Below are 53613 nucleotides of genomic sequence, written 5' to 3'. Positions count from 1 at the left end.
TCCATCCGCGCGACCGGCTCTATTTTGACCGGGTTATTGTGCTTGTAAAAGTGGGCGGGCGCCAAGACCCTTTGCCTGTTGGTGTTGAGATAGGAGCAGTCGGTGCCTGCATTTGTCCTCAGAATGCGCGTGGCAACAAAGGGTTGCTGACCGCACAGGCAGACGTTAAGGTCGCCGCTCAGTGCCCATTGCTGGCCATTGGGAGCTGTACCGCGTGGACGCTCCCCCACCGGGAAGACATGTCCGAACGTATTGCATTGCGAGCAATAGGTCGCCATGCCTATCGTGGCGATTCTGGCGCCGGCGCAGGCGAAATTCGGAAGACCTTCGGTGATCCAAGCGCTACCGGCCCGGTCGCCCTGCGCAAGAAAGTATCGGGCGGTCATCGAGCACGGCGCTGGCAGTCAACGCACGAACGACTGAACACGTCAGGGGAAGCCCCCCTCAATACCGGATGGCGCCGACCGGCAATACAACAATTCCGGTTCATGGATGTATTTTTCCTCGACCCTTCAAATGTTCAATCGGTATGCGCTCTGGTCCCCTAACCATAATCGACTGGTGATCGGCATCCTTGGGATCGACGGGCTCCCCGTCTTTATCGTAAGAACGTATCACAAGCTCCACAACAGGGATACAGCATGTGGCGCGTGCACGGGGCGCAACATTTCCATTTTCGTCATAGCAGCGAAGAATGAATTCTTCGGGATATTCCGATGCATCGTGAATTTCCGTTGAATTATTCCATGCATATTTCAATTCAATTTTTCCTGGGTGAGGGGTTTTCGGGTTTTGCGCACCCAGTCGAAACCATCTGGACATATTCTATTTTCCCAAAAGACGCAAAGGCCTATATTTCTGTAAGCGCATCATTTCAATTCATGATCATGTTGAAGCAGGTAAATGGCGCACGAAGCCGCGGACAGACTGCAGTCTCGCAACAAATTCTTTTGCCTCGCCGAACATATCGGCGGCCTCGATAAAATCTCCCGAAAAATTATCGCGCGAACGCTTCAAGGGAGCAGCCTCGTCGTTCTTGATAGCGCATGGACGCATCTTCTTCATCGTCGGACTTTTCAAAACTCTCGCCCAGACTACTGGAACAATTGGCAAATACGATTACGGACGGCAGAAATGCGCTTCATGGAGTGCTTGGCCGATCCACCGTATGGCAACATGAGCGACTGCGCGTCACGTCTAGGAATTGCCTTTGAGTTCAGCCGCCCGTTTGACCGACAGCCTCGGCAATCCGCTCTTAGCCGACCCTAAGAGCGTTGGCGCAGTCAACGCCTTCGTCGAGGGTTTCATCTCGTGCGAGACCCGCGCGGTGGACGTGCTCGCGGTCGCGCATGACCCAAGCCCTATCGTGCAGGCGTACTGCGCCACCTTGCACCTGTTCGCGGAATCGCGCGATGCGGCTGGCAACGCACGGCCATTCATCGAACGCGCGCAAGCCTCGGCTGCGCGCGCCACGTCTCGCGAGCAGCGCTACATCGCCGCCATCGCAGCCTGGGCGGACGGCGATATCGCCAGAGCGATCGCGCTGCACCAGGAGCAGGCGCGTGAGCACCCGCGCGATCTGGCGTCTCTCAAACTCGGCCAGTACCACTGCTTCAATACGGGCGACTTTCCCGGCATGCTTCGGCTGGCACTGGCCGCGCTGCCGGCCGCGGGTGATGTGCCTTACTTGCACGGCATGGCTGCCTTCGGCTACGAACAATGCCATCTGATGCGCGAGGCGGAGTCCAGCGCACGCCGGGCCATCTCCATGGAGCGCAAGGAGCCATGGGCGCACCATGCGCTGGGCCATGTGATGCTCACCGAAGGGCGGCTGACCGAAGGGCTGACGTTCATGCGCAGCGTGAGCGACACGTGGGTCGGACTCAACTCATTCATGGTTACCCACAACTGGTGGCACGTGGCGCTCTTCCTGATCGATCTTGGGCGCGATGTGGAGGCGCTGGAGATCTATGACCGGCAGGTGTGGGGCGTGGTGAAGGCGTATTCGCAGGACCAGATCGGCGCCGTCTCGCTGCTCGCGCGATTCGAACTGGCGGGCATCGATGTCGGCGACCGTTGGCAAGACCTCGCCGACCATCTGGCGCTACGGCTCGACGACCACGTGCTGCCGTTTCTTGATCTGCAATACCTCTACGGACTCGCGCGCGCCGGACGCCCCGAGGCCGATGTGCTGCTGAGCCATATCGAGGCTTTTGCACCGAGCGCACCCTTGTCCACCCGAAGCGCATGGCAACGGGTCTGCGTTCCCGCCGCGCACGGGCTGCGCGCGCATGCGCGGGGTGACTACGCGTCCGCGATCGAAGGGCTGGGCCTCGCACTGCCACGTCTCATCGAGATCGGCGGGAGCCATGCGCAGCGGGATTTGTTCGAGCAGGTCTATCTCGATGCCCTGATCCGAAGCGGCACGGAGGCCACGCTGACCGCGGCGCAGGGCATCCTGCAGCGACAAGTCAACGGACAGCCGGAATCGACGCGACTGCGCCAGCAAGCCGACGCGGCCTATTCGCGCCTCGGATTGCCGGCGTTCGGTTCCTGAGGGTCAGTCCGGCGCGACCTCGTGCGCGGCCATCTGCTCCAGCGCCTTGACGAGCGCCGAGTGATCCAGTTGATCCCACCCATGGGCGGCGCACGACTGCATCAGTTGCGCGGCCGATGCGGTCTGAGGCAGCGCCACACCCATCGACTTCGCGCCGGCCAGTGCCAGGCTCAGGTCCTTCTGATGCAACGCGATGCGGAAGCCGGGGTTGAAGGTGCGCTTGATCATGCGCTCTCCGTGCACTTCGAGGATGCGGCTGGCTGCGAACCCGCCCATCAGCGCCTGCCGCACCTTGGCCGGATCGGCGCCGGCCTTGCTGGCAAACAGCAGCGCCTCGCCCACGGCGGCGATGTTGAGCGCCACGATGATCTGGTTGGCGACCTTGGTGGTCTGGCCGTCGCCGTTGCCGCCGACGAGCGTGATGTTCTTGCCCATGGCCTCGAACAACGGCTTGGCGCGTTCGAATACCGCCTCTTCGCCGCCGACCATGATCGTCAGGCTCGCCGCCTTCGCACCGACTTCGCCACCGGAAACGGGCGCGTCGAGGTAGTCGCAACCGAGTTCGTTGATCTTCTTCGCGAATCGCTTGGTCTCGATCGGCGCGATCGAGCTCATGTCGATCACGAGCTTGCCCTTCGAGAGACCGGAGGCGACGCCGTCTTCACCGAACAGCACCTGCTCGACGTCGGGCGTGTCGGGCAGCATCAGGATCACGACATCGGCCGCGCGCGCGACATCGGCGTTGGAGGCACAGGCGGTGGCCGTCTTCAGCGCATCCGGCACCTTGCTGCGGGTGCGGACGAACATCTCGTGGCCGGCCTGCATGAGGTTCTGCGCCATCGGCGCGCCCATGATGCCGAGTCCGATGAATCCGATTTTCATGTTGATTTCCCTTCAGTATCAGTAAGAGGTGGAACCGGCAGCAGCCGGCTTGGCGCGCATCTTCGAGAGCACCTGCTGGGCACCCGCCGCGATGAGTCGAGCGTCCGAGCTGACCGTGACGAACTGGAAGCCCTTGGCAACCCGCGCGAGCGCGCCTTCGGCCGTTCCGTTGTGGATGCCGGCGACCAGGCCGTGGGCCTTCGCGCGTTCGAGGACGTGATCGATCGCCTGCTGGACCGGCGGGTCGACGTCGTCGAACACTGGCCTGCATCCCAGCGCGAGGGACAGGTCCGAGGGACCGATGTAGACCGCATCCAGCCCCTCGACGGACATGATCGCGTCGAGGTTCTCGAGCGCCTGCGCCGTCTCGATCATCGCGAAGGTGACGATGGTGTCGTTGGCATGCTGCGGGTAGTCGGCACCGCCGTACAGCAGCGCCCGCACGGGCCCGAAGCTGCGCGCGCCGCGTGGCGCATAGTGGGTGTACGAAACGAGGCGCGCAGCCTCGTCGGCGGTGCTGATCATCGGGCAGATGACGCCGTAGGCGCCGGCGTCCAATGCCTTCATGAGCGCGCTCGGCTCGAGCCACGGCACGCGCACGACCGGCACCGTGTCGGTGGTGGAGATGGCCTGCAGCATCGGGATCATGGCCTGGTAGTCGACGACGCCGTGCTGCAGGTCGATGGTCAGCGAATCCCATCCCTGGTGGGCCATGGTCTCGGCCGAGAAGCCATTCGGAATGGCCAGCCAGCCATTGACGGCGGCCCCTCCGGATTTCCACAGCGTTCGCAGGCGGTTTTCTCTCATGGGGCGCTCCTTGGTGTTGTCACTGCGCGACCCCGGGGCTCAGCGGTCGAAGGCCGGACGCTTGGCATTGAAGGTCCAACCGGGAATCAGGCTCTGCATGGCGACGGCGTCGTCCCGCGCGCCGAGCCCGTGCTGCTTGTAGAGCTGGTGCGCCTTCTCGACCTCGGCCATGTCGAGCTCGACGCCGAGGCCAGGCTTCTTGGGCACCTGCACCAGTCCGCCTTCGATGCGCAGGGGTTCCTTGGTCAGCCTTTGCCCGTCCTGCCAGATCCAGTGCGTGTCGATCGCCGTCACGCGGCCCGGCGCCGCGGCACCCACCTGCGTGAACATGGCGAGCGATACATCGAAGTGGTTGTTGGAATGCGAGCCCCAGGTCAGGCCCCAGTCGCGGCAGGTCTGGGCGACGCGCACCGAACCGGCCATCGTCCAGAAGTGCGGATCAGCCAGCGGGATGTCGACCGACTGAAGCGCCAGCGCGTGGCTCATCTGGCGCCAGTCGGTGGCGATCATGTTGGTGGCGGTCGGCAGGCCGGTGGCGCGCCGGAATTCGGCCATCACTTCACGGCCCGAGAAGCCCTCCTCGGCGCCGCACGGGTCCTCCGCATAGGCGACGACGCCACGCATGTCGCGCATCAGGCGGATCGCATCCTTCAGCAGCCAGCCACCGTTGGGGTCGAGGGTGACGCGCGCGTCGGGAAAGCGCTCGTGCAGCGCCTTCAAGGCTTCGATCTCCTCGTCGCCGCGCAACACGCCGCCCTTGAGCTTGAAGTCGTTGAACCCATAGCGCGCGCGAGCCGCTTCGGCCAGGCGCACGATGGCTTCTGGCGTCATCGCCTTTTCATGACGCAGCCTGAACCAGTCGTTGTCGGCCTGCGGCTCCCGCGCATACGGAAGATCGGACTTGTCGCGGTCGCCGACGAAGAAGAGATACCCGAGCATCTCGACCGCATCGCGCTGCTGCCCCTCGCCTAGCAGCGCCGCGACGGGCACCTCCAGGTGCTGCCCGAGCAGATCGAGCAGCGCGGACTCGATGGCGGTCACCGCATGGATGGTGGTGCGCAGGTCGAAGGTCTGCAGTCCACGCCCGCCGGCGTCGCGGTCGGCGAACTTCTTCTGCATCTGCTGGAGCACGCGCTGGCAATCGCCGATGGGCTGGCCCACGACGAGGTCACGCGCATCGTCGAGGGTCTGCCGTATCTTCTCGCCGCCCGGCACTTCGCCGACGCCGGTGCGTCCCGCGTTGTCGGTAAGGATCAGCAGGTTGCGCGTAAAGAACGGACCGTGGGCGCCGCTGAGGTTGAGCAGCATGCTGTCGCGGCCGGCGACCGGGATCACACGCAGTTCGGTGATGACGGGGGTGGAAGTGGGCATCGGAATCGCTTTGGACGTGTTTCTGTCAATCGATCGTGACCTTGCCGGATTGCAGCGCTGTTGACAATCGGCATGGTAGCGCTACCGTTTCAGACCATCAAGCGGTACGACCTAGGGGTTTACACGGATCAGGCGCTGGCGCGATCGACGATCGAGAAGCCGACGTCCACGACCCGCGGCCCGGTCTGCCGCCCTTCCGCGCGATCGACGATGAACTGCGCGGCATGGCGGCCGATGGCCGTGCCGTCGATCCGCACCGTGGTCAACGCGGGATGCAGGTCGGCGGAGAACTCCAGATCCCCGAAGCCGACGACAGACAGTTGCCCGGGCACCGCGATGCCTCGCGATTGCGCCTCGACCAGCACGCCCAGTGCGAGCAGATCCGAGCTGCAGAACACCGCGTCGACCTCCGGGTTGTCACGCAGCAGTTCGGCCAACGCGGCGCGGCCGCTCTTCAGCGTCGTCGGCGCGGGCAGTTGAAGGATGGGCACGTCGGGCAGACCGGCCGCAAGCGCGGCGTCTCGAAAAGCCTGGTGCCGCCGACGCGAACGCTCGTCGTCGCCAGCCACGACCGCAAGCCGCCGTCGCCCTTTGCGGCAAAGAAAGTCGACGACGGCACGCCCCACATCCGGGTGGGAAAAACCCACGACCATGTCGAGCGGCGTCGGCGTGAGATCCCAGGTCTCCACCACCGGAATCCCGGCAGACGCCAGGCGTCTGCGTCCCTCGGGCGAATGCATGATGCCGGTCAGCACGATGCCGTCGGGCCGACGGCCGATGATGGCTTCGAGCAGCGCGTCCTCGCGCGAATCCACGTAGCCGCTCTGGCCGAGCATCAGCTGATAGCCCCGTTCGGCAAGCGCCTCTGTCAGCGACTGCACCGTCTGGAGGAAGACGGGGCCGGAGATCGTCGGAACCACCGCCGCGACAAGCCGGCTGCGCGTGGACGCCAGCCCCCCAGCGAGCACATTGCGGACATATCCAGTCCGCCCGACGGCGTCGGTAACCCTCTTGAGGACGTCGGCCGACACCTGCGTCGGCGAACTCAGCGCGCGCGACGCGGTGATGGGCGCCACGCCGGCCAGCTTCGCCACGTCGTGCAAGGTGACCGCGCCGCTTCCCCTGCGGGTTCTGCGAGCGGGAGTGCGGTCTTTGCTCATCGGCACATTCTAGGCGCGACGATAGCGCTACCGTCGATGGCCTACCTGGAAGTCGTTCCGCCCGCTGCGATCGATCCCCTTCAGCAACCACAGCGGTCGCTGCGCGAAATTGACCGCCAGGCCGGTCTTGCCATCGGCCGGACGCAGGTCGCGCTCGAACACGGAGGTCGACGGCATGTAGCGCAGGGCCACGCCGGTGCGGCGTTTGGCGGACGTGTTCGCCCGGGCGCCATGGATCATGTAGACGTCATGCAGCGACATCTGACCCGGCTGCAGTTCGAGCTCGACGGCGGCGGCCTCGTCGAAACTGCCCTCGGCCATGCGCTGGTTCAGCGTGAGGTCGGTGCGGTCTTCATGCAGGTGCTCATGCAGCACCTGCCCGCGATGGGATCGCGGGATCACGCGCAGGCAGCCGTTCTCTGCCGTCGACTCCTCCAGAGCAACCCAGACGGTGCAGTTGGCCAGCGGCCGGATGGGCCAGTAGTGGCCGTCCTGGTGCCAGGGCGTTTCGTAGCCCTCCGCCGGAGGCTTGCAGAAGACATGGCATCCCCAGAGGATCACATCGTCCCCGACCACACCGGACACGAGTTCGACGATTTCCGGGTCCATCGCGAGTTCGAGAAACTGGCGGCTGCCGCGGACGCCCTCGCCGTTGTCGCCCTCGATGTGCGCGGAAACGAGCTTTTCGGGGCGGACGCCGGGGTTGTCGCGGATCAGCGCATCCAGTGCGGCCCGCATCGCCTCGACGCGTTGCGGCGGGAGCCGGAATTTCGGAATCACCCAGCCTTCGGCCTGGTAGTGCTCGACCTCTTGCGCGGACATCTGAGCCATCGGTGCGTCTCCTGTGAGGCGCCCCATTATGGGGAGATCAGTCGCGGAACGCGGGGGGTGCCACGAAGCCGCCGAACTCGCGCTCCATGGCGAGCGCGAAGGCAAGCGGCGTTCGATCTTCGAGGCGCGGTCCGATGATCTGCATGCCGATCGGAAGCCCCTGGTCGCTCAGACCTGTCGGCATGGCGGTCGACGGCAGGCCGGTGAGGGTGGCGATGCTGGACCATGCAGACTGATCCTTGTATGGAATCTCCCGGTCGTCGACGTGCAGTCGACGGGTCTCCATGTCGCCGTGATCATGCAGGAACGCGGGTGTCGGCATGACGGGGCACAGGATGACGTCCCATGCCTCGAAGAACGCCCGCCACTGATGCGCGATGCCCATGCGCGCGCGGTCCGCCTGGATCCAGTCGCGGTGGCCGATGCCGGCCTCGCCCGGCATGTCGACGCTGATCAGCGCCCACATCAGTTGCCCCCAAAGGGACGCAACGCGTTCGAGATCCGGCAAAAGAGGACTTGAATGCTCGACCCGACAGCCAAGGCGCGCCAGGTTGTCGCCCACGCGCCGCAAAGACCCGCGTACCGCCTTCGACGTGGGCACCATCGGATGCTCGTCGAGCACCAGCACGCGAAACGCGTCGAGCGCCGTCTGCCGCGCGGGCGGCAGCGTGAGACTGTAGGCGACCGCGTCGGCATCGTCCGGCCCTGCGACGATGTCGAGCGCCAGCGCCAGATCGGCTGCGCTCCGTGCCATCGGCCCCGCCACGGCCAGGTCGATCTGCCCCCCGACGGACAGGTCCGGCGTGCCCGGTGGCGCGCAACCGCGCATCGGAACGAGACCGTGCGAGGGCTTGTGCGCAAACACGCCGCAGCAGTGCGCCGGCACGCGCAGCGAGCCGCCGAGATCCGTGCCGAACTCCAGCGGAACGTAGCCCGCCGCCAGCGCAGCCGCGCTGCCGCCGGACGAACCACCCGGCGTACGGGCCGGGTCCCAGGGGTTGTTCGTCGTCCCGAAGATCGGATTCGAGCTCTGCCAGTCCGCCAGATGCATCGCGACATTGGTCTTGCCGATCACGATGGCGCCCGCGGCCTTCAGGCGACGGACCACGACGGCGTCCTGGGTGGCGCGCAGGTTCTCCGTCCCGGGAATGCCCCAGGTCGTCGGCAGGCCGGCCACGTTGAAGGCGTCCTTGACTGTGACGGGTACACCCAGGAGCGGCAACCGCTCGCCACGCGCGAGTGCCTCGTCGGCCGCCGCGGCTGCCGCTCGCGCACGCTCGAAATCGCGCGTGACCACTGCGTTGATCGAGGGATCGAACTTCTCGATGCGCTCGATCGAGCGATCCAGCAGTGCGGCGGCGGAGTTTCGCCCGGCACGAAGATCGGCGGCGAGTTCGGAGGCAGTGGCGTAGTCCATCGGCATTCATCGGGTGTCATACACGCGCCAATGATGCAAGCGTCGGTGCGCGCGCGCTTGATCCTCATTGCTGCACGCTTGACGAATCTTGCGATCCGCGCGGCGGCTATTTCTTCAGATGCCGTCGCTGGTCGTAACTGGGCTGCGGCGGCAGGTCCGCCAGATGCCGGATGTCCGCCCAATCGACGATCTCGATCACCGAAGGCGCCACCGGATCGGCGATGCGGATGCGGTTGAAGCCCGCGTTCGGAATGTCGCTCTGCCGTGGTCCGTTCAGGCCGAGACCGTGAACCGTGCGCCAGACCATGTCGAGGACACCGCCGTGCGTCACCACCATGACGGTCTGCCCCGCACGGGCGACGGCGATGCGGCCGAGCGCCTCGATGATCCGGGCATGAAACTCACGCGGCGATTCACCCTCGGGCATCGCGTGGTCCTCGCGGAACTGGAGCCAGTCTTCCCACGCGCGCGGATGCAGGTCCTTGATTTCGTCGGCGTTCATGCCTTCGACCACGCCGAAGTTCTGTTCCCGCAGCGCGGCGGAAGTGACGATTTCCAGTTCGAGCTGCCTCGAAGCCGGCGCAGCGGTCTGCTGCGCGCGCATGAGGTCGCTGCTGACGAGATGCTGCACCGACTCGCCCGCCATCCGGAGGCCGAGCCGGCGCGCCTGCTCGTGTCCCAGGTCGTTGAGAGGCACGTCGATGTGGCCCTGGAAGCGCAGTTCCCGGTTCCAGTCGGTTTCGCCGTGGCGGATCAGTATCAATTCGGTAGCCATGACCTGGATTGTCACCCCCGACGTTGACAACTTCGTGTGGCCCGCGGTTCAACGAGAATCTGCCGATGCCTACTCTTGTCCTGCTGCCCGGCCTCGCCTGCGACGAGCGTCTCTGGGAGGCGCAATTGCCCGCCCTGCCCTCCAGCCTCGAAGTCCGCGTGAGCGATGTCCACATGCGACATGAGCGCATCGAGGCCATGGCCACCGCCCTGCTGGGCGAACACGCGGGACCGCTGCTCCTGTGCGGCGCGTCGATGGGCGGAATGATCGCGATGGAGGTCGCGCGGCAGGCGCCTGAACGGATCGTCGGACTGGCACTGCTCGGCACCAACGCGCGTCCGGAGACGCCCGACATGTACAAGCTGCGCGAATCGGCGATCGAGTTGTTCGAACGCGGCGAGGCGCGCGATGTGATCGAACTCAACGCCGGATTCGCCTTCCATCCGGCCCAGGCCGGCGATGCGGCGCTGGTGAAGCGCTATGTGGACCTCGTGCTCGACGCCGGCGCGGCGCAGTTGGTCCGGCAGAACCGCGCCCTGATGGAGCGGCCGGACGCGAGGCCGCATCTGTCCCGCCTGAACTGCCCCGTGCTCGTGATGTGCGGCGAAGGCGACCGCCTCACGCCACCGGAATGCTCCCGCGACATCGCCGCGCTGGTGCCACATGCCGAACTTGTGTGGGTCGCCCAGTGCGGTCACATGCTCACGATGGAAAAGCCCGAAGCCGTCAACACCGCGCTCGGTGACTGGCTGCGGAGGGTGCTGGCGGGCGGATGACCCGGCGCAGGGTCAGTGCAGTTGGCCGCCCACCTCGCGCACGTCCTCGCGCACGGACAACGATGTCCTGACGGCAATGCGCAACGCGGCGACCACCGTCTCCAATGCCATGCTCGGCAAGCCCGGAAGACGGGCCACCTGTTCTGGCAGATAGGGAATGTGGATAAAGCCGCCCCGGATGCCCGGCACCGGCCGGGTCGCGATGCGGTGCATCAGGCCGAAGAAAACGTGATTGCACACGAAGGTGCCGGCCGTGTTCGACACCGAGGCCGGGATGCCGTCGGCGCGCAGGTCACGCACGATCGCCTTGATCGGCAGGCTTGCAAAGTAGGCGGCCGGAGCGCCTGGCACCACGGCTTCGTCGATCGGCTGGCACCCGGCGTTGTCGCAGATGCGGCCATCGTCGATGTTGATCGCCACGCGCTCGGGCGTGATCTCGCTCCGTCCGCCGGCCTGGCCGATGGCCAGCACCAGTTGCGGCTGCAGTTCGTCGATCGCCGCATCGAGTTCGCGCAGCGCGGCACCAAACACGCAGGACACGCGGCGCGCATGGACCACCGCGCCGTCGCAGCGCCAGCCATCCAGAGCTCGCACTGCCTCCCACGACGGATTGATGGCATCCTTGTCGAAAGGCTCGAAACCGGTCACCAGGATATTCACGATGCGATGGAGGTCTTCAAGTCGTCGCGACCACGGCGATGCCTTCGGCCGTGAGCCGCTCGCGGATGCGGCGCGCAAAGGCCAGCGCATGTGCCCCATCGCCGTGGAGGCAGACGGTCTGCGCGTTGACGGCGACCACGCTGCCGTCGATCGCGGTCACCTTGTGATCACGCACCAGCGACAGCGTCTGCGCCAGTGACTGCTCTTCATCCTCGATCAGTGCGCCGGACTGGCTGCGCGGCACGAGGCTGCCATCGGGCTGGTAGCCGCGATCGGCGAAGACTTCCTCGACCGGCTTCAGTCCCGCGCGCTCGGCGGCGCCGATCATGCCGCTCCCGGCGAGACCGAAGAACCGGAGCCCGGGGTCGAAGCGACGCACCGCCTCGCAGATCGCTTCCGCCAGCACCGGGTCCTTCACGGCCTGGTTGTAGAGCGCACCGTGCGGCTTGACGTGGGCCAGCGTGCCGCCTTCGGCCCTCACGATCGCCGCGAGTGCGCCGACCTGGTAGAGCACGCCAGAAACGATCTCTTCGGGCGGCAGATTCATGGTGCTTCGGCCGAAGTTCTCGCGATCGGGAAAGCTCGGGTGCGCGCCGATCGCCACGCCGTTGTCGATGGCCCAGCGCACACACTGCCGCATGGTATTCGCGTCGCCGGCGTGCCAGCCGCAGGCGATGTTGGCCGAGCTCACGAGGCCGAGCAGGGCTTCGTCGTTGTCGCAGCCTTCGCCGAGGTCGGCGTTGAGGTCAATCTGCATGGGTTGCTCCTTCCGCGGCATTCTGCGCCGGTGCGATCCATCCTGTGGATGCAAGGCCTTGTGCCACCTGTGCGAGGTAGCGCCGCTGTCCAGCCCAGGCCCCGAGCGCCGTGGCCGTGTCGACCTGCTCGAGGCGCAACCGGCCATCGAGCGGCGCCTGCGCCAGCTTCCAGAGATCGGCCTGGATGACCACGCCGATGCGCGGATAGCCACCGGTGGTCTGCGCGTCGCCCATGAGGATGATCGGCTGGCCCGAAGGCGGCACCTGGATCGTGCCGGGAATCACGGCCGACGAGAGCATGTCCGCGCTGCGCTTGCGCTTGAGTTCGGGGCCTTCGAGCCGGCTGCCCATGCGATTGCTCTGCGGCGTGATGCGCCAGGGTTCGCGCCACAGCAGTTCGCGCGACGCGACCGTGAACTGCTCGAACTCGGGGCCCGGCATCACGCGCAGCACGATCGCCTGGTCGGCCGGATCGAAGCGCCACTCGGGCATCCGCAAGCCGAACGGGCCGCGCGACAGCTGCGTGGCGTCGAGGACGGAGGGCCCCAGCATCAACTGGTCGCCCGCTTTCAGTGCGCGGCCACCGTATCCGCCGAAACCGGCCTTCAGGTCCGTGCTGCGCGAGCCGAGGATCAGGGGCACATCGATGCCCCCCGCGATCGCCAGCCAGGTGCGCAGTCCCTTCTTGCCGTTCGAGCGATTGGCGCGCCCCAGCTTGAGAACCTGCCCGGCACGCACCGGCACGCTCCAGCAAGGCCACAGCGGCACACCGTCCAGCCGCGCATCGAAGTCGTCGCCGGCGATGGCGATGCGTGTGGCCGATTCGAAGCGCAGTTCGCACGCACCCATGGTGAGTTCAAGACCGGCGGCGCCATCGGCATTGCCGACCAGGCGATTGGCCAGCGCCAGTGCCAGCGTATCGAGCGCGCCACCCGGGCAGATGCCCAGTTGTCGGTGGCCGTGGCGCCCCGCATCCTGCACCGAGGCCATCATGCCCGGCCGCAGCACCGTCAGGCTGGCGCGATCTTCCATCAGAGTTCCAGGCTTTCCACGATGAAGCGCACGTGATCGCCGGGGCGCAGCAAGGTCGGCTCCGCCGCGCTCGGGTCGAACATTTCGAGCGATGTCCGTCCGATAAGCCGCCAGCCCCCTGGCGAAGCCACCGGATAGATGCCCGTTTGCTCGCCGCCGATGCCTACCGAGCGCGCGGGCACCGCCAGTCTCGGCTCGGCGCGCCGCGGCGTCGCCAACTCCGGCGCGAGACCGCCCATGAACGCGAAGCCAGGCAGGAAGCCCAGCAGGTAGACCACGTAGTCGCCCTCGCTGTGACGGCGAACGACTTCGGACGGCGTCAGACCGGTGTGCGCTGCGACATCGGCGAGGTCGGGGCCGGCTTCGCCGCCGTACGCCACCGGAATCTCGATGTGGCGACCCTGGATGGACGCTGCCGCGAGCTGCGGCCATGCGGACAGCACCTGCATCTCGAGTTCGACGCCATCGATCTGCAAGGGGTCGAAGAGCAGGGTGAGATTGTTCATGCCCGGCAGCACTTCGCGGATGCCGCGCCATTGCCGGGCCTCGGTCGCCAGCGCCCAAACCTGTTGTTGCTGCGCCAGCGTCGCCGGTGCGGGCAGTTCGCACAGGAGGGCGGCCTCGCCAAGGGAATGGAGGCGGGGCGACGGGCCGGGGAGCGTCATTCCCGGCCGAGGCTGCGCACTTTGGCCATGAGGCTGTCCTGCACCTTCGCCGACACGAACTTGTCGACTTCGCCGCCCAGCATCGCGATTTCACGGACGAAGGTGCTGGAGATGAACTGGTACTTGTCGCTCGGCGTGAGGAACACGGTCTCGACTTCCGGCATCAGCGAACGATTCATGCCGGCGAGTTGGAACTCGTAATCGAAGTCGGTCACGGCGCGAAGCCCGCGCACCATGGCCTTGCCGCCGCGCGCCACGACGAAATCGCGCAGCAACCCCGAGAAGCTCTCGACTGTGACCTGGTCGCTGAACGGCTTGACCGCCTCGCGCGCCATCTCGATGCGTTCCTGAAGCGTGAAGAGCGCTTTCTTGTGATGGCCAGCCGCCACGGCGACGATCACTCGCGAGAACAACTGGGTTGCGCGCCGCACCACGTCTTCGTGACCGAGCGTGATGGGGTCGAAGGTGCCGGGATAAACCGCGATCACGTTGCTGGACATGGTTGCTTTCTCCTGGTTCAGTCGCTGCGGCCAAGTTCGGCGGATTATGCAGCCGCGTCCGGCGCGTGCTGGAGAAGATGCGCATGCACCGCACCCGCCTTCAGGTAGCGGTAGCCGATCAGGCCGAGCGGGGCCAGCTCTTCGTCGCTCCATTGGCGAGCCGCTTCGAGGTAGACCACGCCATCGGATCGCAGGGCGCGAGCGGCGGCGCGCAGCGCGGGCGCGTACAGCGTGGTGTTCTCGAAAGGCGGATCAAGGAAGACGGCATGCAGGCTGCCGGCCGGCGTCCGCTCCAGCGCGGTGACGCCGTTGCCGCGCTCCACGCGCACGGCGTCGGCAGCGAGCTTGGTCTTGAGTGACTGCAATTGGGCGACGAGTGCCGGATCCTGCTCGCACAGCAGCACTGATACGGCCCCGCGCGAAGCGGCTTCCAGCCCTAGCGCACCTGTGCCCGAGAAGGCATCGACGCAGTGCCAGCCCGGAAGCTCGCCACCGCCCGCACCCGCCAGGCTGGCCAGCCAGTTGAACAGCGTTTCACGCACGCGGTCCGGCGTGGGGCGCAAACCGGGCTTGTCGGCGACGGCCAGGCGGGTGCGCTTCCATTGGCCGCCGATGATCCGTACGAAATGCGGCGCCTTGGCCAGCTTGGCTGGCGCGGCAGTGACAGGTTTTCGGGGCGTTGGTTTCACGCCCCGAGCTTAACGGCACCTGCGCGGCATTCAGGGCTTCGGCTTGCCCCCGACCACGACGGTCACCATTCGGTCGGGCTGCAGTTTGCGCGCATACGCAGCCTTGATGTCCGCCGCCGTGACGGCGTTCATGCGGGCGGTCCAGGTGTCGAGGTAGTCCAGCGGCAGATCGTTCCAGGCGATGTTCGCGACATTGCCCAGCAGCTTGCGGTTGCTGTCGAGCAGGAGCGGGAAGCCGCCGATGAGGTTGTCCTTGGCGGCCTTCAGCTCGGCGTCGGTCGGGCCCTCGGCGACGAATTTCGCCAGCACTTCGCGCGAGACCTGTACCGCCTCGTCGGCCTGGTCAGGGCGCGTCTGGAAGCCGATGCGGAACGCGCCCGCATGCAGGCCCGGCGAGAACGAGCTGTACACGCTATAGGCCAGCCCGCGCTTCTCGCGTACCTGTTCGGTCAGCCGCGATACGAAGCCGCCGCCACCGAGGACGTAGTTGCCGAGATTCAGCGCGAAGTGGTCCGGATCGGCGCGCCGGTAGCCGGGCTGGCCGATGATCACGTGCGCCTGCGCGGAATCGTGCGGAATCCGCTCTTCCTTGGCGGCGGTGAGCGGCGCGACCTCGGGCACAGGGGGCAGCGCCGCGCACGCGGACGGCGACGAAGGCAGCCGGGACAGCAGCGCGGTCGCGATTTCGTCGGCACGCTCGCGCGTCGCGGCCCCGACGATGCTGACCTTGGCGCGGCACGGAACGATGAGCCGCTCGTAGCGCTGCCGCATCGTGGCGACGTCGATCTGCGCGAGCGTCGCTTCGGTGGTGTCCACGCCGTAAGGATGCGTTCCGTAGACCGCCTGGGAGAATGCCTTTTCCGCGATCGTGGCCGGCTTGGTGTTGGCCTCCCGGATGGCGGCGTTCAGTCGCTCGCGTTCACGCTTCCAGACGTCTTCGGGAAAGGCCGGCTCGCCGATCTCGCGCGCGGCGAGTCGCACCGCCTTGTCGAGCAGGGCTGGATTCGAGAGGGTCCGCAAGGTGAAACTGGTGCGCTCCGAACCCGCGCTCACGTCGAAGTTCGCTCCGAGATCGGCCCACGCTTCGCCAAGGGCGTTCTGGTCCATGGCGGGGTCGCTACCGTTGGCGCGGATGCCCTTTTCGACCATGCCGGCGGTCACACTGGCCAGGCCGGACTGGGCGGGAGGATCACGGCGGGCGCCTGCATCGAAGTCGATCTGGACGTCGACGATGGGGAGTGCATTGGTGGCCGCGAGATAGATCTTCGCGCCGCTCGGCTGCGTCCAATGCTGGATCGGAACGCCGGCGTGGGCGCAAACGCCGAGGACCATCGTGGCGACAGCGAGGATGGCGCGACGCGAGGTGCGTCGGATGTCGAATGGGGTGAGCATGCGGATTCAGCCTTCTTTCAGCGCAGGTCGCCGGCGGGCGCTGCGAAGCCACGCGAACGGCGGGCGGTCTCGGGCGGCAGGGGATGCAGCACGGCGGCGGTCAGTTGGTCATCACCGAAATACCTGGCTGCCGCGGCCTGGACCTGTGCGGCCGTCACGCCCTGGAGCCGGTCGATGATGCGCGCGCTGGCGTCGAGCGGCAGGCCCTGCACCCAGTTGGCTCCGAGTTCGCGCGCCTGCGCCATCACGGAATCGAGCTTGTAGGTCTCGCTCGCGACCCACTGCGTCTTCACGCGGGCCAACTCGGCCTCGCCGATGCCGTCGCGGGCGATCTTCGCCACTTCGGCGCGCAGCGCGGCTTCGACCGCCGCGGCAGTCTTGCCTGCCGCGGGGACACCTTCCAGCACGAACAATTGCGGGCCACGACCGACAAAGCCCGAATAGGCGCCGGCCGAGTCGGCCACGCGATCGGGACCCTGTGTCAATGCGCGATCGAGCCGCGCGCCCGGATAGCCGTCGAGCACTGCAGCCAGCACCACCAGCGCGTAGGGGTCGATATCGCCGGCGAACTTGTCCGCGGGATCGATCCGAGGCACGCGATACGCGAGCGAGACATAGGCCTGCTCGGCCGGGGCCTTGAACTCGACGCGACGAACGCCGCGCTGGGCAGGCTCGGTGCGCGGCTTGCGTTCCGGGACCGCGCGCGCAGGGATCGAACCGTAGTACTTCTCGGCCCAGGCCCGCACCTTGGCAACATCGACATCGCCCGCGACGACGATCGCCGCGTTGGCCGGGGTGTACCAGCGCTTGAAGAAGGCCCGCGCGTCCTCCGGCGTCATCGCATCGAGATCGCTCATCCAGCCGACCACGGGGCGGTGATAGGGCGAGGCGGTGAAGACGGCGGCGTTCTGCTGTTCGCTGAGCAGGGCGCGCGGCTGATCGTCGGTGCGCATGCGACGCTCTTCCTTGACGACTTCGATCTCGCGCTTGAACTCGTCGTCGGCCCACTGGTTGTTGGCAAAACGGTCCGATTCCAGCTTCATCACCTGCTCCAGCTTTTCGGCGGGAATCTGCTGGTAATAGCCGGTGTAGTCGCGCGTAGTGAAAGCGTTTTCGCGCCCACCGAGCGCAGCGACGCGGCGGGAGAACTCGCCGGGCTTCAGGTCCTTGGTGCCCTTGAACATCATGTGCTCGAGGACATGGGCCACGCCCGAGGTACCGTCGACCTCGTCCACGGAGCCGACGCGAACCCAGAGCATCTGGACCGCGGTCGGTGCGCGACGGTCGGGCTTGACGATCAGGGTCATCCCGTTGGCAAGCGTGAACTGTTCGGCTGGAACCGGGGCGGTTACTGCGGCTGCGGAGACCGGTGGCGACGAGGGGGGAGTTTGCGCAAGGACGGGCAAGGCCCAGGGCGCGATCAGCACCGAGGCCAGCACCGCACCAAACGCAGCGCGGCGTGGCGAGGGGTGTTTCATAGAATGGCTCGGATTGTAAAAACCACGCAATGTTCAGTTTCTTCAAGAAAAAACCGCCTTCCGAGGGGCAAGTGGCGCCTCCGACACCCGCGGTTCCGCCGGCCGAGACGCCCGCTGAGCCGCCCGTGCAGGCCAAGTCGGTCTTTTCGCCCTCCACTTGGTTTGGCAGCAAACCGGAGGTTGCAGAGCCGCCAGCGGCGCCGGCAACCCCGCCCGTTTCGCCACCAACGCCTCAGGCGCCTGTTGCCGCGCCTCCGACATTCGCACCGGCATCCCCAGCGACGCCCGCACCGGCACTGGCACTGGCACTGGTTGTGCCAGCGGCGCCACCGCCAGTCCAGGCGCCTGAGCAAGAGCGCAGCGGATGGCTCGGCAAGCTCAAGAACGGCCTGCGAAAGACCGGAAACAGCATCACCGCCGCCTTCGTCAACGCCCAGATCGACGACGCGCTGTACGAGGAACTCGAAGAAGCCCTCCTGATGGCGGATACGGGGGTCAAGGCGACGGAGCATCTGCTCGATGACCTCCGCCGCCGCGTGAAGAGCAACATGGCGACCGACGCCGCTCAAGTGAAGGTGCTGTTGGCCGACGCGATTGCGGATCTGCTTCGCCCGCTGGAAAAGGCGCTCGTGATCGGCAAGCACACGCCGACCGTGATCATGGTGGCCGGCGTCAACGGCGCGGGCAAGACGACTTCGATCGGCAAGCTGACCAAGCACCTGGCGAACGAAGGCGCTTCCGTGCTCCTGGCGGCCGCCGACACCTTCCGGGCGGCTGCGCGCGAGCAGTTGCTGGTCTGGGCCGATCGCAACACCGTGGAAATCGTCAGTCAGGAAGGCGGCGACCCGGCTGCCGTGAGCTTCGATGCGGTCAACGCAGGGAAGGCGCGCGGCAAGGACGTCGTGCTGGTCGACACGGCCGGAAGGCTGCCGACGCAAATCCACCTGATGGACGAACTGAAGAAGATCAAGCGCGTCGTCACCCGGGCCGACGCAACCGCGCCGCATGAGGTCCTGCTCGTCATCGACGGAAACACCGGGCAGAACGCCCTGGCGCAGGTCAAGGCCTTCGACGAAACCCTGGGATTGACGGGCCTGGTCGTCACCAAGCTCGACGGCACGGCCAAGGGCGGCGTGCTGTGCGCCATCGCCCGCGAGCGGCCGATTCCCGTCTATTTCATCGGCGTGGGAGAGAAGCTCGAAGACCTCGAGACCTTCAACGCCCGGGAGTTCGCGGAGGCCCTGTTGGGATAGTCGGTTCCGCGCGACGCGCTCCCGACGATCTGGCATCATCTTCGGCGCAAGAACAAGCCGAGGAGACAAGATGAACACAACGGCCGCGCCGCTGACCGGCAGCGACAGGAAGGTGGACCGCCTGCTCGCGCACTACGGCGAAAGCCACCGGAACCCCACCAACGAAGCCATTCACATGGTGGCGATCCCGGCCATCATGCTCAGCATTGTCGGGCTGCTTTTCGCGCTCCACCCTTGGGCAGCCTATGCATTCGTGGCGGCGAGCCTCATGTACTACGCGACCCTGCGCTCCACTGTCTTCCTGATCACCATGCTCGTGGGCACGGTCGCGCTGCTGGCGGCGGTGCATGCGCTGGGCGACTTTGTTTTTCCGGTTTCAGCCGCTATTTTTCTAGTGGCATGGGTGTTCCAGTTCGTTGGCCACAAGATCGAAGGCAAGAAACCTTCGTTTTTCGAAGACATCCAATACTTGTGGATCGGGCCGCTCTTCGTCCTGTCCAGACTGTTCGTGCGGCTCGGCATGCGGTGGTAAGCAGGGTTGTGCCGCTCCTTGCAGCTTTTGCCCATGCACTTCGGCTATCACCCCGATAGAAATAGGTGGGAACCCTTACCTTAGCACTCGCTCCAACCGAGTGCTAATATGACCAAGAACGAAGGAGTTTCCCGAATGACAACACTGTCTGGAGCCTCTGCCAACCAGCTGGCCGTCGCCAATCCCTGGTCGATGGTCCCCCCGCTGGGTAACCTGGACGCCTACATTTCGGCAGCCAACCGGTTGCCACTGCTGACGCTCGAGGAAGAGCAGGGTTTCGCGCGCAAGTTGCGCGACAACAATGACCTCGAAGCTGCCAGTGCGCTGATCCTTTCGCACCTGCGGCTCGTCGTCTCCATTTCCCGCCAATACCTGGGCTACGGGCTGCCGCACGGCGACCTGATCCAGGAAGGCAATGTCGGCCTGATGAAGGCCGTGAAACGTTTCGACCCCGACCAGGGCGTGCGGCTGGTGAGCTACGCCATGCACTGGATCAAGGCCGAAATCCACGAGTACATCCTCAAGAACTGGCGCATGGTCAAGGTCGCGACGACCAAGGCCCAGCGCAAGCTCTTCTTCAACCTGCGCTCGATGAAGCAGGGCTTCAAGGCCGATTCGGCCGCAGCGGACGGCGGCACCCACCGCGACACGTTGAGCCCCGATGAAGTCTCGCAAATGGCGACCCGGTTGAACGTGAAGCCCGAAGAAGTGCTGGAAATGGAAACGCGCCTCTCCGGCGGCGACGTCCTGCTCGATCCCAGCCCGTCCGACGATGGCGACGAAGGCTTCGGCCCGATCGCCTATCTGGCGGACGCAACCCAGGAGCCGACGGCCCAGCTCGAATCTCAGCAGCGCGATCGTCTCTCCACGGACGGCATCTCGACTGCCCTGGAGGCACTGGACGAGCGCAGCCGCCGCATCGTCGAGGAGCGCTGGCTCAAGGTCAATGACGACGGCTCGGGCGGGATGACGCTGCACGATCTGGCCGCGGTCTATGGCGTGAGCGCCGAGCGCATCCGCCAGATCGAAGTGGCGGCAATGAAGAAGATGAAGAAGGCGCTGGCCGAATACGCTTGAGCCGCCTGTGCTCCCGAATCAGCCCGGCCCTGTGCCGGGCTTTTTGTTTTCAGGGCGCAGCAGCCATTCGCTTCGACGGCGTCTGGACTCAGGACTTCAGCAGTGCCTTGATGTCCGACACCATCGCCGGCACCCCGCCGCCGTAGCGCGCATAGAGCCGCACACGACCCTGCGGATCGTAGACAAAGCTGGCCGCAGAGTGGTCCATCGAATAGCTGGTGGGCGTCTTGCCGTCGACCTTCTTGTAGTAGACCTTGAAGTCCTTCGCCAAGGCCGCGAGTTGCTCCGGCGTGGGAATGAGCGCCACGAACGACGGGTCGAACGCGCCCATGTAGGCCTTCATTACTTCCGGCGTATCGCGCGCCGGGTCGACCGTGACGAACAGGACCTGCAGCTTGTCGGCGTCCGCGCCCAGTTGCTGCTTGACCTGGGCCATCTCGGACATGGTCGTCGGGCAGACATCAGGACACTGTGCATAACCGAAGAACATGACGACGGCCTTGCCCTTGAAGTCCGCCATCGTCCGCACGCGGCCGTCGGCGTCCGCCAGCGAAAAGTCCTTGGCGTAGTCCGCGCCGGTGATGTCGACCGCGTTGAAGCTGGCCTTGGATTCGGAGCAGGCCACGAGATTCATGCCTGCGACGGCTGCAACGCCAGCCCAGGTCGCCACTTTCGCCAGCCACTGGAGAGCTTGCCGCTTGTTCATCGAATGCTTCATCGGAGGTAGTGATCGACCAGCAGCCCGGCGAACAGCACGCTCAGGTGGATCAGTGAAAAACGAAAGGTCTTGCGTGCCAGCGCGTCGGAATAGTTTCGCCACAGCGCGAAGGCATAGCCTGTGAAGCCGATGCTCACGCCGATGGCGACGACCAGATAGAGCCAGCCGCTCATGCCGTAGATGAAAGGCATCAGGCACGCGGCGAACAGGATGAAGGTATAGAGCAACACCTGCAGCCGCGTGAATTCATTGCCGTGCGTCACCGGCAACATCGGAAGGCCCGCCTTGCGGTAGTCCTCGACGCGATAGAGCGCCAGCGCCCAGAAGTGCGGCGGCGTCCACAGGAAGATGATGAGGAAAAGAATCAGCGCCTCGGGGCCGACCTCGCCCGTCATCGCGGCCCAGCCCAGCACAGGGGGCATCGCACCGGACGCACCGCCGATGACGATGTTCTGGGGCGTGAGCGGTTTCAGGATCACGGTGTACACCACCGCATAGCCGACGAAGGTGGCGAAGGTCAGCCACATGGTCAGCGGGTTCACCGTGAACCACAACACCGCCGAACCGACTGCACATAACGCCGCAGAGAAGATCAGCGCCTGCCGGTCGCTGAGTTGCCCGCGTGCCGTCGGCCGCCAGGCCGTCCGCTTCATCTTGGCGTCGATACCCTTTTCGACCAGACAGTTGAAGGCTGCGGCAGCGCCCGCGACCAGCCAGATGCCGATGCAGGCAAGAGCACCCTGTTGCAGATCGGCCAGCGTCGGCACGCCGGGCACAGCCAGCACCATGCCGATCAGCGCGCAGAAGACGATCAGTTGCACCACGCGAGGCTTGGTCAGCGCGTAGAACTGGCGCAGGACGTTCGCGGTCGTCGTGGCATGGACGGAGGCTGGTGCGGTCATGCGGCCTCCATCCGGTTGCTGCGCGCGCCGGAGCCGGCAAGCACCGAAACGCGTTCGCGCCGGCTCTCGCAGATTGTCCAGGTGAGCACCACTGCGAGCGCCGCGGCGCCGCCGGTATGCAGCACTGCCGCCGCGAGCGGCCAGCCCAGAAGCACGTTGCCCAGGCCGGTCGCAAGCTGGAGCAATGCGAGGCCGCCGAGCCAGCGCGCCTGAGCACGCAGCGGCTCGACGCCGTGCAGACGCCATGCCAAGACGCCGATGGCGACGAACACGACATACGCCATCAACCGATGCGCGTAGTGAATGGCGGTCAGCGCCGCGAAATCGATGGGCACGCCGCCCGTCGTCTCGCCGAGTTGGCGCCAGATCTGAAAGCCTTGCGAGAAGTTCATGGGAGGCCACCAACTGCCCTGGCAGGTCGGAAATTGCGTACAGGCGAGCACCGCATAGTTGGTGCTGACCCAGCCGCCAAGGGCAATCTGCAGCGCAAGAAGCGCCGTCGTTGCCAACAGCAGGGTGCGCAGCGCGGAGGGCACAGCCGTGGCGACGCGCTGTGCCGCAACCTGCTGATACCGCACGGCCTGGATGCAGAGCAGCGCCAGCAGCACGACGGCACCCATCAAATGCAGGGTGACGATCGCCGGGTAAAGCTTCCAGGTCACTGTCATGGCACCGAACGCGCCTTGCAGGCAAACCCACACCAGCGTGGCGGCGGGCCACCACGCGCTGAGAGGCTTCTCGCCAACGTGATCGGCCGTGCGCTGGCGGCGTCGCGCGATCAAGGTCGCGATGGCCAGCGCGAGGATCAGGACGCCAACACCGGTTGCCAGGTAGCGGTGAACCATCTCGACCCACGCCTTGCTGTGCGTGACCGGGCCGGTCGGCTGCGCGGCCTGGGCCATCGCGATGTCGTGGCGCGCGCCGAGCGGGCTGGCGTTGCCATAGCAACCGGGCCAGTCGGGACAGCCGAGCCCCGAATCGGTCAGCCGCGTGAAGGCGCCGAACAGCGTCAGGTCGAAAGTGAGGAACAGCGTGAGCACGGTCAGCGCATGCAGCCGTCGCGCAGCGCCTTTGCCGGAATTGCGCCGCCACACCCAGAGCAGCGGCCCCAGGGCGATCAGCACGCCGACCGCCATGAGCCAGGCGATCGGCGTGAGGTCGTAGAGCGATGTCGTGTCCATGGCGAGATCAACGGCCTGGCTCGTCCCAGGAGGCGGACGCGCGCAACAGGCGATCGAGGTCGCGCTTGGCACGACTTGCGCCGGCCGTGTCCATGCGGGCAGGAAAACGCATCATCCAGTTGCCCATGGGGTCGACCACGAAGAGGTGCTCGGCGAGTGCATGACCCGCGCTCGGCGCGAGCCACTGCTCGATCTGCGCTGCCGGCACACGCACCACGGTGGCGCCTCGAAGGCCGTTGTCGAGCCGCTCGGGCACGGGCGCAGCGTCGCTGACGATCCACACGCGGTCGATCCGATCTTTTTCGCGCCCCAGGCTTTCGCGCAATTGGCGCTGCAGATAGAGCTGTTGCTCGCAGAGCGTGTCGCAACCCGCGTCGCCCACCGTGACCAGAAGCCACTGTCCCTTCAGGGACGAGAGCTGGATCGGCTTGCCGTCGCGCAGTGTGCCGGTGATGTTCGGCACCGGCCGCTGGGGATCGACGAGTTCGCCGTAGACGCTGCGGCCCTCGGGGCGGATCACGTAGTAGGTGAAATACGAGGCGATCACCGGCGCTGCGCAGCACAGCAGCACGATGACCATCTTCCAGCGACCCATCACCGTCCGCCGACTCTCGGCACCGGCCATCGCCTGGCGCGGCGACGGCATCGAGTGCACAGTCAACCCGAGCGGCTCGTCAGCCACGGCGTGCAGCGCGTGCGCGGCGGTAGGGGGCGATGAGTTGGAACCAGACATAAAGGATGAGGACGAGGGCGGACAGCCCGAACCACTGGAATGCATAGCCGTAGTGCTTTTCAACACCCAGCGCTGGGGCCGGCCAATCCCGCTGCAGGCCCTCGGAAGCCGGACCGGTCTGCTGCAAGGAGACATCGGTCCGCAGTGGCAGACCGGTTTCGGCGCGAAACGCTTCAAGGTCGAGATTCTGCCGGATGAGCGAAGACCCCGCGGGCGCGGGCGTTGGGGCTGCGGCATCCGGCTTGCCCAACTCCAGCAGATGCGCCGGCGGCGAAGCGATTCGCCCGGTCACCTCGACCAGGCCGGAAGGCGTCTCGACAGGCTGCAGTTGGGTCCGCTCGGTGAAATTGCGCTGGATCCAGCCGCGCTGGATCAGCACGGTCTGATTGGTGCCTTCGAGGGCGAAGGGCGTCAGCACATAGAAGCCTGGCACGCCGTGCATCTGACGGTTGTCGAGATAGACCGTATGCGGCGTCAGCCAGAGGCCGCGAAGGCGCACCGGCCGATGCAGCGTGGATTCAGGCTTGTCGAGCGCCAGGAAGGCCTGCTGGTCGAGCGGTGGCAGGTTCTTCTGTGCGTCGATCTCGGCCTGGATGGCTTCCTTCTGCGCAGCCCGCGAGAGCTGCCAGCGGCCGAGCGAAACGGTGCCCGCGGCGGCGATCAGGGCCAAGGCGGTGATGAGCCAGAAGCGACCGCCTCGCGAGCCCCGCGAGACGGCTGCGGCGTCGGCGTTCAAACCAGGTTGCGGCCCTGGCGGCCGATAATGTGGGTCATGAAATACTTTGTCGCCCTCGCCTTCCTGGGCATCCTGGCGAGTCTCGGATTTGCGCTGTTCTTCATGCTGAAGGATGGGCGCAACGGCCGCGCCAAAAGTGGCGGCATGGTGCGCGCGCTGACTGTTCGGATCGGCCTGTCGGTGGTTTTGTTCCTGTGCGTGCTGGTGGCGTGGAAGCTCGGGTACATCCAGCCAGGGGGCTTGCCGGTCGGCAAGTAGGTGGTGCTCGTTCCACGAGAACCATGAAAAAAGCGCCTTGCGGCGCTTTTTTGTTTTGCCGTTGCTGATGGTCAAAGCCAGTAGACCGTGAAGTACAGGCCGAGCCACACCACGTCGACGAAGTGCCAGTACCAGGCGGCACCTTCGAAACCGAAGTGGCGCTCCGGCGTGAAGTGGCCCTTGCGAATCCGAAGGGTGATGAAGAAGAGCATCAGCATGCCGATGAACACGTGCAGGCCGTGGAAGCCGGTCAGCATGAAGAAGGTCGAGCCGTAGGTGCCGGAACTGAGCTTGAGGTTCAGCTCGGTGTACAGATGGTGGTACTCGTAGCCCTGCACGCACAGGAAGGTCAGGCCGAGCAGCACGGTGAGCCACATGAAGCGCACGGTCTGCGCGCGATGGCCTGCGCGCAGCGCGTGGTGCGCGATCGTGAGGGTGACGCCGGAGCTCAGCAGCAGCGCAGTGTTGATGGTCGGCAGCCAGAAGGGCCCGACCGTCTGGAAGGGCTCGACGATGTCGGCCGGCGAACCGGTCACGCCGGCCGCCATGGTCGGCCAGACAGCCTTGAAATCGGGCCAGAGTATCGCGTTGTCGAGGCTTCCGAGCGCCGGCAGCGAATGGGTGCGTGCCCACCAGAGCGCGGTAAAGAACGCGCCGAAGAACATCACCTCCGAGAAGATGAACCAGCTCATGCTCCAGCGGAACGAGAGATCGACCTTGTGGCCGTACTGGCCGCCCTCGCTTTCGCCGATGGATTGCCGGAACCAGACGAACAGCGTGCCGAGCCACACCACCATGCCCAGCAGCAGCGACCACGCGCCCCACTGATGGCCATTGACCCACTGGGCCGCCCCGAAGATGACGAAGAGCAGGCCGGTGGCCGCCATGACTGGGTAGGCCGATGGCCCGGGCACGAAGTAGTAAGGCGTTGTGCCGTGGGTCGTTGAACTCATATCAGGTCCTGGCTTTCTTCTCGATTCAAATTCTATGCAACGCGTTCTTCAGGGCGCAACGACCCAGCGCACGAGCAGGATCAGAGCGCCGACGAAGATCATCACAAGCACGAAGCCGACCGCAATGACGTGCAGCGGGTTCAGCTTGGAGACATCGTCCTGGGAAGCGCTGTTCTTGCGCACGCCGAAAAACGACCAGCCGACGGCTGTCACCGTCCGCCAGAAGGATCCCTTGCTCGGCGTTTCGGGCGCGTTCACGAGCGCGGCTCCGTCGCAGCCGGCACCACGGCCGAATTGGCAGCCACCGGTGCCGGGGGCGTCTTGCCACCCACTTCGAAGAAGGTGTACGACAGCGTGATCGTCTTGACGTCTTTCGAGATCTTCGGATCGATCACGAACGCGACCGGCCATTGCTTCTTCTCGCCCGGGTCCAGGGTGTACTGGTTGAAGCAGAAACACTCGAGCTTGTTGAAGTACGGCGCGGCCTGTTGCGGCGCGTAGCTCGGGATGGCCTGCGCGGCCATCCGGCGGTTCTGCACGTTCTGGAACTCGTACATCACCGTGTTGAGCTGGCCCGGGTGCACCTGCATCGACCGCTGCTCGGGCTTGAAGTCCCACAGTCCACGCACGTTCGCGTCGAACTCGACCGTGATCGTGCGGCTCATGTCGACCTGCGTGTTGTCGGGCACCCGGACGTTCTTGCCGCCCGACGCGCCGCCGGGTACCTCGAGTTCCGAGAGCGCGAGGATGTTGATGCCGGTCATCTCGCAGATGGCGCGATACATGGGGACCAGCGCATAGCCGAACCCGAACATCCCGGCCGCAACGACGGCCAGCTTGCCGACCATGCGGACGTTTTCGCGACGGATGCGTTGACCGATGCCCATGAGCCCGCCTATCGCCCGAACCAGACCATGCGGACGATGAAGCCGATGAAGAACAGCAGCGCGATGGAGGCCAGCGTGAGGCCCATGCGCCGATTGTTCCTTTTCTGTTCCGGTGTCATGACGTGATGCACTTCAGCCGATCACCTTGGTGGCGGTGGCGTCCAGCTTCGGCGGCGTTTCGAAGGTGTGGAATGGAGCGGGCGAAGGCACTTCCCATTCGAGCCCTTCGGCGGCTTCCCACGGCTTCTGCGAAGCCTTCTCCCCCTTGCCCATCATGGTGGGGAGGGCGATGAAGAAGAAGAAGTAGACCTGCGCGAGGCCGAAGGCAAAGGCGCCCACGGTCGCGATGGCATTGAAGTCCGCGAACTGCATCGGGTAGTCGGCATAGCGACGCGGCATGCCTGCCAGGCCCAGGAAGTGCATCGGGAAGAAGGTCACGTTGAAAGCGATCAGCGACCACCAGAAGTGCACCTTGCCGCGCGTCTCGTTGTACATCACGCCGGTCCATTTCGGCGACCAGTAGTAGTAGCCGGCGAACATGGCGTACAGCGAACCCGCCACCAGCACGTAGTGGAAGTGGGCCACCACGTAGTAGGTGTCCTGCAACTGCGTGTCGATCGGCGCAACCGCCAGGATCAGGCCGGTGAAGCCGCCCATGGTGAACACGAAGATGAAGCCCACGGCGAACAGCATCGGCGTCTCGAAGGTCATCGAGCCCTGCCACATGGTCGCGATCCAGTTGAAGATCTTCACGGCCGTCGGCACGGCGATCAGCATGGTCGCGTACATGAAGAACAACTGGCCGGTGAGCGGCATGCCGGTCGTGAACATGTGGTGTGCCCACACGATGAAGGACAGGATCGCGATCGACGATGTCGCATACACCATCGAGGCGTAGCCGAAGAGCTTCTTGCGCGCGAAGGCCGGAACGATCTGGCTGATGATGCCGAAGGCCGGCAAGATCATTATGTAGACCTCGGGGTGGCCGAAGAACCAGAAGATGTGCTGGTACATCACCGGGTCGCCGCCGCCAGCGGGGTTGAAGAAGCTTGTGCCGAAATGGCGGTCGGTCAGCGTCATCGTGATGGCGCCCGCGAGCACCGGCATCACGGCGATCAGCAGGTAGGCGGTGATCAGCCAGGTCCAGCAGAACATCGGCATCTTCATCAGCGTCATGCCGGGGGCGCGCATGTTGAGGATGGTGACGATGATGTTGATCGAGCCCATGATCGACGACGCGCCCATGATGTGCATCGCGAAGATGCCGGCGTCCATCGAGGGGCCCATCTGCAGCGTGAGCGGCGCGTAGAGCGTCCAGCCCGCGGCGGGTGCGCCGCCGGGCATGAAGAACGAACCCACCAGCATCAGTGCCGCCGGGATCAGCAGCCAGAAGCTGAAGTTGTTCATCCGCGCGAAGGCCATGTCGGATGCGCCGACCTGCAGCGGGATCATCCAGTTCGCGAAGCCCACGAAGGCCGGCATGATCGCGCCGAACACCATGATCAGGCCGTGCATGGTCGTGAACTGGTTGAACAGTTCGGGGTTGACCAGTTGCAGTCCGGGCTGGAACAGCTCGGCACGGATCAGCAGCGCCAGGACGCCGCCGACCATCAGCATGGTGAAGGAGAACAGCAGGTACAGCGTACCGATGTCCTTGTGGTTGGTCGCGAACACCCAGCGACGCCAGCCGGTCGGCGCGTGATGGTGATCGTCGTGGGCATGGTCGCCGTGGCCGTGTGCGGTGCCGTGGGGATCGAGGACTGCGCTCATCTTGGTATTCCTTGCAAACTCTTCGTCGTGGGGGGCGCCGGCTTACTTGCCGCGCTCCGCCAGCACCTCGGCCGGCTGCACCAGTTGGCCCGTCTTGTTCGACCAGCTGTTCTTGGTGAAGGTCACCACGGCGGCGATATCGGTGTCGCTCAGTTGCTTCCAGGACGGCATCGCGCCGTTGTTCTGGCCGTTGAGCACCACGTGGAGCTGCAGCTTGTGATCCGCGTTGAGCACGGTCGCCGAGCCGTCGAGCGGCTTGATCGGGCCCGCGCCCTTGCCGTTGGCCTGGTGGCAGGCCGCGCAGTTGGCCGCATAGACCTTCTCGCCGCGGGCCAGGATTTCCGGAAGGGTCCAGACCTTGTTCGGGTCGTCCTGCTTGGCGGCCGCTTCCTTGCGCTTGCCGTCCACCCAGGCGGTGTAGTCGACCTTGGAGAGCACCTTCACGTGGATCGGCATGAAGGCGTGTTCCTTGCCGCACAGTTCCTGGCACTGACCGTAATAGTCACCCACCTTCTCGGCGCGGAACCAGGTGTCGCGGACGAAGCCGGGGATCGCGTCCTGTTTGACGCCGAGTTGCGGCACGGCGAAGGCGTGGATCACGTCGTTGGCCGTGGTGATGATCCGGACCTTGGTGTCGACCGGCACGACCAGCGGGTTGTCGACCTTGAGCAGGTAGTTGTCGGGCACATCGCCGTGGGCGCCGGCGTCGGACATTGCTCGGTGCGAGCTGTCGAGCGTCGAGATGAAGGAAAGGCCCTCGCCTTCGCCCTTCAGGTAGTCATAGCCCCACTTCCACTGGTAGCCGGTGGTCTTGATCGTCAGGTCGGAGTTGGTGGTGTCCTTCTGGGCCACCAGCACCCGTGTGGCCGGCAGGGCCATCAGGATGACGATGATGAAAGGCACGATGGTCCAGATGACCTCGACCACCACCGATTCGTGGAAGTTGGCCGCCTTGTGGCCAACCGACTTGCGGTGCTTCCAGATCGAATAGAACATGACGGCGAACACCGCCACGAAGATCACGGTGCACAGGATCATCATCACCGTGTGCAGGAAATGCTGCTCTTGCGAGATCTTGGTGACACCCACCGGAAGATTCAACTGACGCACGGACGGCCCGCCGGGCAGGTCACCGACTGCGTGTGCCGCGCCGCTGAATGCCGCGCCGGCAGCCAGCAGCAGATTCGCCGGCCAGATCTTGTTGCGCCAATTGCTCTTCATCGTGTTCACTTCTTCATTTTCCTGTTAACCCACCGGTCCCCACGGTGACACATTGCGCCTGCCCCCTCAGGCACTGCGCAATGCCATGCGAATCTCGCGCGCCAGCGCCGCGCGCAACTCCGGGCGCACATAGCGCCCCACCCTGACCGAACGACCCTGACCCGAGACCTCGATCAGCGAGCGATCGCTGTCCTGCGGCTCGACCCGCACCTGGTGCGGCAAGAATTCCGTGCGTTCATAGTGCCCGCCGTTCTCGAGTTCGACCACCAACCGCCCTCCTTGCAGGGCGATCTTTTCGCCGTCAGTCGCATGCCGTGCATACAGCACGAATGCAAACCCCACCCCGGCGAGTTCGAGCCAGGCAAACGGCAGCACGAGTCGTGCGCCGTTCAGCCAGAAGACGGTTCCGATGCCAAGAGAAACGACGCAGAGCGACGCATAGAGCCAGCCAAGCTGGCTCGGCGTGACCGAGCAGTTCCGCTTCAGGAACCAATGGATGCTCTGGCCTGAAACGGTGGCAAAACGAAACACGGAATTCGACACGGGCGAGTTCAGCAAATCGGTGCGTCGATCGCTGTCAAACCCATGTCCGACAGGCCTCGATCACGGGACAATACCCGGGAGTTCACGCAGCGCCGGATTGTAGCGGGTCATGCAACACTCACTCATACGCCGGGACGGCCGCGCTGAAGCATTGATCGCATCTCGCGCAGGGACACGGCGCTTTCGGCGGAAAGGGCAACTCGCGGGGTCGGTTTGAAGGCATGGCCATAGATCACTTCGAAAGTCAGTCCGATCCGCCCGCCGCCCTCTTCGGCCGGCGCAAGTTCAGGCAGCGCCCTGACGAGCGCACTCCGCCAGTTCCTGCCGCGCAATGCCGGAAAGCGACCGGGATGAAGATTGCGCCCAAGACTGCGCAACTCGGCCAGGGCCGCGTCGGCATCGGCCCAGGTAAGCACGATGCGTTCCATATCCATCACCGGCTCCGCGAAGCCGGCATGGACCAGCATGTCGCCCCAATCGTGCATGTCGGTGAACTCGTGGCTTGCCGGCGTCCACCCAAGGCGCCTGTACAACGCTCGCAGTTCCATCAAGGTATCGGGGCCGAAGCACGAGAACATCAGGAAGCCGTCGGTCGCGACCCGACGATGCCACTGCCCAATCAGCGCTTCCGGGTCGGCCGCCATGTGGAGCGCCATGTTGGCCCAGAGCAGGTCCACGCCGTCTTCCGGGGACGCGTCGAAGCTGGGCTGCGGACCCTGCCACCGCCGGGCCGACCACCACGGCGCAGCGAGCGCCTTGCCGGTCGACGGGACCAGGACGGCCTCCGGCTCGATCACGTATGAGGCGGCATCGCGGTAGCGCCGCGCGACCAGCGCGTGGGCTTCCAGCCCGCCACGCAGAGGCGACCAGTCGGCCCAGTGGCGCGGCTTGGCCTTTATCCATTGCAACCGGTCCTCCATGCGGCGACCGATTTCCTCGTGCAGCCAGGGGGATGTCGAATCCGGCGCAAGCCGACTCCATCGCGCGGCCGCCGTGGCGTCGATGGTCGGCGGGCGGTGTGAAGGCGCGGTGGACATGGGCTGCTCAGTATATTGAGGGATGTTCAGCCGCTGGATCGAACGGCCTTTCCCGGGCCTGCTCAACCGCCTGCCGAGCCAGTGCGTCGTCTGCCGCGCCTGGCCCGCGCAGGCGGTGTGCGACGCGTGCGTCGCGCGCTTTGCTCCTCCGGCGCCACGCTGCAAGACCTGCGCGCTGCAGGTGCCCGATGGCGTTTCGCAGTGCGGCGAGTGCGTGCGGAATCCCCCGCCACTGGATGCCTGCCTCGCGGCCTGCGCCTATGTGTGGCCGTGGCCGGAATGCATCGCTGAGTTCAAGTTTCGCGGCGACGCAGGCCGGGCCGGACCACTCGCGACCCTGCTGCGCAGCGCGCCCTGGGTGGAGCCCGCGATCGAGAAGGCGGACCTCGTCCTGCCGATGCCTCTTGCACCGGCCCGATTGCGCGAACGTGGCTTCAATCAGGCGCACGAACTCGCAAGGCGACTGGCGCCGCGGAAAACCGATGCCACCCTGCTGCTGAGAATCCGGGAAACCACGGCACAAAGCGGTCTTACCCGGGCCGAACGGCTGCGCAACCTGCGCGGAGCGTTCGCCCTGGAGCCGCTGCGCGCCACGACCGTCCGCGAGCGCCGCGTCGTGCTGGTCGACGACGTAATGACGAGCGGCGCATCCCTATTCACCGCCGCCGACGTGCTGCGCACGGGTGGCGCATCGCATGTGACGGCGATCGTGCTCGCGCGGACGGAGGCGCCCGCCTGAGCGCCGTCGACACGTCGACAATCGACGTCATGTTTCACATCGTCCTCGTCGAACCCGAGATCCCGCCCAACACCGGCAACGTCATCCGCCTGGCCGCCAACACGGGCTGCACCCTGCATCTGGTCGAGCCCCTCGGCTTCTCGATGGACGACCGCCTGCTGCGCCGGGCGGGACTGGACTATCACGAATACGCGCAAGTCCTGCGCCACCCGGATTGGCCAACCCTGCTCGACACCCAGCGCCCACCGCCCAACCGAATGTTCGCGCTCACCACGCGCGGCACCCACGTGGTCTACGACGTCGCATTCCAGCCGGGCGACTGGCTCGTCTTCGGTTCGGAAACAAGGGGCCTCGCACCCGAATTGCGGGAGAGCTTCGCCCCGCCGCAACGGCTCCGCCTGCCAATGCGCGAAGGCCAACGCAGCCTGAACCTGTCGAACGCGGTAGCCGTCACCGTCTTCGAGGCGTGGCGCCAGAACGACTTCCGCTAGCGACCGACGGCATCTCTTCCCTTCGCGAACCACCGCGGAACCGGCTCCGCCGGTCCGCCGGTGGTGCCCCCGGCAGGGGGTAGGCGAAGCGACACGAAGTGCGCGAAGCCTGGGGGCGAGCTACGGATACCTGCGGACGACCGATTCGGCGACACAGGCCGGCTTGGGCGAGCCCTCGAGTTCGATGGTGGTTTCCCAGGTCATCTGAAGCCCGTCGTTCGCAATCGGCTCCGAGGTCAGCAACTTCATCCGACCGCGCACGCGCCCGCCGACCGGCACCGGCGCCATGAAGCGGACGCGGTTCAGCCCGTAGTTCACCCCCATGCGCGACTCGACCACGCTCATGGCCGTCTCGTAGATCCGCGGCAACAGGGACAAGGTCAGGAAGCCATGGGCAATGGGACCACCGAACGGGCCCGCCTTGGCCTTTTCGACATCCACGTGAATCCACTGGTGATCGCCGGTGGCCTCGGCGAACAGGTTGACCTGCTCCTGCGTGATAGTGATCCAGTCGCTCACGGCGACTTCCTGGCCGACGCATGCGGCGAGATCCTGGAGGGTCTGGAAGGTCTTTTTCATGCAATTCACTTTATCGGTGCGCCGGCGCTGCGCCTGTCCACGCCGCGACAAGCTGACTAGGGGAAAACCTCAGGCGTCGAGCCACTGGCGAATCGGCTCCCACTGCTCCAGATCGCGCTGCACCCGGCCGGGCGCGATATCGAACAGCGTGAGTCCGCGGGCTGCGAGCTGGACGTAGTTCTGCGTATCCCGAAGCTCCCCCAGCACCGGCACGTCGAGACCGGAGACGAACTCCCGCAGGCGGTCGGCCGCCAGCGTGCGGGCATCGACGCGCATGCCGACCAGGGCCACCTGCGCCTTGTCGGCATGACGGTGCGACAGCAGCTTGTCGAGGAAATCCCGTGTCGCATAGATATCGAAGATGCTGGGCTGCAAGGGCACGAGCACCTTGTCGGCCAGCGCAACGACATCCTTGAAGCGGGAGCCGTGCAGACCGGCCGGCGTGTCGATGACGGCGTGGGTCGTCCCGCGCGGCGGCCGCACGACGTTGCCGTCCTCGGAAGCGTCCCAGCTCCGGATCTCTCGCGCCTGCGGCGTCCGCAGATTGAGCCACAGCCGAGATGACTGCTGGCGATCGATATCCCCGAGCATCACCGCGTGACCACGGCTGGCGAAATAGCCCGCGATGTTGGTTGCAAGCGTGGATTTTCCGACTCCGCCCTTGGGATTGGCGACCAGGACCACCGGCATGAAAGGCTCCTCGAGGCTGAAACAGCCGTCATGGTAGCCGCGCACGGAGTACGCTATGTTCGCGGGATGCCGACAACAACAAACCCGGAAAGCACCCCGCGCATCTACCTCATCGCCGCGCATCCGCGTTGGAGAGACTCGCGCGTCAACCTCCAGTTGCTGAAGGCAGCGCAGGCGGTGCCGGGTGTCGAGGTGAACGACCTCTACGACAGCTACCCCGACTACGCGATCGATGTCGATACCGAGCAGCGCCGTCTCGCCCGCGCCGACTTGCTCGTGCTGCTGCACCCGATCCAGTGGTATTCGATGCCCGCGCTGCAGAAGCTCTGGATGGACGAAGTGCTCGGCTACGGATGGGCCTATGGCACCCAGGGAAGCGCATTGGAGGGCAAGGATTTCTGGCTGGTCGCCACCACCGGCGGTCCTGAGGCGAGCTACCACCCTCAAAGCTACAACCGCTACTTCTTCGACGCTTTCCTGCCGCCCTACGAGCAGACCGCCGCGCTCTGCGGCATGCGATTTCTCCCGCCGCTGCTGTTCCACGGTGCGCGCAGCGCCCCGGCCAGCGAGGTGTCGGCGCATGTCGCCGTCTTCAAGGACCGGCTTTCCACCTATCCGAACTGGCCCGAACTCGAAGACCTGGACACCTGCGCGAGTTGCGCGGTGCCCGAGGTGGACAGGCCGGTCGTCCACGGGGGGGCCTGACCATGGCGCACGCCCCGGCCTGGCTCGTCAATTCCCTGATCTACCTCGGCGCTGCGGTGCTGGTGGTGCCACTGTCCAAGGCGCTCGGGCTCGGCTCGATCATCGGGTACCTCGCTGCCGGCATTGCCATCGGGCCGTGGGGGCTCGGGCTGGTCACCAATGTCGAGGACATCCTGCACTTCGCCGAGTTCGGCGTGGTGCTCATGCTGTTCCTGGTCGGGCTCGAACTGGAACCCAAGCGCCTCTGGAGCCTGCGCCAGCCGATCTTCGGCTGGGGATCCGCGCAGGTGCTGGCCTGCGCCGCGGTGCTGTTCCTGGTCGGCTGGGCGGCGGGTGCGGACTGGCGAGTCGCACTGGTGGCGGCGCTGGGACTGGCGCTGTCGTCGACCGCGATCGCGCTGCAGGTGCTCGGCGAGCGCAATCTGCTTCTCACGTCCAGCGGGCAGGCCGGCTTCTCGATCCTGCTGTTCCAGGACGTGGCGGCCATTCCGATCCTGGCGCTGCTGCCGCTGCTGGCGGTCGGCGCCGATGCGGGTACCGATTTAAGCGGCGCCGAACGGGCACTCGAAGGCCTGAAGATCGTCGGCGTCATCGGTGGCATCGTGCTCGGCGGTCGACTCGCCCTTCGTCCGGTGTTTCGCTGGATCGCACGCAGCAACACGCCCGAGATATTTACCGCTGCCGCCCTGTTGCTGGTCGTCGCCATCGCCGCGCTGATGCAGTTCATCGGCCTCTCGATGGCATTGGGCGCCTTCCTGGCCGGCGTGCTGCTGGCGGAGAGCGAATACCGGCGCGAGCTCGAGACCGACATCGAGCCCTTCAAGGGCCTGCTGCTCGGGCTCTTTTTCATCGCCGTCGGCATGAGCATCGATTTCGGCGTGCTGCTCGCCCAGCCCCTGCTGATGGCGTTGGTCGTCGTCGGCTTCATGGTCTTCAAGTTCGTCGTGATCTACGCCCTGGCGAAGGCGATGGGGATTCCCTACCAGCAGCGGCCTGTGTTCACGCTGCTGCTCGCGCAGGGTGGCGAGTTCGCCTTCGTCGTGTTCCAGGCCGCCGGGCCGAATGTGCTGCCGCACGGCGTCGCGTCCTTCCTGATCGGGGCGGTCGCGCTGTCGATGCTGGTCTCGCCGCTGCTGCTGGTCGCGATCGACAAGTGGGTTCTCCCGCGCTACAGCGCCCACGCGCCGACGAGCATGGAGGAAATCTCCGAGCAGCAGGATGCCAAGGTCGTCATCTGCGGCTTCGGTCGCTACGGACAGATCGTCGGTCGCATGCTGAGCGCGCAGGGCCTCAAAATCACCGTGCTGGACCATGATCCAGACACCATCGAGAGCCTGCGCGAATTCGGCTTTCGCGTCTTCTACGGGGATGCGACCCGGCTCGATCTTCTGCGCACCGCAGGCGCCGGCACCGCCAAGGTGCTGGTCATCGCGGTCGACGACATGGAGCAATCGCTCGAAATCGTGGACCTGGCACGCGAGCACTTTCCCAACGCAAGGATCGTTGCGCGCGCGCGCAATGTGGCGCACCTCTACCAACTGCTCGATCGGAAGGTCGAATTCATCGAGCGCGAGATGTTCGAGTCGTCGCTGCGCAGCGCCCGCTCGGTGCTCGAAGGGCTTGGCTGGCCCGCGCATGAAGCGCGCGAAACGGCCATGCGCTTCCGGCGTCGCAATATCGAGCTCATGCACGAGACCTATCCGCACTACAAGGACAGGGCAAAGCTGATCGCGGTTGCGAAGGAAGGACGCCAGCAATTCCAGGAACAGATGGCGCGCGAACGCGAAGAGCGGCGCCTGCGCTCCAGCCTGGACTGGGACCGGATCGAGGAAGAAAAGACCTCGTAATGCCCGCGCGCCGACCTACTGGTCGAGCTTCAGCAGGCGAACCGCATTGCCCTTGAGGATGCCGGGCACCACCTCGGGCTTGAAACCGGCATCCTCGAAGTCCTTGAGCCATCGGTCAGGCGTGATCAGCGGGTAGTCGCTCGCAAACAGCACGCGGTCCTTCAGCAGGGTGTTGGCGTACTGCACGAGCTGCTTCGGAAAGTACTTGGGGCTCCAGCCCGACAGGTCGATCCAGACGTTCGGCTTGTGCGTCGCCACGCTCAGGGCCTCGTCCTGCCACGGAAAGCTCGGATGCGCCATCACGATCTGCATGTCGGGGAAGTCGATGGCGACGTCGTCCAGGTGCATCGGGTTGCTGTATTCGAGACGAAGGCCGCCGCCGCAGCGCATGCCTGAGCCGATGCCGCTGTGGCCGGTATGGAACACGGCCGGAAGCCCGTATTCGTTGATCACCTCGTAGATGGGCCACGCCATCTTGTCGTAAGGGTGAAAGCCCTGCACCGTCGGGTGAAACTTGAAGCCCTTGACGCCGTGCTCCTCGATCAGCCGCCGCGCCTCGCGCGCGCCCATCTTGCCCTTGTGCGGGTCGATGCTGGCAAAGGCGATCATGATGTCGGGGTTCTTCTGCGCGGCTTCGGCGATCTCCTCGTTGGGGATGCGGCGGCGGCCCATGTTCGACTCGGCGTCGACCATGAACATCACCAGGCCGATTTTGCGTTCCCGGTAGTAGTCGATGCTTTCCTGGATCGTCGGACGCCGGCTGGACCGGAAGTACTTGTCGGCGGCACGGTCGTATTCCTCGCCGTAGTTGTCGAAGGGATTCCAGCAGCTCACCTCCGCATGCGTGTGAGTGTCGATCGCGATCAGGTTCTGGTGGTCCATGGCGTTGTCTCCGGGCGGTTTGCGGCTTAGGGTAAATCCTCATGCCGCACCCTGTCGCGCGGCTTGAATTGATTATTTTCTATAACCATAATCGATCGTACTCCGGAATGCAATCATGACCCATACCGACCTCCAGCTCGAACTCCAGGGCGACATCGCCATCATCCGCCTGACACGTGGCGCCAAGCGCAACGCGTTGTCGGATGCGCTGATCCTCGCGCTGCGCAATACCTTCGAAAACCTGCCCCCGACAGTGCGTGCCGCGGTGATCGACGGCGAGGGCCCGCACTTCTGTGCCGGGCTGGACCTTTCCGAACTTCAGGAGCGCGACGCCGGCCAGGGCCTGCAGCACTCGCGCATGTGGCACGCGGCGCTCGATCTCGTGCAATACGGCCCGGTGCCGGTGATCGCCGCGCTCCACGGCGCGGTGGTCGGCGGAGGACTGGAGCTCGCAAGCGCCTGCCACATCCGTGTGGCCGACGCGAGCACCTTCTACGCGTTGCCGGAAGGCTCGCGCGGCATCTTCGTCGGCGGCGGCGGTTCGGTCCGCATTCCCAAACTCATCGGCGCCGCGCGCATGACCGACATGATGATGACCGGCCGCGTCTACAACGCCGAAGAAGGCGAACGCGCCGGCTTCGCGCAGTACCTCGTGCCCGAAGGCACGGCCTTCGACAAGGCGGTCGAGCTCGCGAAGCGCGTTGCAACCAACGCACCGCTGACCAACTACGCGCTGATGCACGCCCTGCCGCGCATCGCCGAACAGCCGGCCGACCACGGCTTCTTCACCGAAGCGCTCATGGCGGGCATCGCTCAAAGCGCACCCGATGCCAAGGAACGCGTGCGCGCCTTCCTCGAAGGCAAGGCCGCCAAAGTGCAGAAATCCTGACCCTCCAGACGATCCGAGGACCCCATGCAAGCCATTCGCACCGACGCAGAGCCCCGCTATCGCCCCCTGGACTTCGGCGTGCGTCACGTCAGCCTGCGCGAAGGCGCATCGGGCGTCCGCTATCTGCAAGCCACCCAGCCGCTGGGCGACTACGCCGAGCGCATCACGGACCGACTGCTGCACTGGGCGCAGGTCGCGCCGGACCGCAGCTTCATGGCGCGCCGCGAGCAGTTGCCCGACGGCAGTACGGGCGAGTGGCAGCACCTCACGTATTCGCAGGCGCTGCAGGGCGCACGCCGCATTGGCCAGGCATTGCTCGACCGAGGCCTGAGCGCCGAGCGCCCGGTGATGATCCTGAGCGAGAACAGCCTCGAACACGCGCTGCTGTCGCTCGGCTGCATCTACGCCGGCATCCCCTACTGCCCGGCATCTCCTGCCTACTCCACCGTCAGCCAGGACTACGACAAGCTGCGCCACGTCTTCGACACGCTGACGCCCGGGCTCGTGTTCGCCAGCGACGCCGCGCGCTTCGGCCGCGCCATCGCCGCCGTCGTGCCGGACGATGTCGAGGTGGTCGTTCAGCGCGGTCACGGTGGCGAAGGCGATACGGGCAAGGCTTCGCCCGAACTCGCGGGGCGCAAGCTCACCCCGTTCGACCGCCTGCTCGCCACGCCGGCGACACCGGCAGTCGACGCCGCCATGGCAGCGACGGGTCCCGACACGATCACCAAGTTCCTGTTCACCTCGGGCTCCACCAAGATGCCCAAGGCGGTCGTCAACACGCAGCGCATGTGGTGCGCCAACCAGGTGCAGATTGCCCAGTCGCTGCCGGCACTGGCCGAAGCACCGCCGATCCTCATCGACTGGCTGCCGTGGAACCACACCTTCGGCAGCAACCACAACGTCGGCATCACGATCTACCACGGCGGCACGCTCTACATCGACGATGGCAAGCCGACGCCCGCGGGCATGGCGGAAACGCTGCGCAACCTGCGGGAGATCGCACCGACCGTCTACTTCAACGTTCCGACCGGCTTCGAAGCCATCGCGCAGGCGATGCAATCCGATGCGCAACTGCGCAAGACCCTGCTCTCGCGCGTTCGCATGTTCTTCTACTCGGGCGCCGGCCTGGCCCAGCCCATCTGGGACCTGCTGCATTCCATCCAGGAAGCCGAGATCGGCGAGCGCATCGTCATGGCCACCGGTCTGGGCATGACGGAGTCGGGCCCCTCCGCGATGTTCATCAACAGCCCGAACGTGCGCGCCGGGGACGTCGGCGTGCCGACACCCGGAATGACGTTGAAGCTCGTCGACGTCGACGGCAAGACGGAGGTGCGCTATCGCGGCCCCAACGTCACGCCCGGCTACTGGCGCGCACCTGAAGCCACGCGCGAGGCCTTCGACGAGGAAGGTTTCTTGTGTACCGGCGACGCGGTGCAGTGGATCGACGAGAAGGACATCCACCGCGGCCTGCGCTTCGATGGCCGCATTGCGGAGGATTTCAAGCTGGCGACCGGCACCTTCGTGAGCGTCGGCCCCCTGCGCGCGAAGATCATCGCGGCCGGCGCGCCGTATGTGCAGGACGTGGTCCTGACCGGCATCAACCTCAAGGAAGTCGGCGCGCTGATCTTCCCGACACAAGCCGTACGCGCGCTGGCCGGCCTCTCCCCCGATGCTTCGATGAAGGACGTGGTCGAAAGCCCGCCCGTACAGGCGCAAATCCAGCAACTGCTCGACACGCTCGCCGCGTCGAGCACCGGCAGCGCCAACCGCATCGCGCGCGCGCACATCGTTTCCGAGCCGCCCTCGATCGACAAGGGCGAAGTGACCGACAAGGGCTCCATCAACCAGCGCGCCGTGCTCAAGCACCGTGCCGCGCTGGCCGAGGCCCTGCATGCCGACGCGCTCCCCTTCACGCTGAAGCCCCGATAAACCACTCCAGGAGACACACGCCATGAACATCCAAGGACAAGCCGCACTCGTCACCGGCGGGGCCTCCGGCCTCGGTGAAGCCACGGCGCGCGAGCTCGCGCGACTCGGCGCCAAGGTCGCGGTGCTCGACGTCAATGCCGCGCTGGCCGAAAAGGTCGCCGCCGAGATCGGCGGCATTGCCTGCGTCTGCGACATCACGCAGGCCGACAGCGTCACGGCCGCGCTCGACAAGGCCGAAGCCGCGCACGGCCCCGCGCGCATCCTCATGAACGTGGCCGGCATCGGCAGCGCCAAGCGCATCGTCGGAAAGGACGGCAACCCCGCGCCGCTGGAAGACTTCGTGCGCGTGGTCAACGTCAACCTCATCGGTGCGTACAACATCAGTCGCCTCTATGCGGCGCGCTGCGCCAAGCTCGAACCGATCGAAGGCGGCGAGCGCGGCGTGATGATGTTCACCGCCTCGGTCGCGGCCTTCGACGGCCAGGTCGGCCAACAGGCCTACAGCGCTTCGAAGGGCGGGCTCGTCGGCATGACATTGCCGATGGCACGCGACCTCGCGCAGCACGGCATCCGCGTATGCACTATCGCGCCGGGCCTGTTCGCAACGCCCCTGCTCAAGGAACTGCCGGAGCCCATCCAGCAGTCCCTGGCCGCGTCGATACCTTTCCCGCCACGCCTGGGCAAGCCCTCGGAGTTCGCCGAACTGGCCTGCCACATCGTGACCAACGGCCACCTCAACGGCGAGGTGATCCGCCTGGACGGCGCGCTGCGCATGGCGCCGCGCTGAGCCCGAAGAACCTGTTCAATGAAGACCTAGGAGACAAGACATGACCACCCGCCGACATTTCGTCCAGACCCTTGGCGCGACCGCCGTCCTCGGTGCGCTGCATCCGGTCGCGGCGCTCGCGGAAGCGCTCAACCAGGTGAAGATCCTCTACGGCTTCCCGGCCGGGAGCGCAGGCGACAGCGTCGCGCGACGTGTCGGCGACAAGCTCGGCAACACCGCGTTCACCAAGAATGCCGCAGTGGTCGACAACCGGCCCGGCGCGGGCGGCCGGATCGCGCTCGAAGCGCTCAAGACTTCGCCAGCCGACGGCTCGGTCCTGGCGGTCTGCCAAGCCTCGGCACTATCGACCTATCCGCACATCTACAGCAAGCTCAACTACGCGATCAGCGATTTCGCGCCGATCTCGATCGGCGCCGTCATGACGCACGGCCTGGCCGTCGGCCCGATGGTCCCGGCGGAAGTGAAGACGCTGAAGGACTACATCGCGTGGGCCAAGGCCAATCCCAAGGACGCCAGCTACGGTTCGCCGGGCGCGGGGTCGACGCCGCACTTTCTCGGCGCGCTGCTGGCCCTCAACAGCGGCACGGAACTCAAGCACGTCCCCTACCGTGGTTCGCTGCCTGCAGTGAACGACGTGGTCGGCGGGCAGATCGCCTCGAGCATGACGCCGGCCGGCGACTATCTCCCGTTCGCGAAGGCCGGCAAGCTCCGCGTGCTCGCCACGTCGGGCAACAAGCGGGCGCCGTACTTCCCCGACGTGCCGACGTTTGCGGAGCAAGGCTTCCCCGAGATCGTCGCCGAGGAATGGTTCGGCTTCATCGCACCTGCGAAGACGCCTGCCAGCGTGGTCAGCGCAGCCAACGCAGCGATCACCACCGCACTGAAGGACCCGGCAATCATCGACGGGCTGTTCGCCGTCGGCCTGGTCGCGAACGGCTCGACGCCCGAGGAAATGAAGAAGTCGATTCAGAGCGAGTACGAGCGCTGGGGTCCGCTGGTCAAGAAGATCGGCTTCACGGCCGAATCCTGACACGCGCCGATTCGCGATGAATTACCAGCCCCGCCCCGACGATGTGAGCTTCGTGTTGAACACGGTGCTCGGCGCCGTCCCGCGTCTACGCGCCCTGCGACCGTTCGCGGAGCTCGACGACGCGCTGCAGGCGCAGGTTCTCGACGAGGCTGGCAAGTTGGTCGCCGAAGTCATCGCACCGGTGAACAGGACCGGCGACGAGGTCGGTTGTCGCTTCGTCGAGGGTAAGGTGGTCACGCCGCCCGGCTTTCGCGAGGCGTACCGAGCTTTCGTCGACGGCGGCTGGCCTGCGCTCTCCGCCGCCATTGAAGACGGTGGCCAAGGTCTGCCGGCCGTGCTCGAAGCCGTTCTCTTCGAATGGCTCAGTGCAGCCAATCATGGGCTCACCATGGCGCCGGGGCTGCTGCACGGCGCGTACGAATGCCTCAAGCACCACGGCAGCGACGAACTGAAGCAACGCTACCTCTCGAAGATCGCCACCGGCGAGTGGCTCGCCACGATGTGCCTTACCGAAGCCCATGCCGGCAGCGACCTGGGCCAGGTGCACACCCGCGCCGTCGCGCAGGCCGATGGCAGCTTCCGCGTCGCCGGCGGCAAGATCTTCATTTCCGGCGGCGAGCACGACCTCACCGACAACATCATTCACCTGGTGCTTTGTCGCCTGCCCGACGCGCCGGCCGGCCCCAAGGGACTGTCGCTGGTGCTCGTGCCCAAGCTGATGCCCGACGGATCGCGCAACGCGGTCCATTGCGAGCGCATCGAGGAAAAGATGGGCTTGCACGGCAGTTCGACCTGCGTGATGCGCTTCGACGACGCCACCGGCTGGCTGATAGGGGAACCCAACCGCGGCCTCGCCGCGATGTTCGTGATGATGAATGCGGCGCGCCTCCACGTGGCGCTCCAGGGCATCGGACTGCTCGACGCCGCTTGGCAGAAGGCCGACGCCTATGCGCACGAGCGGCGTCAGATGCGCGCGCCCGGCCCCGTCCCTGAAAGCCGGGGTGGCGAGACTGCCGACCTCGTGGCCGAGCACCCGGCCATCCGCCGGATTCTCGACACGCAACGGGCCTGGATCGATGGTTCCCGGGTCATCGCCTACCGCACCGCCGTCCAGCTCGACGTCGCACGGCATGATCCCGATCCCAAGCTGCGCGAACGTGCACAACGCTGGTGTGCGCACGTCACGCCCGTACTGAAGGCCGCTTGCAGCCAGCAGGCCTTTCTCGGCGCGAGCGAATGCCTGCAGGTCTTCGGCGGCCACGGCTATGTGCGCGAATGGGGCATCGAACAGGTCGTGCGCGATTCGCGCGTGACGATGATCTACGAGGGCACGAACGAGATCCAGGCCATCGACCTGCTGGTGCGCAAGGTGCTGGCCGACGGCGGCGCCGGCATGTCGGGGGTGCTGATCGAGCTGCGCGACGAACTCGACGCCTCGCGCGAGATCGACGCCGATGTGCAGCGCCGGCTGGCGCAGCTGCGCTATCTCACCACCACGATCACCATCGCTGCGCAGGCAGATGCGGCGCTGCCCTACGAGGTCGCTGACGACTACCTGCGCGTGGTGATGATCACCCTGCTGGCCTGGGCCTGGGCTCGCATCGAGAACGCGGCGCCCAGCGACGAGCGCTGGTCGGCACCCGGCGCTGCCTTTCGGCGCTGGGCGTTGCCGGAGTTCGAGATGCGACTCGGCATCGTCAAGCGCGCGTGCGAAGGCGTCACCGCGCAATCCACCCTCTGAGGGGCTCCCACAGGCGTCGAAGACAGTTACGCTCGGGGGCATGGCAGTTCTCCGTAAGAAATCCATTCCCGCCACGCACGCCCAGGCGCCGCGTTCCGATCGCCTGGACACCCGGGTGCTCGAAACGTTGGTCGGCTACAACGCCCGCAGGGCCTGGCTGATCATCAGCGAGGTGTTCTCGGAGCGCATGGCCGCGTATGGCCTGAAGCAGGTCGATTTTTCGGTGCTGTCGCTGCTGGCCCACAACCCGGGCGCCACGTCCCGCCAGCTCTGTTCCACGCTGGACATCCTGCCGCCCAATCTCGTGAGCCTGATCGCCGCGATGGATGGCCGCGGACTGATCGAACGGCGCCCCCACCCGCATGACGGTCGCGCGATCGGCCTTCACTTGACGCCGGCCGGCGAGGAACTGGTGCGCGAAGCGGAACTGACGGTGGTGCAGCTCGAAGCAGACGCCAGCGCGCGGCTGACCTCACGCGAGCGCGAGACGCTGATCCGCCTGCTGCAGAAGATCTACCACTAGCGACAGGCGGGGGATGACTAGAAGCGCTCGGTGAGCGCCAGCACTTCGTGCGCGGCGCCGACGATCAGGTTCGGGTCAGGGTAGTAGAGCTCGCCGTTGAAGTCATGGCGCGAGAATGCATTGCGCGCCTCGTTGTAGCGGGCACGCGCCGCCTCGAAACCCTTGCGGCGCCAGCTCGGCTGCACGGCCTCCAGACGGGCCCAGTGTTCGGGACCGAGCGTAGGACACAGCGGAATCGGCGCCGAGCGCTCCCGCAAGAGGAGTTCTCGCGCCTCGCGCGTGAGCGGATCGAACTCGCGGGCCTTGTCGCGTCGGCGTGCGAGCAGGTTGGAAAGAAAGGTCGCGCCGAAGAGACTCAGCAGGGCGAGGCCGATACCGAAGTCGATGGAAATCATGTTTACCAGAACTTCCACCAAGGAGATGGCCCCGGAGAAGCTGCTGGCGCAAGGGTCTGCAGGCCGGTGTCACGGATGCGGCGGCGCTGTTCCGCCTCGAGCGCCTGGGCCATGCGATGGGCGAGCTGGTCACCCTGCATGGCACGGATACGCCACTCCGACGCGAGAGTCTGCAGCTCCTCATCCTCAAGATTGGCGGGCGTCGTCGACGGTACGGGCATCCCGAAATTCTGCACATGCGCAAGGGGCTCGGCAATCGTAGATATTTGCATTACATCCCCCGAGGCTCAGGCGACGAATCCATCCCAGCTGAGCTTGAGGCCCGTCAGGAGCATGCCGAGGTAGACGAAGCGATAGAACCAGACGGGATCGATGCGGCGAGCGATGCGGATTCCCACCCACACGCCCAGGGGCGCGATCGGCAGGAGCGCGAGGGAGGTCGCCATGTTGCGCCAGTCGAGCAGGCCCAGCCACGCGTACGGCACCCATTTGCTCAGGTTCACCACGAAGAAGAAGTACGCCATCGTCGCCGTGTAGGGGACGGGCGCGAGCCGCAGCGGAATGACGTAGGCGTTGACCGGCGGCCCGCCCGCATGCGCGATGAAGCTGGTGAAGCCGCTGATGGTCGTCAGCACGGCGCCGGTGGTTTTCGATGGCAGCGGGCCGTTGGGCCGTGGCGGGAACAACAGCCGCTGCGCAAGAAAGGCCAGCGTGAAGACGCCGACGATGCCCGCCACCGTGTGCGCCGGCAGCACCCTGAAGAGCAGCGTTCCGATGACCGTGCCCACAAGACCACAGGGAATGAGGAACAGGAGCAGCTTGCGGTCGAAGTCACGCCGGAACGCAGCGAGCCCCAGCAGGTCCATCAGCAGAAGCACGGGCATCAGGATCGCCGCCGCCTGCGGGACGGTGACGGCCAATGCAAGAAGCGGTACGGCAAGGGAGCCGAAGCCGGCGCCGAAGCCACTCTTGCTGACGCCGAGCATCAGCACGGCGGGAACGGCAACCGCATAGAAGTGCGGGTCGGTGATGATGGGGAGATTCAAAACGGAGCGAGACGCGGCTGCGGGAAGGCTACATTGTCCACGCATGAAGATCCTCGACGCAGACCAGACCCGCGCGCGCCTGAAGTTCGACCATCTCGTTCCGGCCTTGCGCGAGGCCTTTGCGGGCGAAGCGAACGTGCCGCCGCGCCACGTCCATTCCGTCGAAGCCGGCGCTGACAAAGGCACCGTGCTGATCATGCCTGCCTGGAGCGAGGCGGGCTATCTCGGCATCAAGACCATCAACATCTTCCCCGGCAACAGTGCTCGCGGCCTGCCCGGGTTGCACGCGACCTATGTGCTCTACGACGCCCACACCGGCGTGCCGCTGGCGCAGTTCGATGGCAACGAGATCACCGCATGGCGTACTGCGGCGGCTTCGGCGCTGGGTGCGTCGTTCCTGGCACGCGCGGATGCGAAGCGGCTGTTGGTGCTGGGCACCGGGCGCATCGCACGCCTGCTGCCTGCCGCGCATGCGAGCGTGCGCGAGATCGATGAAGTACAAGTATGGAATCACCGCGCTGAGGGCGCGCAAGCGCTGGCAGCGCAGTGGCGGTCGGAAGGCTGGAATGCGCAAGCGGTCACGGATCTTGAATCGGCCGTTCGCGGCGCCGACATCGTGACCTGCGCCACGCTCGCCACGTCACCGCTCGTCAGGGGCGAATGGCTCACCCCCGGCTCCCATCTCGATCTGATCGGCAGCTTCACCCCCGCGATGAAGGAGGCTCATCCTTCCTGCTTCGCCGATGCGCGTGTGTTTGTCGACACAGAAGAGGCGCCGACCAAAGCCGGAGACCTGCTCGATGCATTCGCCGCGAATGCGCTCACGCCGGAAGGCATCCAGGCGACGCTGGCGCAGCTCTGCCGGGGCGAGCGATCCGGCAGGCTCTCGCCTTCGGAACGCACTGTCTTCAAGGCCGTCGGCAGTGCGCTCGAAGACCTCGCCGCAGCGACCCTCGTATGGCAAGGTGCCGCATCGGAAGCGAGATAAAGCTCACTCCACGGTGGCACCGGAGACCTTGATGATCTCGGCCCACTGGGCGCTCTCCTTGCGGATCAGCGCCGCGTACTCGGAGCTCCCGCCCAGGAGAGGTACCGCGCCTTCGACGCCGAGCCTCGACTGGAACTCTTCGGTCGCCGCGACCTTGAGCATCTGGCCCGACAGCTCCTTGACGAACGCGTCGGGCGTACCGCGCGGCGCGAGGATGCCGTAGGTCAAGGTGCTCTCGAACTTCGCGAGGCCCGGCACGCCGGATTCGGCCACGGTCGGCACATTCGGCAACGACGGCAGCCGCGTGCTTCCAGTGACAGCCACCGCCCGCAGGCGCCCGCTCTTGACCAGCGCCAACGCGGGCGGGATGACGCTGAACATCATCTGTACCTGCCCGCCCACCAGATCGGTCAACGCAGGCGCCGTGCCCTTGTAGGGGATGTGGTTGATCTTCACGCCGCTCCTCTGCCCCAACATCTCGCCGGTGAGATGACCGCCGGTGCCGCTCCCGCTGGACGCGTAGTTGAAGTTTCCGGACGCCGCCTTCGCGGCGGTCACGAGATCGGCCACCGTCTTCACCGGCGAGCTTGCCGGAACGACCAGCAGCAAGGCCGAAGACGCGAACATTGCCACGGGCACGAGGTCCTTCTGCGTGTCGTACTTGAGATGGCTGTAGAGCGCGGGGTTGATAGACACAGTGCCCGAATGCCCCAGCAGCAAGGTCGTTCCGTCCGGCGCGCTTCTCACCACGTATTCGGTGCCGAGGTTGCCACCCGCACCGGGCTTGTTCTCGACCACGACGCCCTGATTGCGAAGCTCGCCGAGGCTCTTGGCCATCTGGCGCGCGAACACGTCGTTGCCGCCACCGGGGGTGAACGGCACGACGATGCGAATCGGCTTGGTCGGGAATTGCTGTGCGCTGGCCGCGACCGGCAGCAAGGCAGCGGCCGCCAGTGCGAAGGCGGAAAGACCGAGTTGACGACGCGACGATAGCGATCTGAAAGTCATGAATTTTCCCTGGACAGCGAGGCCCGGTGATGAACGAGTGATGAAGAAGGAAGAGGCTCGCGCGGCCGGCATGCGCTCAGCGCGAAACCCGGGCGCCCCGAATGCAGGCGGGCCGGCCGACGGATGGGGTCAGGAGATCAGACGCGCTCGAGGATGACCGCGATGCCCTGCCCCACGCCGATGCACATCGTGCACAGCGCATAGCGGCCGCCACCTTTGTGCAGCTGGTTGATGGCGGTGGTGGCGAGCCGCGCACCACTCGCGCCCAGCGGGTGGCCCAACGCGATCGCGCCGCCGTTGATGTTCACGCGCGCGTCGTCGTCCTTGAGGCCCAGGAGGCGTAGCACCGCGAGGCCCTGTGCCGCGAAGGCTTCGTTCAGTTCGATCACGTCGATCTGGTCGAGCTTGAGGCCGGTGAGCTTCAGCACCTTCTCGGTCGCAGGCGCCGGACCGATACCCATGATGCGTGGCGGCACGCCGGCCGTCGCCATGCCCACCACGCGGGCGCGCGGCGTGAGGCCGTACTTGGCCGCCGTCGCCTCGTCGGCGAGCAACAGCGCGGCCGCGCCGTCGTTCACGCCGCTTGCATTGCCGGCCGTCACCGTGCCGTCGGGACGCACCACGCCCTTGAGCTTGGCGAGTGCTTCGAGGCTTGTGTCGCGGGGATGCTCGTCCTTCGAGACGACGATCGGATCACCCTTCTTCTGCGCGACCGTGACGGGCACGATCTCGGCGTCGAAGAACCCGGATTTCTGCGCTGCCACGGCGCGCTGCTGCGAGGCAAGCGCCATGCGGTCCTGCGCCTCGCGCTCGATCTTGTAGTCGGTCGCGACGTTCTCGGCCGTCTCGGGCATCGAGTCGACGCCGTACTGCGCCTTCATGAGCTTGTTGACGAAGCGCCAGCCGATGGTGGTGTCGTACACCGCGTTGTTGCGGCTGAAGGCGCTTTCGGCCTTGGGCATCACGAAGGGCGCGCGGCTCATGCTTTCCACGCCGCCGGCGATCATCAGGCCAGACTCGCCGGCCTTGATGGCGCGTGCCGCAGTGCCGACCGCATCCAGGCCCGAACCGCACAGGCGGTTGATGGTGCCGCCGCCGACTTCGAGCGGCAGGCCGGCGAGCAGCGCCGACATGCGCGCGACATTGCGGTTGTCTTCGCCGGCCTGGTTGGCGCAGCCGAAGAGCACGTCGCTCACGGCCTGCCAGTCGACTTTCTTGTTGCGTTCCATCAGTGCCTTGAGCGGAACGGCACCCAGGTCGTCGGCGCGCACGCTGGAGAGCGAACCGCCGTAGCGGCCGAAGGGAGTGCGAACGGCATCGCAGATGAAGGCTTCGTTGGTCATGGTGTGTGTCTCGGTTCCGTTGTCAGATGGCGATCGGCAGGCCGACCAGTTTTTCGAGTTCAGCGTGTTCGAGGCCCTCGACCTTGTCGATGAGCTTCAGACCGGCAGGCGTGCATTCGATGGTCGCGAGATCGGAATACACCCGCTTCACACAGCCGATGCCGGTCAGCGGATAGGTGCATTCGGCGACGATCTTGCTCTCGCCCTTCTTGGTGAGCAGATCCATCATGACCCAGGTCTGCTTGGCGCCGATGGCCAGGTCCATCGCACCGCCAACCGCGGGAATGGCGCCTGCCTCGCCTGTGCTCCAGTTGGCGAGGTCGCCGGTGGCGGAGACCTGGAAGGCGCCGAGCACGCAGATGTCGAGGTGGCCGCCGCGCATCATCGCGAAGCTGTCGGCATGGTGGAAGAAGGCGCCACCGGGCAACAGCGTGACCGGCTGCTTGCCGGCATTGATGAGGTCGTAGTCCTCCTGGCCTTCAGCCGGCGCGGGGCCCATGCCGAGAATGCCGTTCTCGCTGTGGAGGATCACTTCGCGGCCGGCGGGCAGGTGGTTGGCCACCAGCGTGGGCTGGCCGATGCCGAGATTGACGACGGCTCCGTCGAAGATGTCCTGCGCGACACGCGCTGCGAGTTGGTCCTTGGTACGGCGTTGGTAGTTGCTCATGGTCATGCTGCCTTCTTGAAGCCGCCGGCCTGCGTGGCGACGCGCTCGATCTTGACGATCCTGTTGACGAAGATGCCGGGGGTGACGATGGTCTCGGGGTCCATGTCGCCGAGTTCGACGATCTCGTGGACGGTGGCGATCGTGCGATCGGAGGCCATTGCCATCACCGGGCCGAAGTTGCGCGCCGCCTTGCGGTAGGTGAGATTGCCCCAGCGGTCGCCCTTCTCGGCCTTGATCAGCGCGACATCGCCGCGGATCGGGTACTCCAGCACGTACTGCTTGCCGTTGATCTCGCGCGTTTCGCGATCGCCCGCCAGTTGCGTGCCGAATCCGGTCGGGCAGAAGAAGGCGCCAACGCCGGCACCCGCGGCGCGGATGCGCTCGGCGAGGTTGCCTTGCGGCACCAGTTCGAGCTCGAGCTTGCCGGTGCGATAGAGCTCGTCGAACACATAGCTGTCGGCCTGGCGCGGAAAGCTGCAGATGATCTTGCGAACGCGCCCGGCCTTGAGCAGCGCCGCCAGGCCAGCTTCCGCATTGCCTGCGTTGTTGTTGACGACGGTGAGGTCCTTGGCGCCCTGTTCGATCAGGCCGTCGATGAGTTCATTGGGAATACCGGCGGTGCCGAAGCCGCCGATCAGCACCGTGGCGCCGTCCTGGATGCCGGCCATGGCATCTGCGACCGAGCGAGCGATCTTGTTGATCATGAAATCTGTCTCCGGGAAGGAAAGGAAAGCCGAACGCCTTGGCTTGCAGATTGTCCGACTGAAATGTTGCCTGCGATTTTGTTCGCATACCGAACAGTTGTTCGTATAATGAATTCTAGAGAAGATCACATCCCATGGCAACCCACAGGAAACAACAGGTTTCACCCGCGCCTGGCGACAGTTACGTCCAGTCCTTTGCGCGCGGGTTGCAGGTCATCAAGTCGTTCAGCGCGAGCGCCCCACGACAGACGCTGAGCGAAGTGGCCGTCGCCAGCGGTCTCACGCGAGCCGGCGCGCGCCGCATCCTGCTCACCCTGCAGACCCTGGGCTACGTCGAGAGCGACGGCAAGCTCTTCAGTCTCACGGCACGCATCCTCGACCTGGGTTTCGCCTACCTCTCGTCGATGCCGATCTGGAATCGCGCGGAGCCGGTCATGGAAGCGCTTGTGCAGCAGGTGCAGGAATCGTGCTCCGCCGCGGTGCTCGATGCCACCGACATCGTCTACGTGCTGCGCGTACCCACGCACAAGATCATGCGCATCAGCCTTGGCGTGGGCTCGCGCCTTCCGGCGTACTGCACGTCGATGGGCCGCCTGCTGCTGTCCGACCTCGACGACGACGAGATCCGCGCGCGACTCGCCGCGTCGACGCGCGAAGCCTTCACGAAACACACACTGACCGACGTGGATGCCCTTTTCGCAAAAGTGACGCAAGCGCGGCGCCAGGGTTGGTGCCTCGTCAACCAGGAACTCGAAGAGGGACTGGTCTCCATCGCCGCACCGATCGTGAATCGCTCCGGCCGCGCGGTCGCCGCGCTCAACATCAGCGGCCAGGCAAACCGCACCAGCGCAAAAGTGATGCAGGAAACCATGCTTCCAGCATTGCTAGCCTCCGCCAGCGAAATCTCCCGTCTGCTCTAGAAAACGGAAGAATGCGCCCGCCGCCGGGCCGCCCCAAGGCGAGCCGCGCCTCCCCCTCGGGGGGTGGAGTTACACGCAGCGAAGCGAAGTGAAAAGCCGGGGGGCCCTCACACCTCCGAGCGGATGCCACGCATGAGGATCACGCCGCCGAGCTGCGACGTGTCATTGCGCATGCGATAGCCCAGCGCCTGCGGCGTTCCGGCTTGTGCCTGCCAACCGGCGACGAGCAGGCTCTGCTGGACCTCGGCGAGGCGAACCACTTCTCCCAATGCAGCATTGAGCTTGGCCACTGCCGCCGGCGGCAAGCTCGAAGGCGCAGCCAGCGCCGTCCAGATCTCCAGGTCGGCGCCCCGCACATTGGCTTCGCGCAGCGTCGGCAGTTCATCGAACAAGGGACTGCGCATCGGCGAAGTCACACCCACCGCCTTCAGCTTGCCCGACTTCACATGCGGCTTCGCGAGACCCGGCGGCAACAGCGCCAACTGGATCTGGCCGGCAAGCATGGCGTTGATGACCTGCGGATTGCCCGGGAACGGCACATGCCGCGCGGTGATGTTGGTGCGGCTCTTGAGCAGTTCCATGCCGAGATGGCCGACGGTCCCCACGCCCGGCGTGCCGTACTTGCCCGAATCGTTGAGGTTGCGCGCCCACAGCAGCAATTCGGACGGATTGGCGCCGAGAGCGTCGCCCGACACCGCCAGCACGAGCGGCGCCGTGCCGATGAGGCTGATGGGTGCGAAGTCCTTCTCGGGATCGAAGGGCGTGTTGGGATTGAGCAGCCTGGCGATCGTGAGATTGCCGTTGATCAGCGCGCCGATGGTGTGATCGTCCTGCGCCTTCGCAACCTGGTCCGCGGCCAGGTTGCCGCTGGCGCCGGGGCGGTTCTCGACGACGACAGGCTGGCCCAGCAGCTTGGCGAGCGGCCCCGCAATCGCGCGCGCAGCAAGATCCGGCGATGCGCCTGCCGGAAAGCCTACGAGCAGGCGAATGGGTTGGGTCGGCCATGCGCCCTGCGCCGTCGAGGAACGCGGTGCTCGGGCGCGCGATGCATCCTGGGCCCAGGCCCCTGACGCGCAGAGCGTGGCGGCGACGGACTGGATGAAGCGGCGTGTGGTGATCATGAAAACGGCGTCGAAGCGCGAACGTGAAGTTACAGGACGTTACGCGACCGGCCGATGCCGTGCAAGTCAGCCCAAATGCTTCGTTCGCAGCATTTGTCTGACTTACCAGCGCAATGCCGCAGTGTGCACAGGCGCATCCCACAACGTCTTCAGTTCGTCGTCGAGCAGCGTCACTGTCAGCGACGCGCCCGCCATGTCGAGCGATGTCGTGTAGTTGCCCACCAGCGATCGCACCGGCACCAGCCCGTCGGCCTTCAGGCGCGCATTGGCCGCATGGTGCAACAGGTAGAGCTCCATCAGCGGCGTCCCGCCGAAGCCGTTGACGTGCAGCAGCACCTCACGCCCTGCCTTCGCCTTCAGGTCGCCCAGGATCGCGTCCATGAGCAGCCGCACGATCTCGTTGGCCGGCATGTGCGTCGCGCGGCGGCGGCCCGGCTCGCCGTGGATGCCGACGCCGATCTCGATCTCGTCGAGGCCGATGTCGAAGGTCGGTCGTCCCGCCGCCGGCACCGTGCAGCTCGTGAAGGCGACGCCCATCGACGCCGTTGCCGCGTTCACGCGATCGCCGAGCACCTTGCATTCAGCGAGCGTCGCGCCCTGCTCGGCAGCGGCGCCGACCGACTTCTCGACCACCAGGGTGCCTGCCACGCCGCGGCGCCCGGTCGTGTGGGTGGAGTTCTCGACGGCCACGTCGTCGTTGACGAGCACGGTGGCGTTGTCCATTTCCAGCATCTCGCTCGCCATCTGGAAGTTCATGCCGTCGCCGGCGTAGTTCTTGACGATGAACAGCACGCCCTTGCCCGACTCGGTCGCGGCTGCCGCGGCCAGCATCTGGTCGGGCGTGGGACTGGTGAAGACCTGGCCCGGACAGGCCGCGTCCAGCATGCCGCGCCCGACAAAGCCAGCATGCAAGGGCTCGTGGCCCGAGCCTCCCCCGGAAATCAATGCCACCTTGTTCGCCGCAGGTTCGAAGCGTGCGACAAAGGTCGGCTCGAACTCGACGCGCAGCAATTGCGGATGCGCCTCGACCATGCC

Annotated in this window: 61 protein-coding genes (2 of these 61 only partly in view); 18 read left to right on the top strand and 43 right to left on the bottom strand. The window is 65.9% G+C overall.

Annotated elements, in window-relative coordinates; all coding sequences use genetic code 11:
- The 3 genes from AC1D3B_RS10705 to AC1D3B_RS10695 form a co-directional block, all read right to left on the bottom strand.
- Window positions 1-386 carry the 5' portion of a PAAR domain-containing protein gene (locus AC1D3B_RS10705; protein ID WP_478190633.1) on the bottom strand. It extends 586 nt beyond the left edge of the window, so only the first 386 of its 972 coding nucleotides appear in the window; its start codon is at window positions 384-386; its stop codon lies off the left edge, out of view.
- Between the two features lie 100 nt (window positions 387-486).
- Window positions 487-822, bottom strand: a complete 336-nt coding sequence (locus tag AC1D3B_RS10700; protein WP_478190632.1) for a hypothetical protein — start codon at window positions 820-822, stop codon at window positions 487-489.
- A 63-nt stretch (window positions 823-885) separates the two neighbouring features.
- Window positions 886-1065, bottom strand: coding sequence for a hypothetical protein (locus AC1D3B_RS10695; protein WP_478190631.1), 180 nt, complete (start codon window positions 1063-1065; stop codon window positions 886-888).
- Between the two features lie 139 nt (window positions 1066-1204).
- Here AC1D3B_RS10695 and AC1D3B_RS10690 point away from each other — a divergent pair, with 139 nt between their 5' ends.
- Window positions 1205-2557, top strand: coding sequence for a tetratricopeptide repeat protein (locus tag AC1D3B_RS10690; RefSeq protein ID WP_478190630.1), 1353 nt, complete (start codon window positions 1205-1207; stop codon window positions 2555-2557).
- 3 nt (window positions 2558-2560) lie between these two features.
- On the opposite strand, the gene glxR is transcribed toward AC1D3B_RS10690, so the two are convergent.
- From glxR to AC1D3B_RS10655, 7 genes are all read right to left on the bottom strand, one after another.
- Complete coding sequence (gene glxR, locus AC1D3B_RS10685) at window positions 2561-3439, bottom strand: 2-hydroxy-3-oxopropionate reductase (RefSeq protein ID WP_478190629.1); 879 nt, start codon at window positions 3437-3439, stop codon at window positions 2561-2563.
- An 18-nt stretch (window positions 3440-3457) separates the two neighbouring features.
- Entirely contained in the window at window positions 3458-4246 is a 789-nt protein-coding gene (locus tag AC1D3B_RS10680; protein WP_478190628.1) for an HpcH/HpaI aldolase family protein, read from the bottom strand.
- 39 nt (window positions 4247-4285) lie between these two features.
- Window positions 4286-5617, bottom strand: a complete 1332-nt coding sequence (gene gudD, locus AC1D3B_RS10675) for a glucarate dehydratase (RefSeq protein ID WP_478190627.1) — start codon at window positions 5615-5617, stop codon at window positions 4286-4288.
- Window positions 5618-5745: 128 nt separating this feature from the next.
- The gene (locus tag AC1D3B_RS10670; RefSeq protein WP_478190626.1) at window positions 5746-6777 is read right to left on the bottom strand and encodes a LacI family DNA-binding transcriptional regulator; all 1032 of its coding nucleotides are present in this window, start codon (window positions 6775-6777) and stop codon (window positions 5746-5748) included.
- 27 nt (window positions 6778-6804) lie between these two features.
- Window positions 6805-7608, bottom strand: a complete 804-nt coding sequence (locus tag AC1D3B_RS10665; RefSeq protein ID WP_478190625.1) for a phytanoyl-CoA dioxygenase family protein — start codon at window positions 7606-7608, stop codon at window positions 6805-6807.
- 37 nt (window positions 7609-7645) lie between these two features.
- A complete protein-coding gene (locus tag AC1D3B_RS10660; RefSeq protein WP_478190624.1) occupies window positions 7646-9025 on the bottom strand; it encodes an amidase family protein in 1380 nt (459 codons plus the stop codon).
- A 106-nt stretch (window positions 9026-9131) separates the two neighbouring features.
- Window positions 9132-9800, bottom strand: a complete 669-nt coding sequence (locus AC1D3B_RS10655) for a histidine phosphatase family protein (protein WP_478190623.1) — start codon at window positions 9798-9800, stop codon at window positions 9132-9134.
- 65 nt (window positions 9801-9865) lie between these two features.
- Here AC1D3B_RS10655 and AC1D3B_RS10650 point away from each other — a divergent pair, with 65 nt between their 5' ends.
- Complete coding sequence (locus AC1D3B_RS10650) at window positions 9866-10576, top strand: alpha/beta fold hydrolase (protein ID WP_478190622.1); 711 nt, start codon at window positions 9866-9868, stop codon at window positions 10574-10576.
- Window positions 10577-10588: 12 nt separating this feature from the next.
- Here AC1D3B_RS10650 and pcp read toward each other — a convergent pair whose 3' ends face one another.
- From pcp to AC1D3B_RS10610, 8 genes are read right to left on the bottom strand one after another with little or no spacing between them, the layout of a single operon-like run.
- Entirely contained in the window at window positions 10589-11239 is a 651-nt protein-coding gene (gene pcp / locus AC1D3B_RS10645; RefSeq protein WP_478190676.1) for a pyroglutamyl-peptidase I, read from the bottom strand.
- A gap of 13 nt (window positions 11240-11252) precedes the next feature.
- A complete protein-coding gene (gene pxpA / locus AC1D3B_RS10640) occupies window positions 11253-11993 on the bottom strand; it encodes a 5-oxoprolinase subunit PxpA (protein WP_478190621.1) in 741 nt (246 codons plus the stop codon).
- Window positions 11983-13026, bottom strand: coding sequence for a 5-oxoprolinase subunit C family protein (locus AC1D3B_RS10635; protein WP_478190620.1), 1044 nt, complete (start codon window positions 13024-13026; stop codon window positions 11983-11985). The genes pxpA and AC1D3B_RS10635 overlap by 11 nt, the downstream gene beginning before the upstream one ends.
- A complete protein-coding gene (gene pxpB, locus AC1D3B_RS10630) occupies window positions 13026-13691 on the bottom strand; it encodes a 5-oxoprolinase subunit PxpB (RefSeq protein ID WP_478190619.1) in 666 nt (221 codons plus the stop codon). The genes AC1D3B_RS10635 and pxpB overlap by 1 nt, the downstream gene beginning before the upstream one ends.
- Window positions 13688-14191, bottom strand: a complete 504-nt coding sequence (gene coaD / locus AC1D3B_RS10625) for a pantetheine-phosphate adenylyltransferase (RefSeq protein WP_478190618.1) — start codon at window positions 14189-14191, stop codon at window positions 13688-13690. Before coaD ends, pxpB begins: the two co-directional genes overlap by 4 nt.
- A 44-nt stretch (window positions 14192-14235) precedes the next feature.
- Window positions 14236-14880, bottom strand: a complete 645-nt coding sequence (locus AC1D3B_RS10620; protein WP_478190617.1) for an RsmD family RNA methyltransferase — start codon at window positions 14878-14880, stop codon at window positions 14236-14238.
- Window positions 14881-14910: 30 nt separating this feature from the next.
- Window positions 14911-16272: a M16 family metallopeptidase gene (locus tag AC1D3B_RS10615; protein WP_478190616.1), complete on the bottom strand. Its 1362-nt coding sequence runs from the start codon at window positions 16270-16272 to the stop codon at window positions 14911-14913.
- Between the two features lie 17 nt (window positions 16273-16289).
- On the bottom strand, window positions 16290-17750 hold the full coding sequence (locus AC1D3B_RS10610; RefSeq protein ID WP_478190615.1) for a M16 family metallopeptidase: 1461 nt from the start codon (window positions 17748-17750) through the stop codon (window positions 16290-16292).
- 29 nt (window positions 17751-17779) lie between these two features.
- On the opposite strand from AC1D3B_RS10610, the gene ftsY reads away from it, so the two are divergent.
- The 3 genes from ftsY (at window position 17780) to rpoH (ending at window position 20612) form a co-directional block, all read left to right on the top strand.
- Window positions 17780-19003, top strand: a complete 1224-nt coding sequence (gene ftsY, locus AC1D3B_RS10605; protein WP_478190614.1) for a signal recognition particle-docking protein FtsY — start codon at window positions 17780-17782, stop codon at window positions 19001-19003.
- A 70-nt stretch (window positions 19004-19073) separates the two neighbouring features.
- Window positions 19074-19535: an Mpo1 family 2-hydroxy fatty acid dioxygenase gene (locus AC1D3B_RS10600; RefSeq protein WP_478190613.1), complete on the top strand. Its 462-nt coding sequence runs from the start codon at window positions 19074-19076 to the stop codon at window positions 19533-19535.
- Window positions 19536-19670: 135 nt separating this feature from the next.
- Window positions 19671-20612, top strand: coding sequence for an RNA polymerase sigma factor RpoH (rpoH, locus tag AC1D3B_RS10595; RefSeq protein WP_478190612.1), 942 nt, complete (start codon window positions 19671-19673; stop codon window positions 20610-20612).
- Window positions 20613-20700: 88 nt separating this feature from the next.
- Here the strand turns inward: rpoH and AC1D3B_RS10590 are convergent, their stop codons facing one another.
- Genes AC1D3B_RS10590 through AC1D3B_RS10570 form a run of 5 tightly spaced genes read right to left on the bottom strand, consistent with a single transcriptional unit; the run spans window position 20701 to window position 24882 of the window.
- A complete protein-coding gene (locus AC1D3B_RS10590; protein WP_478190611.1) occupies window positions 20701-21318 on the bottom strand; it encodes an SCO family protein in 618 nt (205 codons plus the stop codon).
- Window positions 21319-21326: 8 nt separating this feature from the next.
- Entirely contained in the window at window positions 21327-22232 is a 906-nt protein-coding gene (gene cyoE / locus AC1D3B_RS10585) for a heme o synthase (protein ID WP_478190610.1), read from the bottom strand.
- Window positions 22229-23413: a COX15/CtaA family protein gene (locus tag AC1D3B_RS10580; RefSeq protein ID WP_478190609.1), complete on the bottom strand. Its 1185-nt coding sequence runs from the start codon at window positions 23411-23413 to the stop codon at window positions 22229-22231. Before AC1D3B_RS10580 ends, cyoE begins: the two co-directional genes overlap by 4 nt.
- 7 nt (window positions 23414-23420) lie before the next feature.
- A complete protein-coding gene (locus AC1D3B_RS10575) occupies window positions 23421-24146 on the bottom strand; it encodes an SCO family protein (protein WP_478190608.1) in 726 nt (241 codons plus the stop codon).
- Entirely contained in the window at window positions 24088-24882 is a 795-nt protein-coding gene (locus tag AC1D3B_RS10570; RefSeq protein WP_478190607.1) for an SURF1 family protein, read from the bottom strand. Before AC1D3B_RS10570 ends, AC1D3B_RS10575 begins: the two co-directional genes overlap by 59 nt.
- Before the next feature lie 36 nt (window positions 24883-24918).
- Between AC1D3B_RS10570 and AC1D3B_RS10565 the strand changes: the two genes are divergently transcribed.
- A complete protein-coding gene (locus tag AC1D3B_RS10565; protein WP_286567799.1) occupies window positions 24919-25140 on the top strand; it encodes a twin transmembrane helix small protein in 222 nt (73 codons plus the stop codon).
- Window positions 25141-25211: 71 nt separating this feature from the next.
- Here the strand turns inward: AC1D3B_RS10565 and AC1D3B_RS10560 are convergent, their stop codons facing one another.
- The 8 genes from AC1D3B_RS10560 to AC1D3B_RS10525 all read right to left on the bottom strand — a co-directional run bounded on the left by AC1D3B_RS10560 (window position 25212) and on the right by AC1D3B_RS10525 (window position 31551).
- Window positions 25212-26093, bottom strand: a complete 882-nt coding sequence (locus tag AC1D3B_RS10560) for a cytochrome c oxidase subunit 3 (RefSeq protein ID WP_478190606.1) — start codon at window positions 26091-26093, stop codon at window positions 25212-25214.
- A 48-nt stretch (window positions 26094-26141) separates the two neighbouring features.
- Window positions 26142-26351, bottom strand: coding sequence for a DUF2970 domain-containing protein (locus tag AC1D3B_RS10555; protein ID WP_478190605.1), 210 nt, complete (start codon window positions 26349-26351; stop codon window positions 26142-26144).
- Window positions 26348-26980, bottom strand: a complete 633-nt coding sequence (locus AC1D3B_RS10550) for a cytochrome c oxidase assembly protein (protein ID WP_478190604.1) — start codon at window positions 26978-26980, stop codon at window positions 26348-26350. The genes AC1D3B_RS10555 and AC1D3B_RS10550 overlap by 4 nt, the downstream gene beginning before the upstream one ends.
- A gap of 8 nt (window positions 26981-26988) precedes the next feature.
- Window positions 26989-27099 carry a cytochrome oxidase small assembly protein gene (locus AC1D3B_RS10545; protein WP_478190603.1) on the bottom strand — a complete coding sequence of 37 codons (111 nt, stop codon included), beginning with the start codon at window positions 27097-27099 and terminating at the stop codon, window positions 26989-26991.
- A gap of 13 nt (window positions 27100-27112) precedes the next feature.
- Window positions 27113-28750: a cytochrome c oxidase subunit I gene (ctaD, locus tag AC1D3B_RS10540; protein ID WP_478190602.1), complete on the bottom strand. Its 1638-nt coding sequence runs from the start codon at window positions 28748-28750 to the stop codon at window positions 27113-27115.
- A gap of 42 nt (window positions 28751-28792) precedes the next feature.
- Entirely contained in the window at window positions 28793-29971 is a 1179-nt protein-coding gene (coxB, locus tag AC1D3B_RS10535) for a cytochrome c oxidase subunit II (RefSeq protein WP_478190675.1), read from the bottom strand.
- Window positions 29972-30037: 66 nt separating this feature from the next.
- A complete protein-coding gene (locus AC1D3B_RS10530; RefSeq protein ID WP_028249432.1) occupies window positions 30038-30514 on the bottom strand; it encodes a DUF2244 domain-containing protein in 477 nt (158 codons plus the stop codon).
- 122 nt (window positions 30515-30636) lie between these two features.
- Window positions 30637-31551, bottom strand: coding sequence for a methyltransferase domain-containing protein (locus AC1D3B_RS10525; protein ID WP_478190601.1), 915 nt, complete (start codon window positions 31549-31551; stop codon window positions 30637-30639).
- 22 nt (window positions 31552-31573) lie between these two features.
- On the opposite strand from AC1D3B_RS10525, the gene AC1D3B_RS10520 reads away from it, so the two are divergent.
- Both AC1D3B_RS10520 and AC1D3B_RS10515 read left to right on the top strand, forming a co-directional pair.
- Window positions 31574-32290, top strand: a complete 717-nt coding sequence (locus AC1D3B_RS10520; RefSeq protein ID WP_478190600.1) for a ComF family protein — start codon at window positions 31574-31576, stop codon at window positions 32288-32290.
- 29 nt (window positions 32291-32319) lie between these two features.
- A complete protein-coding gene (locus AC1D3B_RS10515) occupies window positions 32320-32781 on the top strand; it encodes a tRNA (cytidine(34)-2'-O)-methyltransferase (RefSeq protein WP_478190599.1) in 462 nt (153 codons plus the stop codon).
- 120 nt (window positions 32782-32901) lie between these two features.
- Here the strand turns inward: AC1D3B_RS10515 and AC1D3B_RS10510 are convergent, their stop codons facing one another.
- Both AC1D3B_RS10510 and AC1D3B_RS10505 read right to left on the bottom strand, forming a co-directional pair.
- On the bottom strand, window positions 32902-33360 hold the full coding sequence (locus tag AC1D3B_RS10510; RefSeq protein ID WP_478190598.1) for a MaoC family dehydratase: 459 nt from the start codon (window positions 33358-33360) through the stop codon (window positions 32902-32904).
- Window positions 33361-33429: 69 nt separating this feature from the next.
- Window positions 33430-34050 (bottom strand): ParA family protein, encoded by a 621-nt coding sequence (locus AC1D3B_RS10505; protein ID WP_478190597.1) that lies wholly within the window; start codon window positions 34048-34050, stop codon window positions 33430-33432.
- A gap of 66 nt (window positions 34051-34116) precedes the next feature.
- Between AC1D3B_RS10505 and kefF the strand changes: the two genes are divergently transcribed.
- Complete coding sequence (kefF, locus tag AC1D3B_RS10500; RefSeq protein ID WP_478190596.1) at window positions 34117-34755, top strand: glutathione-regulated potassium-efflux system oxidoreductase KefF; 639 nt, start codon at window positions 34117-34119, stop codon at window positions 34753-34755.
- A 2-nt stretch (window positions 34756-34757) separates the two neighbouring features.
- A complete protein-coding gene (gene kefC / locus AC1D3B_RS10495; protein WP_478190595.1) occupies window positions 34758-36602 on the top strand; it encodes a glutathione-regulated potassium-efflux system protein KefC in 1845 nt (614 codons plus the stop codon).
- Between the two features lie 15 nt (window positions 36603-36617).
- Here kefC and AC1D3B_RS10490 read toward each other — a convergent pair whose 3' ends face one another.
- On the bottom strand, window positions 36618-37484 hold the full coding sequence (locus AC1D3B_RS10490; protein WP_286666800.1) for an amidohydrolase family protein: 867 nt from the start codon (window positions 37482-37484) through the stop codon (window positions 36618-36620).
- A gap of 115 nt (window positions 37485-37599) precedes the next feature.
- Between AC1D3B_RS10490 and AC1D3B_RS10485 the strand changes: the two genes are divergently transcribed.
- The 6 genes from AC1D3B_RS10485 to AC1D3B_RS10460 are packed head-to-tail and all read left to right on the top strand — an operon-like array spanning window position 37600 to window position 44386.
- The gene (locus tag AC1D3B_RS10485; protein WP_478190594.1) at window positions 37600-38373 is read left to right on the top strand and encodes a crotonase/enoyl-CoA hydratase family protein; all 774 of its coding nucleotides are present in this window, start codon (window positions 37600-37602) and stop codon (window positions 38371-38373) included.
- Window positions 38374-38397: 24 nt separating this feature from the next.
- Window positions 38398-40305 carry a feruloyl-CoA synthase gene (locus AC1D3B_RS10480; protein WP_478190593.1) on the top strand — a complete coding sequence of 636 codons (1908 nt, stop codon included), beginning with the start codon at window positions 38398-38400 and terminating at the stop codon, window positions 40303-40305.
- A gap of 22 nt (window positions 40306-40327) precedes the next feature.
- Window positions 40328-41092 carry an SDR family NAD(P)-dependent oxidoreductase gene (locus tag AC1D3B_RS10475; RefSeq protein WP_478190592.1) on the top strand — a complete coding sequence of 255 codons (765 nt, stop codon included), beginning with the start codon at window positions 40328-40330 and terminating at the stop codon, window positions 41090-41092.
- 40 nt (window positions 41093-41132) lie between these two features.
- Complete coding sequence (locus tag AC1D3B_RS10470; RefSeq protein WP_478190591.1) at window positions 41133-42122, top strand: Bug family tripartite tricarboxylate transporter substrate binding protein; 990 nt, start codon at window positions 41133-41135, stop codon at window positions 42120-42122.
- Window positions 42123-42138: 16 nt separating this feature from the next.
- Window positions 42139-43863 carry an acyl-CoA dehydrogenase family protein gene (locus AC1D3B_RS10465; RefSeq protein ID WP_478190590.1) on the top strand — a complete coding sequence of 575 codons (1725 nt, stop codon included), beginning with the start codon at window positions 42139-42141 and terminating at the stop codon, window positions 43861-43863.
- Window positions 43864-43903: 40 nt separating this feature from the next.
- The gene (locus AC1D3B_RS10460; RefSeq protein ID WP_478190589.1) at window positions 43904-44386 is read left to right on the top strand and encodes a MarR family winged helix-turn-helix transcriptional regulator; all 483 of its coding nucleotides are present in this window, start codon (window positions 43904-43906) and stop codon (window positions 44384-44386) included.
- 17 nt (window positions 44387-44403) lie between these two features.
- Here AC1D3B_RS10460 and AC1D3B_RS10455 read toward each other — a convergent pair whose 3' ends face one another.
- From AC1D3B_RS10455 to AC1D3B_RS10445, 3 genes are read right to left on the bottom strand one after another with little or no spacing between them, the layout of a single operon-like run.
- Window positions 44404-44781: a hypothetical protein gene (locus AC1D3B_RS10455; protein WP_478190588.1), complete on the bottom strand. Its 378-nt coding sequence runs from the start codon at window positions 44779-44781 to the stop codon at window positions 44404-44406.
- 2 nt (window positions 44782-44783) lie between these two features.
- Window positions 44784-45053, bottom strand: a complete 270-nt coding sequence (locus tag AC1D3B_RS10450; protein ID WP_478190587.1) for a hypothetical protein — start codon at window positions 45051-45053, stop codon at window positions 44784-44786.
- Window positions 45054-45068: 15 nt separating this feature from the next.
- Entirely contained in the window at window positions 45069-45827 is a 759-nt protein-coding gene (locus tag AC1D3B_RS10445) for a sulfite exporter TauE/SafE family protein (RefSeq protein ID WP_478190586.1), read from the bottom strand.
- A gap of 43 nt (window positions 45828-45870) precedes the next feature.
- Between AC1D3B_RS10445 and lhpI the strand changes: the two genes are divergently transcribed.
- A complete protein-coding gene (gene lhpI, locus AC1D3B_RS10440) occupies window positions 45871-46815 on the top strand; it encodes a bifunctional Delta(1)-pyrroline-2-carboxylate/Delta(1)-piperideine-2-carboxylate reductase (protein ID WP_478190585.1) in 945 nt (314 codons plus the stop codon).
- 3 nt (window positions 46816-46818) lie between these two features.
- Here the strand turns inward: lhpI and AC1D3B_RS10435 are convergent, their stop codons facing one another.
- From AC1D3B_RS10435 to AC1D3B_RS10420, 4 genes are all read right to left on the bottom strand, one after another.
- Window positions 46819-47823, bottom strand: coding sequence for a Bug family tripartite tricarboxylate transporter substrate binding protein (locus tag AC1D3B_RS10435; protein ID WP_478190584.1), 1005 nt, complete (start codon window positions 47821-47823; stop codon window positions 46819-46821).
- A gap of 137 nt (window positions 47824-47960) precedes the next feature.
- Window positions 47961-49166: a 3-oxoadipyl-CoA thiolase gene (pcaF, locus tag AC1D3B_RS10430; RefSeq protein WP_478190583.1), complete on the bottom strand. Its 1206-nt coding sequence runs from the start codon at window positions 49164-49166 to the stop codon at window positions 47961-47963.
- Window positions 49167-49188: 22 nt separating this feature from the next.
- Window positions 49189-49833 carry a 3-oxoacid CoA-transferase subunit B gene (locus tag AC1D3B_RS10425; protein WP_478190582.1) on the bottom strand — a complete coding sequence of 215 codons (645 nt, stop codon included), beginning with the start codon at window positions 49831-49833 and terminating at the stop codon, window positions 49189-49191.
- A gap of 2 nt (window positions 49834-49835) precedes the next feature.
- Window positions 49836-50537: a 3-oxoacid CoA-transferase subunit A gene (locus AC1D3B_RS10420; protein ID WP_478190581.1), complete on the bottom strand. Its 702-nt coding sequence runs from the start codon at window positions 50535-50537 to the stop codon at window positions 49836-49838.
- A 134-nt stretch (window positions 50538-50671) separates the two neighbouring features.
- Here AC1D3B_RS10420 and AC1D3B_RS10415 point away from each other — a divergent pair, with 134 nt between their 5' ends.
- Window positions 50672-51457 carry an IclR family transcriptional regulator domain-containing protein gene (locus tag AC1D3B_RS10415; protein WP_478190580.1) on the top strand — a complete coding sequence of 262 codons (786 nt, stop codon included), beginning with the start codon at window positions 50672-50674 and terminating at the stop codon, window positions 51455-51457.
- 107 nt (window positions 51458-51564) lie between these two features.
- Here the strand turns inward: AC1D3B_RS10415 and AC1D3B_RS10410 are convergent, their stop codons facing one another.
- Window positions 51565-52578, bottom strand: coding sequence for a Bug family tripartite tricarboxylate transporter substrate binding protein (locus AC1D3B_RS10410; RefSeq protein WP_478190579.1), 1014 nt, complete (start codon window positions 52576-52578; stop codon window positions 51565-51567).
- A 102-nt stretch (window positions 52579-52680) separates the two neighbouring features.
- On the bottom strand, window positions 52681-53613 hold the 3' portion of the coding sequence (gene dhaK / locus AC1D3B_RS10405; RefSeq protein WP_478190578.1) for a dihydroxyacetone kinase subunit DhaK. It continues 51 nt past the right edge of the window; 933 of the gene's 984 nt are visible here — the last part of the coding sequence; its start codon lies beyond the right edge, outside the window; it ends in the stop codon at window positions 52681-52683.

Source organism: Variovorax sp. P5_A3 (genome assembly GCF_056400665.1).
The sequence above is the reverse complement of the archived record's forward strand: the minus strand, read 5'-3'. Positions and strand labels throughout refer to the sequence as shown.

Bases quoted from the DNA above. Each gene is read 5' to 3' on its own strand.
- AC1D3B_RS10590 (WP_478190611.1), bottom strand. From the start codon at position 21,318: ATGAACAAGCGGCAAGCTCTCCAGTGGCTGGCGAAAGTGGCGACCTGG.
- AC1D3B_RS10425 (WP_478190582.1), bottom strand. From the start codon at position 49,833: ATGAGCAACTACCAACGCCGTACCAAGGACCAACTCGCAGCGCGTGTC.
- pxpB (WP_478190619.1), bottom strand. From the start codon at position 13,691: ATGACGCTCCCCGGCCCGTCGCCCCGCCTCCATTCCCTTGGCGAGGCC.
- AC1D3B_RS10550 (WP_478190604.1), bottom strand. From the start codon at position 26,980: ATGGGCATCGGTCAACGCATCCGTCGCGAAAACGTCCGCATGGTCGGC.
- AC1D3B_RS10565 (WP_286567799.1), top strand. From the start codon at position 24,919: ATGAAATACTTTGTCGCCCTCGCCTTCCTGGGCATCCTGGCGAGTCTC.
- AC1D3B_RS10560 (WP_478190606.1), bottom strand. From the start codon at position 26,093: ATGAGTTCAACGACCCACGGCACAACGCCTTACTACTTCGTGCCCGGG.
- AC1D3B_RS10410 (WP_478190579.1), bottom strand. From the start codon at position 52,578: ATGATCACCACACGCCGCTTCATCCAGTCCGTCGCCGCCACGCTCTGC.
- coxB (WP_478190675.1), bottom strand. From the start codon at position 29,971: ATGAAGAGCAATTGGCGCAACAAGATCTGGCCGGCGAATCTGCTGCTG.
- AC1D3B_RS10635 (WP_478190620.1), bottom strand. From the start codon at position 13,026: ATGGAAGATCGCGCCAGCCTGACGGTGCTGCGGCCGGGCATGATGGCC.
- AC1D3B_RS10455 (WP_478190588.1), bottom strand. From the start codon at position 44,781: ATGATTTCCATCGACTTCGGTATCGGCCTCGCCCTGCTGAGTCTCTTC.
- AC1D3B_RS10525 (WP_478190601.1), bottom strand. From the start codon at position 31,551: ATGTCCACCGCGCCTTCACACCGCCCGCCGACCATCGACGCCACGGCG.
- AC1D3B_RS10610 (WP_478190615.1), bottom strand. From the start codon at position 17,750: ATGAAACACCCCTCGCCACGCCGCGCTGCGTTTGGTGCGGTGCTGGCC.
- AC1D3B_RS10655 (WP_478190623.1), bottom strand. From the start codon at position 9,800: ATGGCTACCGAATTGATACTGATCCGCCACGGCGAAACCGACTGGAAC.
- ctaD (WP_478190602.1), bottom strand. From the start codon at position 28,750: ATGAGCGCAGTCCTCGATCCCCACGGCACCGCACACGGCCACGGCGAC.
- AC1D3B_RS10660 (WP_478190624.1), bottom strand. From the start codon at position 9,025: ATGGACTACGCCACTGCCTCCGAACTCGCCGCCGATCTTCGTGCCGGG.
- AC1D3B_RS10695 (WP_478190631.1), bottom strand. From the start codon at position 1,065: ATGAAGAAGATGCGTCCATGCGCTATCAAGAACGACGAGGCTGCTCCC.
- AC1D3B_RS10700 (WP_478190632.1), bottom strand. From the start codon at position 822: ATGTCCAGATGGTTTCGACTGGGTGCGCAAAACCCGAAAACCCCTCAC.
- AC1D3B_RS10545 (WP_478190603.1), bottom strand. From the start codon at position 27,099: ATGACACCGGAACAGAAAAGGAACAATCGGCGCATGGGCCTCACGCTG.
- rpoH (WP_478190612.1), top strand. From the start codon at position 19,671: ATGACAACACTGTCTGGAGCCTCTGCCAACCAGCTGGCCGTCGCCAAT.
- AC1D3B_RS10575 (WP_478190608.1), bottom strand. From the start codon at position 24,146: ATGTCTGGTTCCAACTCATCGCCCCCTACCGCCGCGCACGCGCTGCAC.
- AC1D3B_RS10420 (WP_478190581.1), bottom strand. From the start codon at position 50,537: ATGATCAACAAGATCGCTCGCTCGGTCGCAGATGCCATGGCCGGCATC.
- cyoE (WP_478190610.1), bottom strand. From the start codon at position 22,232: ATGACCGCACCAGCCTCCGTCCATGCCACGACGACCGCGAACGTCCTG.
- AC1D3B_RS10600 (WP_478190613.1), top strand. From the start codon at position 19,074: ATGAACACAACGGCCGCGCCGCTGACCGGCAGCGACAGGAAGGTGGAC.
- AC1D3B_RS10470 (WP_478190591.1), top strand. From the start codon at position 41,133: ATGACCACCCGCCGACATTTCGTCCAGACCCTTGGCGCGACCGCCGTC.
- AC1D3B_RS10615 (WP_478190616.1), bottom strand. From the start codon at position 16,272: ATGCTCACCCCATTCGACATCCGACGCACCTCGCGTCGCGCCATCCTC.
- AC1D3B_RS10475 (WP_478190592.1), top strand. From the start codon at position 40,328: ATGAACATCCAAGGACAAGCCGCACTCGTCACCGGCGGGGCCTCCGGC.
- AC1D3B_RS10450 (WP_478190587.1), bottom strand. From the start codon at position 45,053: ATGCAAATATCTACGATTGCCGAGCCCCTTGCGCATGTGCAGAATTTC.
- AC1D3B_RS10505 (WP_478190597.1), bottom strand. From the start codon at position 34,050: ATGCCGGTGGTCCTGGTCGCCAATCCCAAGGGCGGAGTCGGAAAATCC.
- coaD (WP_478190618.1), bottom strand. From the start codon at position 14,191: ATGTCCAGCAACGTGATCGCGGTTTATCCCGGCACCTTCGACCCCATC.
- AC1D3B_RS10580 (WP_478190609.1), bottom strand. From the start codon at position 23,413: ATGGACACGACATCGCTCTACGACCTCACGCCGATCGCCTGGCTCATG.
- AC1D3B_RS10435 (WP_478190584.1), bottom strand. From the start codon at position 47,823: ATGACTTTCAGATCGCTATCGTCGCGTCGTCAACTCGGTCTTTCCGCC.
- AC1D3B_RS10480 (WP_478190593.1), top strand. From the start codon at position 38,398: ATGCAAGCCATTCGCACCGACGCAGAGCCCCGCTATCGCCCCCTGGAC.
- AC1D3B_RS10485 (WP_478190594.1), top strand. From the start codon at position 37,600: ATGACCCATACCGACCTCCAGCTCGAACTCCAGGGCGACATCGCCATC.
- lhpI (WP_478190585.1), top strand. From the start codon at position 45,871: ATGAAGATCCTCGACGCAGACCAGACCCGCGCGCGCCTGAAGTTCGAC.
- kefF (WP_478190596.1), top strand. From the start codon at position 34,117: ATGCCGACAACAACAAACCCGGAAAGCACCCCGCGCATCTACCTCATC.
- pxpA (WP_478190621.1), bottom strand. From the start codon at position 11,993: ATGCAGATTGACCTCAACGCCGACCTCGGCGAAGGCTGCGACAACGAC.
- AC1D3B_RS10650 (WP_478190622.1), top strand. From the start codon at position 9,866: ATGCCTACTCTTGTCCTGCTGCCCGGCCTCGCCTGCGACGAGCGTCTC.
- AC1D3B_RS10465 (WP_478190590.1), top strand. From the start codon at position 42,139: ATGAATTACCAGCCCCGCCCCGACGATGTGAGCTTCGTGTTGAACACG.
- pcaF (WP_478190583.1), bottom strand. From the start codon at position 49,166: ATGACCAACGAAGCCTTCATCTGCGATGCCGTTCGCACTCCCTTCGGC.
- ftsY (WP_478190614.1), top strand. From the start codon at position 17,780: ATGTTCAGTTTCTTCAAGAAAAAACCGCCTTCCGAGGGGCAAGTGGCG.
- AC1D3B_RS10515 (WP_478190599.1), top strand. From the start codon at position 32,320: ATGTTTCACATCGTCCTCGTCGAACCCGAGATCCCGCCCAACACCGGC.
- kefC (WP_478190595.1), top strand. From the start codon at position 34,758: ATGGCGCACGCCCCGGCCTGGCTCGTCAATTCCCTGATCTACCTCGGC.
- AC1D3B_RS10670 (WP_478190626.1), bottom strand. From the start codon at position 6,777: ATGAGCAAAGACCGCACTCCCGCTCGCAGAACCCGCAGGGGAAGCGGC.
- AC1D3B_RS10680 (WP_478190628.1), bottom strand. From the start codon at position 4,246: ATGAGAGAAAACCGCCTGCGAACGCTGTGGAAATCCGGAGGGGCCGCC.
- AC1D3B_RS10460 (WP_478190589.1), top strand. From the start codon at position 43,904: ATGGCAGTTCTCCGTAAGAAATCCATTCCCGCCACGCACGCCCAGGCG.
- AC1D3B_RS10665 (WP_478190625.1), bottom strand. From the start codon at position 7,608: ATGGCTCAGATGTCCGCGCAAGAGGTCGAGCACTACCAGGCCGAAGGC.
- gudD (WP_478190627.1), bottom strand. From the start codon at position 5,617: ATGCCCACTTCCACCCCCGTCATCACCGAACTGCGTGTGATCCCGGTC.
- glxR (WP_478190629.1), bottom strand. From the start codon at position 3,439: ATGAAAATCGGATTCATCGGACTCGGCATCATGGGCGCGCCGATGGCG.
- AC1D3B_RS10415 (WP_478190580.1), top strand. From the start codon at position 50,672: ATGGCAACCCACAGGAAACAACAGGTTTCACCCGCGCCTGGCGACAGT.
- AC1D3B_RS10490 (WP_286666800.1), bottom strand. From the start codon at position 37,484: ATGGACCACCAGAACCTGATCGCGATCGACACTCACACGCATGCGGAG.
- AC1D3B_RS10510 (WP_478190598.1), bottom strand. From the start codon at position 33,360: ATGAAAAAGACCTTCCAGACCCTCCAGGATCTCGCCGCATGCGTCGGC.
- AC1D3B_RS10520 (WP_478190600.1), top strand. From the start codon at position 31,574: ATGTTCAGCCGCTGGATCGAACGGCCTTTCCCGGGCCTGCTCAACCGC.